45 protein-coding genes and 1 pseudogene are annotated in these 52910 nt (G+C 61.0%); 20 read left to right on the top strand and 26 right to left on the bottom strand.

Annotated features, from left to right (window positions below):
- Positions 1–135 precede the first annotated feature (135 nt).
- Entirely contained in the window at positions 136–510 is a 375-nt protein-coding gene (locus BBF94_RS07060; protein WP_065258331.1) for a DUF6124 family protein, read from the bottom strand.
- Positions 511–828: 318 nt separating this feature from the next.
- Positions 829–1797 carry a LysR family transcriptional regulator gene (locus BBF94_RS07065; protein ID WP_064382473.1) on the bottom strand — a complete coding sequence of 323 codons (969 nt, stop codon included), beginning with the start codon at positions 1795–1797 and terminating at the stop codon, positions 829–831.
- A gap of 182 nt (positions 1798–1979) precedes the next feature.
- On the opposite strand from BBF94_RS07065, the gene BBF94_RS07070 reads away from it, so the two are divergent.
- From BBF94_RS07070 to BBF94_RS07085, 4 genes are all read left to right on the top strand, one after another.
- A complete protein-coding gene (locus tag BBF94_RS07070) occupies positions 1980–3479 on the top strand; it encodes an efflux transporter outer membrane subunit (RefSeq protein WP_065258332.1) in 1500 nt (499 codons plus the stop codon).
- Between the two features lie 141 nt (positions 3480–3620).
- Positions 3621–5813, top strand: coding sequence for an FUSC family protein (locus BBF94_RS07075; RefSeq protein WP_065258333.1), 2193 nt, complete (start codon positions 3621–3623; stop codon positions 5811–5813).
- Positions 5803–6003: a DUF1656 domain-containing protein gene (locus BBF94_RS07080; protein ID WP_003221811.1), complete on the top strand. Its 201-nt coding sequence runs from the start codon at positions 5803–5805 to the stop codon at positions 6001–6003. The genes BBF94_RS07075 and BBF94_RS07080 overlap by 11 nt, the downstream gene beginning before the upstream one ends.
- A 10-nt stretch (positions 6004–6013) precedes the next feature.
- Positions 6014–6880: an efflux RND transporter periplasmic adaptor subunit gene (locus BBF94_RS07085; RefSeq protein ID WP_065258334.1), complete on the top strand. Its 867-nt coding sequence runs from the start codon at positions 6014–6016 to the stop codon at positions 6878–6880.
- Between the two features lie 83 nt (positions 6881–6963).
- On the opposite strand, the gene BBF94_RS07090 is transcribed toward BBF94_RS07085, so the two are convergent.
- The 15 genes and pseudogenes from BBF94_RS07090 to yaaA form a co-directional block, all read right to left on the bottom strand.
- Positions 6964–7788: an SDR family oxidoreductase gene (locus tag BBF94_RS07090; protein WP_065258335.1), complete on the bottom strand. Its 825-nt coding sequence runs from the start codon at positions 7786–7788 to the stop codon at positions 6964–6966.
- Positions 7789–7822: 34 nt separating this feature from the next.
- Positions 7823–8287, bottom strand: a complete 465-nt coding sequence (locus tag BBF94_RS07095) for a multidrug transporter (RefSeq protein WP_065258336.1) — start codon at positions 8285–8287, stop codon at positions 7823–7825.
- A 136-nt stretch (positions 8288–8423) separates the two neighbouring features.
- Positions 8424–9875, bottom strand: a complete 1452-nt coding sequence (locus BBF94_RS07100) for a mannose-1-phosphate guanylyltransferase/mannose-6-phosphate isomerase (RefSeq protein WP_065258337.1) — start codon at positions 9873–9875, stop codon at positions 8424–8426.
- 154 nt (positions 9876–10029) lie between these two features.
- The gene (locus BBF94_RS07105) at positions 10030–10686 is read right to left on the bottom strand and encodes an alginate O-acetyltransferase AlgF (RefSeq protein WP_065258338.1); all 657 of its coding nucleotides are present in this window, start codon (positions 10684–10686) and stop codon (positions 10030–10032) included.
- A gap of 14 nt (positions 10687–10700) precedes the next feature.
- A pseudogene (locus BBF94_RS07110) lies at positions 10701–11872 on the bottom strand (alginate O-acetyltransferase).
- Between the two features lie 10 nt (positions 11873–11882).
- Positions 11883–13448 carry an MBOAT family O-acyltransferase gene (locus BBF94_RS07115; RefSeq protein ID WP_065258339.1) on the bottom strand — a complete coding sequence of 522 codons (1566 nt, stop codon included), beginning with the start codon at positions 13446–13448 and terminating at the stop codon, positions 11883–11885.
- 248 nt (positions 13449–13696) lie between these two features.
- Positions 13697–14821, bottom strand: coding sequence for a mannuronate-specific alginate lyase (locus BBF94_RS07120; protein ID WP_065258340.1), 1125 nt, complete (start codon positions 14819–14821; stop codon positions 13697–13699).
- Between the two features lie 8 nt (positions 14822–14829).
- Positions 14830–16281 carry an alginate O-acetyltransferase gene (locus BBF94_RS07125; RefSeq protein ID WP_065258341.1) on the bottom strand — a complete coding sequence of 484 codons (1452 nt, stop codon included), beginning with the start codon at positions 16279–16281 and terminating at the stop codon, positions 14830–14832.
- Between the two features lie 10 nt (positions 16282–16291).
- A complete protein-coding gene (gene algG / locus BBF94_RS07130) occupies positions 16292–17878 on the bottom strand; it encodes a mannuronan 5-epimerase AlgG (RefSeq protein WP_065258342.1) in 1587 nt (528 codons plus the stop codon).
- Positions 17879–17904: 26 nt separating this feature from the next.
- Positions 17905–19386 (bottom strand): alginate export family protein, encoded by a 1482-nt coding sequence (locus tag BBF94_RS07135; RefSeq protein ID WP_065258343.1) that lies wholly within the window; start codon positions 19384–19386, stop codon positions 17905–17907.
- On the bottom strand, positions 19383–20891 hold the full coding sequence (gene algK, locus BBF94_RS07140) for an alginate biosynthesis TPR repeat lipoprotein AlgK (RefSeq protein ID WP_404820921.1): 1509 nt from the start codon (positions 20889–20891) through the stop codon (positions 19383–19385). Before algK ends, BBF94_RS07135 begins: the two co-directional genes overlap by 4 nt.
- A 9-nt stretch (positions 20892–20900) precedes the next feature.
- On the bottom strand, positions 20901–22070 hold the full coding sequence (locus tag BBF94_RS07145) for an alginate biosynthesis protein Alg44 (protein ID WP_065258345.1): 1170 nt from the start codon (positions 22068–22070) through the stop codon (positions 20901–20903).
- A gap of 35 nt (positions 22071–22105) precedes the next feature.
- Positions 22106–23587, bottom strand: a complete 1482-nt coding sequence (alg8, locus tag BBF94_RS07150) for a mannuronan synthase (RefSeq protein ID WP_176704428.1) — start codon at positions 23585–23587, stop codon at positions 22106–22108.
- 83 nt (positions 23588–23670) lie between these two features.
- Positions 23671–24987: a nucleotide sugar dehydrogenase gene (locus BBF94_RS07155; RefSeq protein ID WP_065258347.1), complete on the bottom strand. Its 1317-nt coding sequence runs from the start codon at positions 24985–24987 to the stop codon at positions 23671–23673.
- An 812-nt stretch (positions 24988–25799) separates the two neighbouring features.
- Entirely contained in the window at positions 25800–26579 is a 780-nt protein-coding gene (gene yaaA, locus BBF94_RS07160; protein ID WP_065258348.1) for a peroxide stress protein YaaA, read from the bottom strand.
- Between the two features lie 202 nt (positions 26580–26781).
- Between yaaA and BBF94_RS07165 the strand changes: the two genes are divergently transcribed.
- From BBF94_RS07165 to BBF94_RS07195, 6 genes are all read left to right on the top strand, one after another.
- Positions 26782–27906 (top strand): polysaccharide deacetylase family protein, encoded by a 1125-nt coding sequence (locus BBF94_RS07165; RefSeq protein ID WP_065258349.1) that lies wholly within the window; start codon positions 26782–26784, stop codon positions 27904–27906.
- Between the two features lie 353 nt (positions 27907–28259).
- On the top strand, positions 28260–29654 hold the full coding sequence (locus BBF94_RS07170; RefSeq protein WP_065258350.1) for a PhoH family protein: 1395 nt from the start codon (positions 28260–28262) through the stop codon (positions 29652–29654).
- A 102-nt stretch (positions 29655–29756) separates the two neighbouring features.
- Entirely contained in the window at positions 29757–30230 is a 474-nt protein-coding gene (gene moaC, locus BBF94_RS07175) for a cyclic pyranopterin monophosphate synthase MoaC (protein WP_007957321.1), read from the top strand.
- Entirely contained in the window at positions 30227–30469 is a 243-nt protein-coding gene (locus BBF94_RS07180; protein ID WP_065258351.1) for a MoaD/ThiS family protein, read from the top strand. Before moaC ends, BBF94_RS07180 begins: the two co-directional genes overlap by 4 nt.
- A 3-nt stretch (positions 30470–30472) precedes the next feature.
- A complete protein-coding gene (gene moaE, locus BBF94_RS07185) occupies positions 30473–30925 on the top strand; it encodes a molybdopterin synthase catalytic subunit MoaE (RefSeq protein WP_065258352.1) in 453 nt (150 codons plus the stop codon).
- 279 nt (positions 30926–31204) lie between these two features.
- Positions 31205–31981 carry an ABC transporter substrate-binding protein gene (locus tag BBF94_RS07195; protein WP_065258354.1) on the top strand — a complete coding sequence of 259 codons (777 nt, stop codon included), beginning with the start codon at positions 31205–31207 and terminating at the stop codon, positions 31979–31981.
- A gap of 108 nt (positions 31982–32089) precedes the next feature.
- Here the strand turns inward: BBF94_RS07195 and BBF94_RS07200 are convergent, their stop codons facing one another.
- The 5 genes from BBF94_RS07200 to BBF94_RS07220 all read right to left on the bottom strand — a co-directional run bounded on the left by BBF94_RS07200 (position 32090) and on the right by BBF94_RS07220 (position 37281).
- A complete protein-coding gene (locus BBF94_RS07200; RefSeq protein WP_065258355.1) occupies positions 32090–32731 on the bottom strand; it encodes a helix-turn-helix transcriptional regulator in 642 nt (213 codons plus the stop codon).
- A 93-nt stretch (positions 32732–32824) separates the two neighbouring features.
- Positions 32825–33952 (bottom strand): NAD(P)/FAD-dependent oxidoreductase, encoded by a 1128-nt coding sequence (locus BBF94_RS07205; RefSeq protein WP_065258356.1) that lies wholly within the window; start codon positions 33950–33952, stop codon positions 32825–32827.
- Positions 33953–33966: 14 nt separating this feature from the next.
- Positions 33967–34911, bottom strand: coding sequence for an ornithine cyclodeaminase family protein (locus tag BBF94_RS07210; RefSeq protein WP_065258357.1), 945 nt, complete (start codon positions 34909–34911; stop codon positions 33967–33969).
- A gap of 124 nt (positions 34912–35035) precedes the next feature.
- Positions 35036–36514: an ATP-dependent RNA helicase RhlB gene (rhlB, locus tag BBF94_RS07215; RefSeq protein ID WP_065258358.1), complete on the bottom strand. Its 1479-nt coding sequence runs from the start codon at positions 36512–36514 to the stop codon at positions 35036–35038.
- 110 nt (positions 36515–36624) lie between these two features.
- Positions 36625–37281, bottom strand: a complete 657-nt coding sequence (locus BBF94_RS07220) for an alpha/beta hydrolase (protein ID WP_065258359.1) — start codon at positions 37279–37281, stop codon at positions 36625–36627.
- 467 nt (positions 37282–37748) lie between these two features.
- Here BBF94_RS07220 and BBF94_RS07225 point away from each other — a divergent pair, with 467 nt between their 5' ends.
- The 9 genes from BBF94_RS07225 to BBF94_RS07265 all read left to right on the top strand — a co-directional run bounded on the left by BBF94_RS07225 (position 37749) and on the right by BBF94_RS07265 (position 46567).
- Positions 37749–38780 carry an amino acid ABC transporter substrate-binding protein gene (locus BBF94_RS07225; RefSeq protein WP_065258360.1) on the top strand — a complete coding sequence of 344 codons (1032 nt, stop codon included), beginning with the start codon at positions 37749–37751 and terminating at the stop codon, positions 38778–38780.
- A 65-nt stretch (positions 38781–38845) separates the two neighbouring features.
- Complete coding sequence (locus tag BBF94_RS07230; RefSeq protein ID WP_065258361.1) at positions 38846–40027, top strand: amino acid ABC transporter permease; 1182 nt, start codon at positions 38846–38848, stop codon at positions 40025–40027.
- Positions 40028–40037: 10 nt separating this feature from the next.
- Complete coding sequence (locus tag BBF94_RS07235; protein ID WP_065258362.1) at positions 40038–41135, top strand: amino acid ABC transporter permease; 1098 nt, start codon at positions 40038–40040, stop codon at positions 41133–41135.
- A 12-nt stretch (positions 41136–41147) separates the two neighbouring features.
- Positions 41148–41912 (top strand): amino acid ABC transporter ATP-binding protein, encoded by a 765-nt coding sequence (locus tag BBF94_RS07240; protein ID WP_065258363.1) that lies wholly within the window; start codon positions 41148–41150, stop codon positions 41910–41912.
- Between the two features lie 137 nt (positions 41913–42049).
- Positions 42050–42709, top strand: coding sequence for a FadR/GntR family transcriptional regulator (locus BBF94_RS07245; RefSeq protein ID WP_065258364.1), 660 nt, complete (start codon positions 42050–42052; stop codon positions 42707–42709).
- Positions 42699–44003, top strand: a complete 1305-nt coding sequence (locus tag BBF94_RS07250; RefSeq protein WP_065258365.1) for a CynX/NimT family MFS transporter — start codon at positions 42699–42701, stop codon at positions 44001–44003. Before BBF94_RS07245 ends, BBF94_RS07250 begins: the two co-directional genes overlap by 11 nt.
- A 100-nt stretch (positions 44004–44103) precedes the next feature.
- Positions 44104–44577, top strand: a complete 474-nt coding sequence (locus tag BBF94_RS07255) for a nuclear transport factor 2 family protein (RefSeq protein WP_065258366.1) — start codon at positions 44104–44106, stop codon at positions 44575–44577.
- 39 nt (positions 44578–44616) lie between these two features.
- Positions 44617–44919, top strand: coding sequence for a GIY-YIG nuclease family protein (locus BBF94_RS07260; RefSeq protein WP_065258367.1), 303 nt, complete (start codon positions 44617–44619; stop codon positions 44917–44919).
- A gap of 712 nt (positions 44920–45631) precedes the next feature.
- Entirely contained in the window at positions 45632–46567 is a 936-nt protein-coding gene (locus BBF94_RS07265) for a glutathione S-transferase family protein (protein WP_065258368.1), read from the top strand.
- Between the two features lie 31 nt (positions 46568–46598).
- On the opposite strand, the gene BBF94_RS07270 is transcribed toward BBF94_RS07265, so the two are convergent.
- Positions 46599–46949 (bottom strand): glutaredoxin family protein, encoded by a 351-nt coding sequence (locus BBF94_RS07270; RefSeq protein ID WP_065258369.1) that lies wholly within the window; start codon positions 46947–46949, stop codon positions 46599–46601.
- Entirely contained in the window at positions 46949–47953 is a 1005-nt protein-coding gene (gene yejK / locus BBF94_RS07275) for a nucleoid-associated protein YejK (protein WP_065258370.1), read from the bottom strand. The genes BBF94_RS07270 and yejK overlap by 1 nt, the downstream gene beginning before the upstream one ends.
- Positions 47954–48349: 396 nt before the next feature.
- On the opposite strand from yejK, the gene BBF94_RS07280 reads away from it, so the two are divergent.
- Positions 48350–48631 (top strand): HU family DNA-binding protein, encoded by a 282-nt coding sequence (locus BBF94_RS07280; RefSeq protein WP_007957357.1) that lies wholly within the window; start codon positions 48350–48352, stop codon positions 48629–48631.
- Positions 48632–48703: 72 nt separating this feature from the next.
- Here BBF94_RS07280 and rlmF read toward each other — a convergent pair whose 3' ends face one another.
- Both rlmF and BBF94_RS07290 read right to left on the bottom strand, forming a co-directional pair.
- Positions 48704–49735, bottom strand: a complete 1032-nt coding sequence (gene rlmF / locus BBF94_RS07285) for a 23S rRNA (adenine(1618)-N(6))-methyltransferase RlmF (protein ID WP_065258371.1) — start codon at positions 49733–49735, stop codon at positions 48704–48706.
- A 133-nt stretch (positions 49736–49868) separates the two neighbouring features.
- Positions 49869–52715 (bottom strand): valine--tRNA ligase, encoded by a 2847-nt coding sequence (locus BBF94_RS07290; protein WP_065258372.1) that lies wholly within the window; start codon positions 52713–52715, stop codon positions 49869–49871.
- Positions 52716–52910: the final 195 nt, after the last annotated feature.

A 52910-nucleotide genomic window follows, 5' to 3' on the forward strand; every position in this document is an offset into this window, starting at 1 on the left:
AAAAGCGAATGCGGGCTGCTTTCGCATTGATCGTTCCCACGCTCTGCGTGGGAATGCAGCCCGGGACGCTCTGCGTCCCAATCGATCTGCCAGCGAATGCAGCCGGCGCTGGCAGGTCGGTTTTGTCGGAACGGCTTAGCTGGGTGTCGGGTAACGCTGTACTTCGACGTTATCCAGCACGCGGTTCACTGCCAGTTCGGCAAGCATGATGACTTGTTGTATGCCCAGAATCCGGTGTCGCTGTGGTGAGTCGACATAGGCTGCCACGTCACTGGCCATGACGCTGGCCGAGGCCAGGGATTCACAGGCGTGGGCCAGCAGGCTTTCGTCGTCCATGTCCGGTGAAATCTGGAACATTTCGCTCGGTTTGCGGCCGGGGCATTTTTTCGGGAGGGGGTTCAGGTAGTGATCGAGGGCGCGCTCGGCGGCGTCGTGGAGTTTCTTTGAATCGGCGGATTCGTAGGGCGAGGTGTCATTGGTTTCAGGGGGATTCGGAGTAAGTTTTTTCATGGCATAGATCCTTAAGTCTTGGAGGAGCTGCCATTCTTCGTTTTCCAGGCGAAAGAGGTGGCAGCTGTACGCGGACTGGAAAAACCGGAAAGGATCAAACCCGGCAGACCCGGAGGTCTCCCACGTACAGCTACCATAACGTCGCGAAAAAACGCCGCATTATGTCATGGGCTGTGATCCTGAACTTCGGGTTTTCCAGACCCGGCCGCCGATGCGTCAGCGACCCCCAAAAGCCTATCCACCTCGTTTCCGAGGGACAACCGACGCGACTTGTCGGAAACATCCCCCAAAAATCACCCCGTCTGTAGGACGGTAAACTCAGTTCGCCAGCCTGGCTCCGCCCAGGCTCCCGCTCATCTCATAAGCCGCCAGTTCCGCCTGATGCCCCGCCAGAATCTCCGGTAGCGATCCGCGTAAATACTCGACCCACGTCTTGATCTTCGCATCCAGGTACTGCCGCGACGGGTAGATCGCATACAGGTTCAGTTCCTGCGAGCGGTAGTTCGGCATCACCCGTACCAGCGATCCGTTGCGCAAGCCTTCGATGGCGGCATACACCGGCAGCACGCCGACGCCCATGCCGCTGGTGATCGCGGTTTTCATCGCGTCGGCGGAGTTGACCAGGAACGGCGAGCTGTTGATGGTGACCATTTCCTGGCCTTCGGGGCCGTCGAAGGCCCATTTTTCCAGGGGGATCACCGGGCTTACCAGGCGCAGGCAGGCGTGGTTCAGCAGGTCGCTGGGTTTTTGTGCGCAGCCGTTGGCTTTCACGTAGGCCGGGGAGGCGCAGACGATGCTGTAGGTGATGCCCAGGCGTTGCGAGACGAAGCCCGAGTCCGGCAGTTCGCGAGCGAGGACGATGGACACGTCGTAGCCTTCGTCGAGCAGGTCCGGCACGCGGTTGGCCATGGTCAGGTCGAAGGTCACGTCCGGGTGGGTCTTGCGATAGCGGGCGATGGCATCGATCACGAAGTGCTGGCCGATGCCGGTCATGGTGTGCACTTTCAATTGTCCGGCCGGGCGCGCGTGGGCTTCGCTGGCTTCGGCTTCGGCCTCTTCGACGTAGGCGAGGATCTGCTCGCAGCGCAGCAGGTAGCGCTTGCCGGCCTCTGTAAGCGCGATGCGCCGGGTCGTGCGGTTCAGCAGGCGGGTTTGCAGGTGGGCCTCAAGGTTGGAGACCGCGCGCGAGACGTTGGCCGTGGTTGTGTCGAGTTGCACGGCGGCGGCGGTGAAGCTGCCCGCTTCGGCCACGCAACTGAAGGCGCGCATGTTTTGCAATGTGTCCATGGGGTGCTCTCAAGGGAGATGGCAAATTGTGACACGAAGTTTCAGGGGCTGAGACCCCCGACCAAGGGATTATCTCGTTAACCGTAACAAAGATTCGCAGAAAACCCAGCTTATCGCCGTTCAGGGCGGCCCCTAGAATTGCGCCCACCTCGAAACATCCCCCACCTCAGGAATTCGCAGCAGTGCCGCGTCGCATCAACAGAGCGCTTTTGCCGCTCAGTGTTCTGGCTATTTCGTTAGGTCTTGGCGGCTGCATCGGAACCGGAGGGATTGCCCCGCAGGGCAAGGCTCTGGAGGCCAATGAACTGGCCACCGACGAGGCCATCGCCCACGCCGCCCGTGACGCAAACTGGCCCACCGCCCAATGGTGGCAAGCCTATGGCGACCCGCAACTCAATCGCTGGATCGACCTGGCCGTGCAAGGCAGTCCGACCCTGGCCATGGCCGCTGCGCGAGTGCGTCAGGCCAAATCCATGGCCGGTGTCGCCGAAGCCGCCGAGTCGTTGCAGATCAATGGCGAGTCGACTCTCAAACGCCACAACTGGCCGACCGACCAGTTCTATGGCCCCGGTGAGCTGGCCAATACCACCACCTGGGACAACAACGCCGCGCTGGGTTTCAGTTACGCCCTCGACCTCTGGGGCCGTGAAAGCAACAGCACCGAACGTGCGGTTGACCTGGCGCACATGAGCGCTGCCGAAGCGCGGCAGGCGCAGCTCGAGTTGCAGAACAACATCGTGCGCGCCTATATCGAACTGTCGTTGCACTATGCTCAGCGCGACATCGTGGCGGCGACGCTCAAGCAGCAACAGCAGATTCTCGAACTGGCGCAGAAACGCCTGAACGGCGGGATCGGTACGCACTTCGAAGTCAGTCAGGCTGAAACCCCGCTGCCGGAAACCCATCGGCAACTGGATGCGCTGGACGAGGAAATCGCCCTGAGCCGCAACCAGATTGCGGCACTTGCCGGCAAAGGGCCGGGCGCCGGTGCGCAATTGCAGCGTCCGACCCTGTCCCTCGGCGCGGCCCTGAAACTGCCATCGGCATTGCCCGCCGAACTGCTCGGCCAGCGTCCGGACGTGGTCGCCAGTCGCTGGCAGGTGGCAGCGCAGGCGCGGGGGATCGATGTCGCGCATGCCGGGTTCTACCCCAATGTCGACCTGGTCGGCAGCCTCGGCTACATGGCCACCGGCGGCGGGGCGCTGGAGTTTTTGACCGGCAAGAAGCTCAACTACAACGTCGGGCCGGCAATCTCGCTGCCGATCTTCGACGGCGGGCGCCTGCGGGCCGAGCTTGGTGTAGCGTCGGCGGGTTACGACATCGCCGTCGCGCATTACAACCAGACGCTGGTCGATGCACTGAAGAACATCTCTGACCAGTTGATTCGCCGCGAGTCGATGGACAAGCAGCAGACGTTCGCCGCCGAGTCCGTGGCCACGGCGCAGAAGACTTACGACATCGCGATGATCGCCTACCAGCGCGGCCTGACCGATTACCTCAATGTGCTCAACGCCCAGACCCTGCTGTTCAAACAGCAGCAGGTTCAGCAACAGGTGCAGGCGGCGCGGTTGAGTGCCCATGCGCAGCTGGTGACGGCGTTGGGTGGTGGTCTTGGGGCTGGCAATGACGTACCGACCGCGCAACAAACCCAGGCACCGAAAACCCCGGTTCTCCTGCGTTGAACACACAACCCCTGTGGGAGCGAGCTTGCTCGCGAAGAAGGAGTGTCAGCCAGCACATATGTCGGCTGATACACCGCATTCGCGAGCAAGCTCGCTCCCACAGGGGCCGGGTCCGACCTGAAATTCATTGAGCACAATTGAATGACTTCCTTGCCCGCACCCTTGCGCTGGCTCTACTCCCTGGAATGGCGCCGGGGCTTTTTCGAATGGGCGCGCAGCGATGGCGTGACCTGGGTCTACATCTTCAAGGTGTTGATCGCCGCATTCCTGACCCTGTGGCTGGCGATGCGCCTGGAACTGCCGCAGCCGCGCACGGCGATGATCACGGTGTTCATCGTCATGCAGCCGCAGAGCGGCCAGGTGTTCGCCAAGAGCTTCTATCGCTTCCTCGGCACTCTGGCCGGCTCGGCGATGATGGTCACGCTGATTTCGCTGTTTGCCCAGAACACCGAACTGTTCCTCGGTTCGCTGGCGATCTGGGTCGGCATCTGCTCGGCCGGCGCCGCCCGATGCCGCAACTTCCGCGCCTACGGTTTTGTGCTGGCGGGCTATACCGCTGCAATGGTCGGGCTGCCGGCGCTGGCGCATCCCGACGGAGCGTTCATGGCGGCGGTGTGGCGGGTGCTGGAGATCTCGCTGGGGATTCTCTGCTCGACCCTGGTCAGCGCCGCGATCCTGCCGCAGACCGCCAGCGCGGCGATGCGCAACGCCTTGTATCAGCGCTTCGGTGTGTTCGCCCTGTTCGTCACCGATGGCTTGCGCGGACGCAGCAAACCGGAATCGTTCGAGGCCAGCAACGTGCGCTTCATCGCCGAAGCGGTGGGCCTGGAAGGGCTGCGCAGCGTGACCGTGTTCGAAGACCCGCACATGCGTCGGCGCAACGGTCGTCTCAGTCGCCTGAACAGCGAGTTCATGGGCATCACCACCCGCTTCAACGCCTTGCATCAGTTGCTCGAGCGTCTGCGCGTCAATGACGAAGCGCATGTCGTGGCGGCGATCAAACCGGGCCTGCAGGATCTGGCCGAAGTGCTCGACGGCTTCAGTGGTCGTGCCCTGACCAGCCCGGATGCGGCGCGTCTGGTGCTGGCGCTCGCCACATACAAGGAAGGGTTGCCGGCGCGGGTGCGCAGTCTGCGGGCGGCCTTCCAGGAGAGCGGGCCGGGCGAGGCCGAGTTGCTGGATTTCCACACGGCCTATGAACTGCTCTATCGCTTCGTCGACGACCTGCACAGTTATGCACAGACCCACGCCTCGCTGGCCGATCACCGCCACGAACGAGAGCGCTGGGACGAGCCGTTCACCCCGCAGACCAGTTGGTGGGCGGCAGCGGCTTCGGGGATTCGTGCCGCGTTCATTCTCGTCGTACTCGGCAGTTACTGGGTCGCCACCGCGTGGCCGAGCGGCGCGACCATGACCCTGATCGCGGCCGCCACCGTGGGCCTGTCGGCGGCGACACCGAACCCGAAACGCATGGCGTTTCAAATGGCGTGCGGCACGTTCCTCGGGGCGCTGATCGGCTTCGTCGAAATGTTTTTCATCTTCCCGTGGATCGACGATTTCCCGCTGCTGTGCGTGATGCTCGCGCCGGTGATCGTGCTCGGTTCGTTCCTCGCCTCACGACCGCAATACGCGGGGGTCGGCCTGGGTCTGCTGATTTTCTTCAGTACCGGTTCGGTGCCGGACAACCTGACGATCTACAACCCCTACACCTTCATTAACGACTACATCGCCATGGTCATGGGCATGCTGGTCTGTGCGGCGGCGGGGGCGATCATCCTTCCGCCGAACAGCCGCTGGCTGTGGCAACGACTGGAACAGGATCTGCGCGGGCAGGTGGTGTACGCAATCAGCGGCAAGCTCAAGGGGCTGGCGTCGAGTTTCGAAAGCCGTACCCGCGATCTGATGCATCAGGCCTACGGTCTGGCAGCCGGTCAGCCGCTGGTGCAGAAAAACCTGCTGCGCTGGATGTTCGTGGTGCTGGAAGTCGGCCACGCAATCATCGAGTTGCGCAAGGAACAGGCAATTCTGCCGGTGCATCCGGCGTATGCCGAATCGCAGCCGTGGCGCCAGGCGATCCGGGTCATGGGGCGTTCGCTGGTGCGGCTGTTCCTGCAACCGAATGCGAGCAATCTGGAGCGCGCACTGGTGGCGGTGGATCACGCCATCAGCCGTGTCGCCGCCACCGATGAGCCGTTCGCCCCGCACTTCGACACCTCGGCGCTGCGCCGGGTGAAAAGCTACCTGCACTTCATCCGCACCTCGTTGCTCGACCCGCAATCGCCACTTGCCGCCCATGCCATCGCCAAGCCCGAAGGACTTGCCCATGCCTCGTGAAATCGCCTTCCACGGCGTGTACATGCCGACCATGACTCTGATGTTTTTCGTCGCCGCGGCGCTGGCCTGGGCGCTGGACCGGTTCCTCTCGGGATTCGATCTGTACCGCTTCTTCTGGCACCCGGCGCTGCTGCGTCTGAGCCTGTTTACCTGTCTGTTCGGCGCGATGGCGCTGACTGTCTACCGTTGAGAATGTCCCGATGAAAAAGTTTTTCAGCCTGCTCGCGACCCTGCTGGTGCTGGCCCTGGCGCTGTGGATCGGCCGTACGTTGTGGGAGCACTACATGAACACGCCGTGGACCCGCGACGGTCGGGTCCGCGCCGATATCATCAACGTTGCGGCTGACGTGACCGGTGAAGTGGTGGACGTGCCGGTGCGCGACAACCAGTTGGTGAAGAAAGGTGATCTGCTGATGCAGATCGACCCCGAACACTATCGCCTGGCGGTGAAGCAGGCGCAGTCACTGGTGGCCTCGCGCAAGGCCACGTGGGAGATGCGCAAGGTCAACGCCCATCGCCGCGCTGACCTGGACAACCTGGTGATCTCCAAGGAAAACCGCGACGACGCCAGCAACATCGCCGACGCGGCACTGGCCGATTACCAACAGGCCCAGGCACAACTGGAAGCCGCCGAACTCAACCTCAAGCGCACCGAAGTGCGGGCGGCGGTGGACGGTTACGTGACCAACCTCAACGTGCATCGCGGCGACTACGCGCGCATCGGCGAGGCGAAAATGGCCGTGGTCGACATGAACTCGTTCTGGGTCTACGGCTTCTTCGAAGAAACCAAACTGCCTCACGTGCGCGTCGGCGACAAAGCCGACATGCAACTGATGAGCGGCGAAGTCCTGAAGGGCCACGTGGAGAGCATTTCCCGCGGCATCTACGACCGCGACAACCCGGAAAGCCGCGAGCTGATCGCCGATGTGAACCCGACCTTCAACTGGGTGCGTCTGGCGCAACGGGTGCCGGTGCGAATTCACATCGATGAAGTGCCGCAGGGTGTGCTGCTGGCGGCGGGGATTACCTGCACGGTGGTGGTGAAGCAGGGCGCTGTGGATAACTGACAGGCCGAGCCCCTGTCTCATTGATCGTTCCCACGCTCTGCGTGGGAATGCATCCTGTGACGCTCTGCGTCACGTCCTGTATTTCAAAGCTGCCCGCGCAACCCGAAACGCTTCATCAACGTCGACTCCAGCAACCCTTTCGGCAGCAGGGTCGCCAGCAACGGCAACGCCCGGCTGCCGTTGCCGATGCGGATCAGCCGTGGCGGCTTGCCCTGCTGCACAGCCTTGAGCAGTTCGGCGGCGAACTCACTGGCCGGTGTCGGCTTGTCCTGAGAAGCCTTGGCTCGCGCCCGGATGCCATCGCGCAGGGGAAACCATGGCGATTGTTCGTTGATCAACTGCTCGGCCTCGTGCCCGGCGTTTTTGGCGAAACTGGATTGAATCGCCCCCGGCTGCACTTCCATCACGCGAATCCCGAACGGTGCGAGCTCCATGCGCAACGCATCGCTCAATGCGTGCACGGCCGCTTTCGAGGCGCAATAGGCTCCGGCGAACGGGGTGACCAGAACGCCGGAAACACTGCCCACATTCACCACCAGACCTTTGGCCCGACGCAGCACCGGGAACAGCGCACGAGTCACGCCGACAATCGAAAACACATTGGTTTCGAACTGGCGCTGCATGGCCGGAACGCCGCCGTCGAGCAGCGGGCCCATGGCGCCATAGCCGGCGTTGTTGATCAGCACGTCGAGGCCGCCGTGTTGCTGGTTGATTCGCTCGGCGAGTTGTTCCAGCGCGCAGTTGTCATTGACGTCCAGTTGCACCGCCGTGAACCCGGCGGCGCCGAGTGCCGCGACATCTTCGGTCTTGCGCGCACTGGCCCAGACCTCGTAGCCGGCGCTTTTGAAGGCATCGGCGAGGGCGCGGCCGATGCCGCTGGAACAACCGGTAATCAACGCAACGGGCATGGCGCATTCCTTGTGCAAAAGAGTGGGAAGAGGATCAGTCGGAGAAACTACCCTGCAATCGCTCGGCGCGAAACTCCAGGGTCTGCGGGCGATAGCCGGGACGCAACGGGGGCAGCGGCAAACAGTCTTCCCAGTTGCCGCCGGCCTGCAGTTCGCCGGGGCCACGATAGCGAGGGGCCGCGTATTGGTTGTCGGCCAGATTCACCGTGTCGCCCGGCGCATACGCTGCAATGCGCCAGCGCAGCTCGGTCAGCGGTACATCGTTGCCGTTGTTCATCTTCAGTTGCAAAGGGCGATCCGCCGGGCACTGCTCAGGTGCATAGGTGATACGCAACTCCAGTCGCGCCAGTTGCTTGATCTCGCGGTTGTCCAGCCACACCACCCACATCGCCACCAGCCCGAGGCCGACAGCGGCGGCCATGGACACCGGCAAGGCCTTGGCCGGGTAGCGCAACAGCAGGACCAGCCAGGTAATGACCAGCAAGACGCCGATGAACATGTCGCGAAACCTCGTGGGCAGGGAAGGTTCATCCTACCTAAGCCTGGACGAGGTTGGCGAAAAAAAAAAGCCCCCGCCCAATCCGCTGCGGATAGGGGACGCAGCGGTCTGGACGGGGGCTTTTATTGTGGAGCGATCACTGCGCGATGGTTTTCACCGACACGCCGCGTTCGACCGGGGTGGAGCGACCGTAGATGTCTTCGAAACGCTCGATATCGTCTTCACCCAGGTACGAACCCGACTGTACTTCGATGATTTCCAGCGGGATCTTGCCCGGGTTGCGCAGGCGATGGACCGAGGCGATCGGGATGTAGGTCGACTGGTTTTCGGTCAGCAGGAACACGTTTTCGTCGCAGGTCACTTCAGCGGTGCCGCTCACCACGATCCAGTGTTCGGCGCGGTGGTGGTGCATCTGCAGCGAAAGGCACGCGCCCGGCTTGACCGAGATGTGCTTGACCTGGAAGCGGCCGCCCATGTCCACCGAGTCGTAGGAACCCCACGGACGGTAGACCTCACAGTGGTTCTGGGTTTCGCTGCGGCCCTGCTCGTTGAGGGTGTTGACCATCTGTTTGACGCCCTGAACCTTGTCCTTGTGGGCGATCATCATGGCGTCCTTGGTTTCGACCACCACGATGTTTTCCAGACCGATCACCGACACCAGTTTGCCGTTGCCGTGAATCATGCAGTTCTTACTGTCCTGGATCACCACGTCGCCCTTGCTGACGTTGCCGTTGGCGTCCTTCTCGTTGACTTCCCACAGCGACGACCAGCAGCCCACATCGCTCCAGCCCGCAGTCAGCGGCATCACGCAGGCGCGCTGGGTCTTTTCCATCACGGAATAGTCGATGGAGTTGTCCGGGCAGCAGGCGAAGGTGGCTTCATCGAAAGTGATGGTGTCCGGGTCCTGAGTGCTGCGCTCCAGGGTCAGCAGGCAGGTGTCGTAGATGTCCGGATCGTGCTTTTTCAGTTCTTCGAGGAAGCGGCTGGCACGGAACAGGAACATGCCGCTGTTCCAGTAGTAACCACCGGACTCGACGTACTCGGTGGCCCGTTTGACGTCGGGTTTTTCCACGAAGTGTGAAACACGGCTCACGCCTTCCGGCAGCAGAGAATCGCCGGTGGACTTGATGTAGCCGTAACCGGTTTCCGGTTTGGTGGCCGGTACGCCGAACAGCACCATTTCGCCGTTTTCCGCCGCCACGGTGGCCAGGGCCAGTGCACGTTGCAGGGCTTTCTGGTCTTCAAGGACGTGGTCGGCCGGCAGCACCAGCATCAGTTCGTCACGACCTTCGTTGACCAGCATCATCGCGGTCAGCGCCACCGCCGGCGCGGTGTTGCGGCCGAACGGTTCCATCAGGATGCGCTGGCATTCCAGATTGCGGTTGGCCAACTGCTCGTTGACGATGAAGCGGTGATCCTTGTTGCAGACCACGATCGGCGTGTCCATCCCTTCGAACACCAGACGCTCAAGGGTTTGCTGGAACAGCGTGTGTTCGCCGGTCAGGGCGAGGAACTGCTTGGGAAACTGCTTGCGCGAAAGCGGCCAGAGACGGGAACCGCTACCACCTGACAAGATCACCGGAATCATAGTGTTTACTCCATAAAATCGATTGGGTTAGAGGCCCTGTGGGAGCGAGCTTGCTCGCGAAGGCGATGAACCAGTCGACATTGATGTTGAATGTCAGACCGTATTCGCGAGCAAGCTCGCTCCCACAGAGTTACTGCGTCAGTTCACAAAAAAGTTAGCGAGTCGATACCGGGCGCTTCACCCAGACCGGCGACAGGTTGCTGCCGTTGCCGGTGACGTACAGCACGGCGGCCTCACCGCGCTCCAGGGCGACCGGTTTCACGTCGCCGACTTTCTTGTCGCCCTCGTACAGCGCCAGGCTGACTTTCACCGGGTTGATTTCACGCTCGCCACGGCCCTTGGCGGCCACGTTCGGCACCACGTCGGTCTTGCCGTCGGCGGTCTTCAGGGTCAGCGGCTTGTCGCTGAGGTTCTGCACGCGCACCAGGGATTTCTGCTTGTTCTTGAACGGCGGTTCTTCGATCAGTTGCGGCGCGCCGGACGCGTTGTTGACCAGGGTGTAGTAGTGGTCACCGGCGAGTTTTACCGGCAGGGTCTGGCTGCCGACCTTGGCGCTGTAGTCGCCGCCGGGCATGAAGCTGAAGTCGCTGCTGGCCAGCGGCGCGACGTCGTTCAGGCTGGTGCTGCCGACGGTGGCGCTGACTTCAGCGTTGCTGGCGTTGTAGACCCGCACGAAGGTCGAGCCTTTCGGTGCGGTCGGGCCGTACAGTGCAGCGTCGCCACCGGCAAACGCCTGGACCGACAGCACGCTCAGACCCGCAACCAGAGCGATGCGTTTGGCGAGACGACGAGGAGTTGTAGTGAAAGTCATGGTGTACCTCTCTTTCAGTTTTGCGCCCGATCGGGCGTCTCGGATTTAGTGTTGATTGCTACGTTCTGTTGGCGCGCGCGGCTTGTTTGAGCTCTGCGACCCACTGCGGGTCGGCGTCGCCGATTTCGTTGTTCACAGGCAGATATCGTTCAGGAAACTCCCAGATCAGCACTTGCGGCGGGCTGTTCTTGAAGTCATCGCTTTTCAGGTAGCTGAGCATCGGCAGGATCGGACCGTGGCCGTCCTCGGCGTAATTGACGACGTCGCTGTGCAGCGCTTGCTTGAGCGCACCGACGAAGTTCCAGTTGGGGTTGGCGCTGTAGCTGGTACCGATCAGTGCCACCGGCACTTCGCTGTTGGCGAACAAGGCGTCGTCACCGGCAGGCTGTTCGACGGCCACGGTGTTGCGCTTTTGCAGCGGCTCCTTGGCCGGCATCAGGTTTTCAAACAGTGGATCCAGCGGCAGGAACAGACGCAGGTCGCCCTTGTGCGTGACCTTTTCCGCTGGCGTGGTAACGAAACGCTGCGGCTCGCCGCTGAGCGGGAACTTGTCGGCGATGGTTTTGGCCAGGGTGTTGGCAGCGATTTCCGCGCCTTCCGGCGTCCAGTGGGTGTCGGTGCGCAGGAACACTTGCTGGCCGTTCTGCTTGGCCTTTTGCAGCGGGCCGAGCAGGTCGGGGGCGAGGATCCTGTCCGCCGCGACACGGGCGTGGAAATCCTGATAGAGGTTGGCGTGGATGCTCGCCGGTTTCACGTCACCCAGGTGTTCCGGGTACAGGCGAACCTTGGCCGGCACGATTGCCATCACCAGTTTCACGCCTTTCTCTTTCAGGGTCTGGCGCACGCCTTCGACCAGCGCGTAGTTGCCTTGCAGGTTCAGCTCTTCATTGACGATCGGGTTGAATTCCTCATCGCTGTACAACCACTGATCGCGACCGAGCACCACGCCCGGACGACCTTCGTTGAACAGCTTGAAATCCAGCGCGGCCCAGAGGTTGGTGCCCAGGCGCTTGATCGGGAATTCATCGTCGTAGTGGGTTTCCACGGCCTTGGTCCAGCGGCCGTTGAGCACCGTCGCATCGGCATTGGTGCTGAAACCGAAGAAGCTGCGCACCGACCACAGACCGAGCACCAGCAGGGTCAGCAGAAACAGCGCGATGTAGACGATGCGTAATGAGCGGGTCATGGCAGATCCCTCAGAACTGGAAGTAAAGGAACGGCGAGAAGCTTTGCGCCGAGAGTTTGAGAATCGAGGCGATGAACAGCAGCAGTACCAGCCCGCGCATCACGTAGCGCGACCAGTCCGCCGTCCAGTACGCCGGTTGCACCTGGGCGTCGACGCCGACGGTGTAGCCCGGTTCGTGGATGCTCGCCGGGTTCTCCCCCGGCGCCGCCTTGATCAGGCCCGGTTGAGCACCGGCAGGGCCGTCGTTTTCGACGTTGACCGCAGGTCTGGTCTTGACCGGCGGCTTGCTGGTGTACAAATCACGCAGGCCGAAGAACGCCAGGGTCACGTAAGCCACCACCAGGGTTGCCACTTGCAGGCCGGTAAGGCTGGCGCGGTTGAGCTCCGACAGCGACCAGTCGCCGAAGCTGAACATCGCGCCGTACATGCGCCCGGCAACGTGCAGGTTCTCGGCGCGGAAGATCACCCAGCCCATGACCACCAGCAGGAACGTCAGCGCCCAGCGGATCGGGTTGAGGCTGCGCGGCGAGGTGTTGATGCCGAGCATTTTCTCGATCGCCAGCCACATGCCGTGCCACGCCCCCCAGACGATGTAGGTGATGTTCGCGCCGTGCCACAGACCACCGAGCAGCATGGTCAGGAACAGGTTGCGATAGGTCATCAGCGTGCCTTTGCGGTTGCCGCCGAGGGTGATGTAGAGGTAGTCGCGCAGCCAGGTCGACAGGCTGATGTGCCAGCGGCGCCAGAACTCGGTGATCGACTGGCTGATGTAGGGCTGCTTGAAGTTTTCCATGAAGCGGAAACCCATCATCAGGCCCAGGCCGATGGCCATGTCGCTGTAGCCGGAGAAGTCGAAATACAGCTGCGCGGTGTAGGCCAGCGCGCCGAGCCAGGCGTCGCCCGTGGTCGGGTTTTGCAGGGCGAAGCAGTGGTCGGCGACCACGGCGAGGGTGTCGGCGATGAACACCTTTTTGATGAAACCCTGCATGAACCGCGTGCAGCCCTCGGAGAACTTGTCGAGGGTGTGGGTGCGGTTGTTGAACTGGTCGGCCAGATCACGGAAACGCAATACGGGACCGGCGATCAGGTGCGGGAAGATCGCCACGAACGCCGCGAAGTCGATCAGGTTGCGGGTGGCCGGGGTGTCGCCACGATAGACGTCGATGATGTAGCTGATGGACTCGAAGATGTAGAACGAGATGCCGATCGGCAACAGCACGTGGGTCAGGATGAACGGTTCGAGACCGAACGAAGTCATGATCGCGTTGAGGCTGTCGACGCCGAAGTTGGCGTACTTGAAGTAGCCGAGGATGCACAGATCCACTGCCACGCCGAGCAGCAGCCAGCGCTGGGCCGGTTTGCTGCGCACGCCGGCGGCGCCGACCTTCAGGCCGATCCAGTAGTTCCACAGGGTGACGCCGGCGAACAGCGCCAGGAAGTCCACCCGCCACCAGGCATAGAACACGTAGCTGGCGATCAGCAGCAGCAGGTTGCGATAGCGTTGCCCGCTCAGGTAGTACAAGCCGAGAAAGATCGGCAAGAACAGAAACAGGAACACGTTGGATGAAAATACCATCCCGATCTCTCCATGTTTGAACCAACAGTCAAGGGCCAAGGCCCCCCCAAACCCCCCCACTGAAAACGGGATGGTTGTATTGCATGCTGCGCATTTACCTGTGGCGAGGGAGCTTGCTCCCGCAGGGGCGCGAAGCGCTCCTTGAAACCTGATCACGCGGTGCGTCAGTCAATCCGCGTTCACCGGGTTACGACTGCTTCGCAGCCGGGCGGAGCAAGCTCCCTCGCCACAGGGCAATACCGTCAGCCTTAAGAACCCTTGTTGCCTTTCTCGTGGGACGGGTCGTAGACCTTGGTCAAATCCCCGCCGAGGCGAAACGTCTTGAACGGCTGCATGCCGTGCTTCTTCTCCAGAACCTCCGGCGAACAGGTGTAGAGGCTGCAGAACGGTTCGAGCCAGGCGAATTTCATGTCCTCCTTCAGGTCGGTCATGTCCTGCTCCTTGCCGTTTTTCCTTTCGAACTGATCCGGGTCTTTCACCCCGGCCAGCACGCGGTCGCCCAGACGTTTGAGCGCGCCGTTGTTTTCCTGACGCAGATCCACACCGTTGACCTGGGCGAAACTGGCGATCATCGCCAGGGGCGGCAGGGCATAGTTGTGATACGCGAGGGCGCGTTGCTGGCGCTTGAGTTCGTTGGGCAGGTAACCGTCGGCATCGATCTGATTGACGCCGACCTTGTATTCCTTGACCGCCCAATCGAACAGGTCGCGGCGGTTGGTGGCGATGGACGTCGCCATCACTGACCAGGCGGCCCAGTACGAGTGGTTGTTGGTTTTTTCCAGCGGCAGGTTGTCCCAGTCGCTGACCACCTGATCGGCCATTTTGCTGAACCAGGCCTCGATCACCTGAGCTTCCTGCTGATGCTGGGCCAGGGGATGGGAGTCGGAGAACTTCAGGCGAATGTACGAAGAGGCCATGCTGCCCAACGCCCATTTGCGCATCGACTTGCCGGTGTGGTTGAAGTCCTTGGACATCAATGCATCCGCCCGGGCCCAGGTAACCAGCCAGTTCAGCGTGCAATCGAGCTGCTCCGGGCGACCGTCGCGCATGAACTGCATCACCCGTTTGGCGGTACCGCGCTCCAGCGTGGTGATGTCTTTGGTGGTGTCGCGAAAGGCTTTTTCCGACTGCACGTTCAGCGTGGCGCGTGCCTTGTCCGAGCCTTCGTATTTGCTGCGAAATTGCAGCGGACCGGTGTACGGCGCCGGCGTCGCATCGCAGCCTTCGCTCTTGTCGGTGGTCTTGAATTTATCCACGGCGGCGAAGTAGCCCTGAGGCGGACGCAGTGGTGCGGCGGCCTGAGCGGCCCCGGCGAACATCGCCAGGCTCAGCAGGGCGGGTGCCCATAAAGATTTCAATGTCGGATTTCGCATGGCAGACCTCATTGCCCGATCTGGGCGGTTTGTTGCCCGGCGCCGGGGAATACGTTGCGTTTGCAGATTTTCGCTTCGACTTTCTGTGGCGCGGTGCCCGCATCCGGGCCCTGGACTTCGACCGCCAGCAGGTTCTGCGAGGCCCAGTCTTCGTCGGTGCGCAACTCAAAGGCGAAACGACCGTCGGTGTCGGAGGTTTCCGGTTTCTCGATCTTGATGTCCTCGTGGCGACCGTTCATGTACCAGAGGGTGGCTTGCAGCTTTTTCACCGAGGTGTCGGCGAAGCGGATGTCGACCTGATGGCCGCTGTTCTGCAGGTTCAGGTTCTTGCTGTTGACCAGCAGTTCCTGTTTGCCGCCGGGCTTGAGCGTGGTGCTGGCGGACATCTGGGTTTCCTTGCCTTCGCAACCGTTGTCCAGCAGCGCCATCATCTGGCGGTAGATGGTTTCCTGGTCGAGGCGGTACAGCGGCGAGAATTCCCAGATGAGAATTTTCGGCGGGGTTTTCTGGAATTCGTCGCTGCCCAGGTACTGCAACATCGAACCTTCCAGACCGCCGCCGGGGAAGGCGACGTTGAGGATGTCGGCGCCGATGGCTTCTTCGAGGAAACCGGCGAAGTTGTAGTTCTTGCCACTGTGGGAGGTGCCCACGAGGGTGATCTGCGGGTTGCCGGAATCACCGAACAGGTCGCCGTCGCCCGCTTCGCCTTTCGGCTCGGTGGTGAACTGGTCCATGTACTGGATGGCGTAACTGGTGCCGCACAGCTGTCCGGCCATGTTGTGCAGGGTGCCGGTCTTGCCCATGCGCCCGGAGCGTCTGGTCTCGAATTCACGCTTGGGAATGTCGGCGAAGGCCGGGATCTGCTTGACCTTCTCGGCCACGATTTTTGCCGTGCGCTGCGCGCCGTACGGTGTCCAGTGCTGGTCGCCACGGAAGTAAAAATCGTGGGCGGGCAGGGTTTCGGGCAGCGATTCGTTGGTCAGCGGCGACAGGTCCGGCACCACGTAACCCATCTTCGCGAAACGGCCGAGCATGGTCTTGTAATTGGCCAGCGCCTTCTCGTAATCGAACGAGGCTTTTTCCGCCGGGTTGAGCTTGTTGCGATTCACCAGGCCACGGGTTGGCTGGTAAACGATCACCAGCTCGACACCTTTGGCCTTGAACGCATCGTGCAATTGTTGCAGACGCTTGTAGCCGGCGGGTGTGGTGTTGAACTCGGTGCGCAGATCTTCCTGGGTCCGGAACAGCCAGTCGCCTTGCGCCTGCACCAGCGTGGTGAAGTTCTGCTGATAACGGGTGGTGTAGTTCTTCGCGTCATGAGCGGCAGGGCACAGGCTGCAGCAAGGTTCGGCGGTGAACTTCGGCGGCTGGACTTCATCCGCGCGGGCGCCGTTGACGGCCGCCAGAATGCCCACGGTCAGGGCCGACAGGCTGAGTAATTTGATCAGGTGTGGGTGCATAAAATTATCCTCAGTCCTGCAGTTCGGTCTGGCGTTCGACGGGGTCGATCAGCACGGCTTTCTGCTGGCGCACCAGCAGGTCGAGAATTTCATCTTGACGGTCACCCAAAACGCCGTTGAAGCTGATGCCGCTGGATTTGGTCGGCGCCAGCATCGACACGCGGTACAGCTCGACGCTCAGCGGCGAGTCGATGGCCATCGGGCCGCTGCCGTTGGCCGCCAGTTCACCGCCGACCACAATCAGCGAAACCTGGGCGTCGAACGGGTCGAGCTTGATGTCGCGGTCGGTGTCGGTCAGGTCCTTGATGTGGCCGTAGACGCCGGTCAGGCCGTTGGCCATGGCAACGTTTTCGTAGAGGCGGATGTTCACGCTGTTACGAATGCGGATGCCGTGGCGCTTGTTGCTGATGACCTTGTTGCCCCACAGCAGGTTGTCGGCGGACTCGTAGAGCGTGATGCCGTCGGTGTGGTTCTTGTAGATCTCGTTCCAGGCGACGATGTTGTTGATGCTGTTACGGTCGATCACCAGGCCGGAGAGGTGGTTGTCGAAGCTCTTGTTGTTGAAGATGAAGCTGTCGTTCACCTCACGGGAAATGATGATCCCGTGCTTCTTCTTCGTGCCGTACACCGTGTTCTCGGCAATGATCAGACCGTGAGAACGGTCGTGGGGGTCGATGCCGTAAACGATGTTGTCCTTGTAGGTGTTGCCCTTGACCACGAAGTCGCGGGTCTCGTAGCAGTAGAAGCCGTACCACATGTCCGAGAACTCGGAACCGACGATCCAGCCGGTCGGCTCCGGACGCTTGAGCACCTTGGCCATGTTCGGCGTGTACTGGGAAATACTCACGCCGTAGGACTTACTGTTGGCGTAGCCGAAGCTGGCCATCTTGCTGTTGACGATGTAGGTCTCGGTGCCGCCCCAGGCCAGCAGGAACGGACGGAATTCCTTTGGCGAACGGAAGGTAGCCGGGCCGTTGTCCTTCTCGCGCCAGCCGGTGACTTTGGTGTCACGCACGAACAACTGGCCGTCGTTGACCAGGAACGAACCGGCCTCCTGGGACAGGCGCAGTTCCTGGGTCTGGCCGTCGATTTCGAGGATGCCTTTGCGACCGACCACGATCGGCAGCTTCGCCAGGTACACGCCCGGCGAAGTTTCGCTGAAGTATTGTTTGGGCAGTTTCTGCGCCAGTTCCTTGAGGTTCATGTAGCCGTCGTCGACGAAGATCGCCTGCGGGATGCCGTGCTGACGCACCACCCATTCGGCCATTTTGTTGTCGCCGCCGATGAAGTCCTTCAGGGCGTCTTCCTGCATCATCCGGCGCACGCTGATCTTGCCCGGTTTGCTGCGCACGATTTTCGCGGCGGCAGCCTCGGCGGTGAAGCCTGTGAGGTCGGGCAGTTTCGGCTTGTCCAGCTCCAGCGCGTCGGTCGGGGCGCTGCTGACGGTGTAGGTCTTGGCCTGTTGCAGCTCCTTGGCAGTGGTCACCGGTTTGGCCGGTTGCGGTGCGACCGGTTCGACACTGGCAAAGGTGCTTGCCGAGGCCAGCAGCATCGCCCCGGCCAGCAGGCTGAGCGAGCCTTTCCTTGGGTTGTTCATGTCGGGCACTCCCTTCGCGGTTTGCATCAGAAGCGCCAGATCACGTCGATGAACGCGCGGTGCATGTACGAATCGACCTGGCTGCCATAGGCGTCACCCGGCTTGAACACGCCGCCACGCAAACGCACCAGCGCCGAAGGCTCGTCGATCGACTGGCTCAATGCCGCCGGCAGCAGGCCTTGTTTGAAGTACTTGGTGACCACCAGATCCATTTCCTGGCCCAGGTCCTTGTTGCCGTCCTGCAGTGGCAGCGAGGTGCTGGAGAGGATTGCGCCGGTCACGTCGTCGGTGTTGTTTTCCACCGCGTTGATGCCGTTGCTGCCCACCGGTTTGTTGCCGTCCACGCGCCAGAACTTGTGGTAGATCAGGCTGGCGTCGTACTGATCGTTGAGCATCCAGGAACCGAACAAAGTGGCGGTCTGCATGTTGTTCATTTCGCCACGGAACGCTTCACCGAAACGGTGAACCCGCGAGCGAGTACCGGTGTAGTTGGAGCGGTTGCTCTCCAGACCGTTCTGTTGGTAATCGGCGCTGGCGCGGGCATAGGCCGCACCGACCTGCCACTGTGGATCGAGGCGCAGGCGCACGCCGATGTCGGTGGCCCAGCCGTTGATGTCTTCACTGCGCTTGGCCTGCGCCGGGCGACTGCCGTCGGCGTTCAGCGGGTTGACCGTATCGCGGTCGCCGCTCATGCCGGTGATGCTGCCCCAGTAGTTGACGGTGTTGGTGTTGCGCCAGTTGTAGGCGTCGCTGTCGGCGGTCAGGCCGAGCCAGCTGATGTCGCCGTTCTGGGTTTTGTCGAGGGTGTCGCGGGGCACGCCCGGTTCGGCGTAATCGAGCTTGCCGTTGTCGTGGGTGTGATGGCCGCGAATGCCGACCCACTGGCCCGGCGTCCACTGATATGCCGCATCGGCGTAAGCGTGCAGGCGATCCTTGTCTTTCGGTGCCAGCTCTTTCAGGTCGGTGCGGTATTCGCTGAAGCGTTCGGCGACACCGGCGTTGGCGCGCAGCAGGGTCGTGTCGAAAGTCCAGTTCAGCGCTTCGATGTTGGTGTCGCGCCATTGGCCGTCGTCGTTGCGCAGGCGCTGGCGACCGAACTTGAGGATTTCGCCGGGGTAGGGTGTCAGGCCGCTGTAGCCGACCCAGAACTCACGCATCGCCAGGTAGTTCTTTTTGGTCTTGCGGTCGCCGCTGTCGGTGGTTTCGGCGCCGTCGGACTGTTGCAGGGTGTCGGTTTCGATGACGTCGGTGGAGGTCACGGCCTGACCCATGGCGTAGGCACTCCACGCGCCGCTCTCGCCGTAGACCCACGGACGCAGGTCGAGGCCCACACCGTTGACGTCGCCACCGGGCGCAGTGCCGAGGTCGCGGTCGTCTTCAGACTGACCGGTGATCTTCACTTCGAGGCCGAAGTTCTTGGTTTCAGTGATCGCGGCCAGTGTCGGGCAAGACCAGATCAGCGCGAACGAAAGGCCAATGCCGGCCTTCACGAATGGATTCAACTTCATAATTTTTCCTCGCCGTCTTCTTGCAGGGCGTGCAGTTGCAGCGTGTTCTGATTCAGGGCACCACGGCTGGCCTGTTCCTGCTGCAACAGGCGCCGGGCTTCGGCCAGACGCTCGGGCGGCAGTTGCGCCGCGAGGGTGGTCGCCAGCTCATCGGCCTGCGGCGTGTTCTGCGCCTTGGCCAACTGGCTGAACACGTAGGCGTTGAGCGGATCGGGTTTGGTGCCCTTGCCTTGGGAAAACAGCTGGGCAATGGCGAAGTCGGCGCTGTTCTGGCCGTTGCGCGCTGCTGTCAGCAGATGGTCGAGGGCCTTCTGTGGATAGACCTTGCCCAGGTAGCCGCGGCGATAGATCTGGCCGAGGTAGTAATCGGCAGCGACTTCACGGCCAACGGCTTTCTGGAAATGTTCCTCGGCGACTTTTGCGTCGGCCGGCACCAGTTTGCCTTCGTAGTAGAGCTTGCCCAGCAACAGTTCGGCGCGGGGCTGGTCGGCGGCGCGACCGTTGTCCAGGTACTTCATCATCTGATCGACGTCGCCCAGTTCCGGGAAGTCGTAGAGCAGTTGCGCCAGCGTCACCCACGAGGCCGGGTAGCCCGGCGCGATCGGTTCGAGCAACGACTGCGCGGTTTTCTCATCGGTCTTGCCCAGGGTCGAATCAGCGAGCACACGGGCGACGGAGTCCACTCGCTGGGCACTGACGCTGCCACGGCTGTGGGCGGCCTGCAGCTGTTTGATCAGTTCGGCCTGTCGGTCTGGCTGGGCGCGTTTCTGATAGACCGTGGCCAGCTCGACGTAGCAGATGTCGGTGGTGTGCAGCGCGGCCTTGCAGATCTTTTCCACGTCATCCAGATGCTGGTCGTAGGTGCCCTGGGTGCGATACAGCAGCACCTGCGCCAGACCCGCTTCCGGGTAGCCCGACTTGCGCCACTGATCGATCTGCTGTTGGGCGTTGATGTTCGGGAAACTGTGCGGGTATTGCAGGTAGAGCATCGCCAACGGAATCAGCGTATTGCCTTCGCCATTGGCGGCGGCTTTCTTCAGCAGGGTTTCGGCTTCGTGATGTTCGGCCTCGGTGGAGCCGGGCTTGGCCACCAGCAAGCGACCGAGCCGGGCCTGGGCACGCGGCGACACATCGGCGGCTGCGCGATAGGTCGCCTCGGCCTGTTTGATCTGCTCGGGGTCGCGACTGTCGACCTGGATGTCGGCGAGACCGACCTGAGCTTCGCTGTAACCCAGATCGGCCAGCGCACGGTAGTTCTGCGCGGCGGTCGCGGTGTCGCCACGCTTGAGCGCTTCGTTGGCCAGACGCTGGTCGGGCAGGCCGGCGCAACCGGCCAGGCTGACTGCCAGTGCCAATGCGCACACTGAACCCATGTGGGAGCGAGCTTGCTCGCGAAAGCGGTGTGTCAGTCGGCACTGAGGCTGAATGTCAGAATGCATTCGCGAGCAAGCTCGCTCCCACAGGGTTTGTGGTGTGCTCGAGATGGGTGGAGTAGTCACAGGCATGTCCTCGACTTAAAGACCGGCAGCCATGGCTTTGTCGATCAGCCAGTTCAGGTTCGGACCACGGTCGCTGTTCACTTCCACCGGACGACCGGCGAAGGTGCTGTCCAGCGGTTCGTCAGGCTGGATCTGCACGCGGATGTCGGAGGACAGGTCGGCGCTTTTCAGGCTGGTACTGCTGATGATCTTGCCGGTGCGGGTCTTGTCTTCACCGGCGATCTGGAAGCTCACGGGAGTACCCGGGCGCACGTCGCCGAACTGGCGATAGGAGAAGCGTGCATCGACGGTGGCCTGGGTGTTGCGCGGTACCAGGGTGAAGATCACGTCGCCCTTGCTCGCGTATTGACCGTCGGCCACCAGTTGCTGGGCCACGGTGCAATCGCAAGGGGAGGTCAGGGTGCCGGTCATCTGCTTGCCGAACAGTTCTTCGACCTTGGCCGGTTGCAACTGGTCTTCATCCAGATGGCCCTTGAGCACATCGAGCATGCTGGTGCTGAACGTCGCCAGCGGTGCGCCCTTGGCGGCGACGCCGTCGGACTTGACCAGACTCTGCACGGTGCCATCGCGAGGCATGGTGATGTTCATGCCCGGCACGCTGACCAGCCCGGCCTGGGCATGGCTGACGAAGTACATGTTGTACACCGACTTGAAAACGAAACCCGCCGCCACGAGGCCGATCGCAAAGATACCGGCGCTGAAGGTCACCGCTTTCAGGCGCCCGAACGGGGTCATGCCGTGGCCGCTGTCCTTGGCCTTGCGCGCCTTGGTGAAGTTGTCGCGCTGCAGGGTCGCCAGCACTTCGCCGATGCTGACGATGTCACCGGCCAGGTGCGAAGTGATCAGGTGGCGCAGGGTGGAAATGTCCTGCGGTTCGAGGTTCTGGAATTGGCAACCGGCACGGCCGGTCTGGCGGTCGAAGGAGCGCACCTGCAATTCAACGTCCATGGCGATGCCGAGGTTGTCGATGACGAATTGCAGGCGTGCCTTGTACACCTCGCCGACGGTCAGCGGCAGTTGTCCGGCATTGAATGCCAGGCCACCGGCGGACAGGTCGATGACCCGCGCTTCGACCGGTGTGCGGTCAGGCCCGAAGAACCGCAGTTTGGCCGGGATTTTCACCCGGGCGTGCTGACGCTGGGCTTCGGATTCATGCACTACGTTGACGTTGACGGCGGTATTCATGGGGGCGATTTCCTTGTTAATTCAAGAGGGGCAGGTCAGACCATCATCAGCAGCACGGCGACGAAAATGCTGCCGGCGGAGAAGGTCATGGTCCGAGACGACCAGGTGTTGAACCAACGTTGAAAGCTGGCGAGATCACGGGTCAGGGAAGTGGGCTGGCGGGTCCAGGATTGCTGATCGAGGCGGAAGAACACGTAGATCTTCACCAGCGCGCCAACGATCTGGTTGTAATACAGAATGAGCGGGTAGGCCGGGCCGATCCGGTGACCGGAGCAGGACAGCAGCAGGGTCAGAATCAGGCGGGTGATGCCGATCCACAGCAGGTAGGCGAGGATGAATGCGCCGCCATATTTGAAGCTGGCGATGATCGCCACGGTCAGGCCGAGCAGGGACGTCCACATCGATACGCGTTGATCGAACAGCACCACCGAGGTGAAGGCGCCGAGGCGTTTCACGCCCAGACCCAGCGCCCGCGAGTTCTGCCGCAGGTTGTTGCCGTACCAGCGGAACATCAGCTTGCGGCTGGCCTTGATGAAGCTCTTTTCCGGCGGGTGTTCAACGGTGTTGATCGCCGCGTCCGGTACGTAGAAGGTGTCGTAGCCCAGGCGCATCAGGCTGAACCAGCTCGACTTGTCGTCACCGGTCAGGAACTTGAAACGACCCAGGCGCCAGTGTTGCAGCGAGTCGCTTTCGACGTCGGCGATGAAGTCCGGGTTGGTGACTACGGAGGCGCGGAACACCGACATGCGACCGGTCATGGTCAGCACGCGCTTGGACAGGGCCATCGAACACATGTTGATGTGGCGCTGGGCGAAACGCAGCTTGTGCCATTCGCTCATGATGTAGCCGCCGCGCACTTCGCAGAATTCGTTGGTGGTCAGGCCGCCGACGTTGCCGAACATCTGGAACCACGGCACGGTCTTGCGCACCACACCTTCGGCGAGCACGGTGTCGCCGTCGATCACGGCGACCACGGCGCGGTCGTCCGGCAGGTGACGGGAGATCGCACGGAAGCCGTAGGCCAGGCCATCGCGTTTGCCGGTGCCGGGAATGCGTACGAAGTCGAGCTTGACCCGATCCGGTGGATTCATCCGTGCCCACAGTGCCTTGACCAGCAGCTCATCGGACATTTCGACGATGGAGCAGACCACGGTGGTCGGCAGTTCGCAGTCGATGGCCTCGCGGATCACCGAGCTGTAAACCTGCGCGGTGGTCAACGCGTCGATACGGAAACTGGTCACCATCAGGAACACATGGGACGGATCCGCCGCCTTGCCCAGCTTGCGAACCTTGCGGCGCAGGTGCGGGTAGACGATGTAGAGAAAAATCATGCCGCGCACAAAGTGCGTTGCACCCATCGAGTAGCGCCAGATACCCACGGCGCCAATCAGGAAAATAAAGTCCTTCGACTCGGAGTCGAACGTGGACGCGGGCAGCATCAGGGCCAGGCCCATCAGCAGGCTCAGAAACAGCAGCCAGCCGGCGGATTGCAGAAAAAAATGTTTGAGCTTGGACATGACCGTCATCCGAAGGTGATGGGGGCTTCAGGCCGCCCGCCGATTCACGGCGTGCGGCCTGAAGCTCGAGGCTTGCTGCTGTGTTACCAGCAGATCCCTTCGGTGCGAGTGCCGGCATCGGTGCCTTTGGCCATGAAGCCGACCAGGTCGATGACCTGTTTGCCGTGCGGCGCTTCCTGGGCCAGGGCGCGGAACTTCTCGTCGCGGTTGCCCAGGATGATCACGTCGGAGTTGTCGATCACCGAGTCGAAGTCCGCGTTGAGCAGGGACGACACGTGAGGGATCTTCGACTCGATGTAATCCTTGTTCGCGCCGTGGACACGGGCGTACTGGACGTTGCTGTCGTAGATGCTCAGGTCATAGCCCTTGCCGATCAGCATCTCGGCCAGTTCCACCAGCGGGCTTTCGCGCAGGTCGTCGGTGCCGGCCTTGAAGCTCAGGCCGAGCAGTGCGACTTTGCGTTTGTCATGGCTTTCCACGATGTCGAAAGCGTTCTGCACTTGCGATTCGTTGCTGCGCATCAGCGAGTTGAGCAGCGGCGCTTCGACGTCCAGGGAACCGGCGCGGTAGGTCAGGGCACGCACGTCTTTCGGCAGGCACGAGCCGCCGAAGGCGAAGCCCGGGCGCATGTAGTATTGGGACAGGTTGAGGGTCTTATCCTGGCAGACCACATCCATCACCTCGCGGCCATCGACGCCGACTGCTTTGGCGATGTTGCCGATCTCGTTGGCGAAGGTCACTTTGGTGGCGTGCCAGACGTTGCAGGTGTACTTGATCATCTCGGCGACGGCGATGTCCTTGCGGATGATCGGTGCATCGAGTTCTTCGTACAGCGACTGCAGAACGTCGCCGGAGGCCTTGTCGAACTCGCCGATGACGGTCATCGGTGGCTGGTCGTAGTCGGCGATTGCGGTGGATTCGCGCAGGAATTCCGGGTTGACCGCCACGCCGAAATCGACGCCGGCCTTCTTGCCCGAGCAGTCTTCGAGGATCGGGATCACCACGTTGGCAACGGTGCCCGGCAGCACGGTGCTGCGCACCACGATGGTGTGGCGGGTGGATTTTTCACGCAGGACAAAGCCGATCTCGCGGCACACCGCCTCGATGTAGTTCAGTTCCAGGTCGCCGTTCTTCTTGCTCGGCGTGCCGACGCAGATCATCGACAGGTCGGTGTCACGAATCGCCTCGGCAAAGTTGGTCGTACCGCGCAGACGACCGGTCTCGATCCCTTGTGCCAGCAACTCGCCCAGGCCCGGTTCGACAATGGGAGATTTGCCCGCGTTGATCATGTCGATCTTGTCTTTGGCAACATCGACGCCAACTACGTCATGGCCTCGTGCAGACAGGCAACCGGCACATACTGCACCGACGTAACCCAAACCAAATATGCTGATGCGCATCGCAATTACCTCTGTATATATCAGGCCGTTAGAGGGCCGGAGTTAATGGTGTTCAGCGGTTTTAGTGCACTCGAAAGTGTGACTTGCAGGCGTCACAATGCCGTGTGCAGGCATACTAAGTTTCGAGTGTCTAAATAAGTGCACTCAAGATGTGCGCAACCAGGCCTTGTTGTTGTGACGTGCCCCGTTATGCAGCCGATCCCTTGAACAAGGGATGTTTGTGCAATCTTGTGTTGCGCGCCCGATGTCAGGCGGAAGGCCTGTAGATCGGGCGTTCAGGTGTTCTGGCGAACACGTTTACAAGGGCGCGGCCTTGGCCTTGCAGGGGATATTGATGGTGCGTATCTCCTGTCCTTCGATAGTTGTCCAGAGTTGTAATCCCAGTCGGGCAAGTTGCTGTGACAACTTGGTTACATGGTCTTGGTCTCTGAGTAAGTTATCTCGTACAAGCTCGGCGATAATCGTTACCGGTGGTATGAGCTATGGGTTTTGACATAGTTCCGGTCCGCCCATCGCGAATTTTGAAATTTCTTGAAATATTGAGAAAGATGGCACTGCTTTCATATTGATAGCACTTTCCATTTCGCCCTTTATTGACAGGCAGATAATCGCCCTCGATGGTTTTGTGCCACTACTCGAAAAAAAATCTGGTGCCACTACTGAAAAAAATGACATCTGTCGAGTGAAAGAAAAGATAGAAATGAGGGTGATGTTTTTATGGCGCCAATAAATCGGCGAAAAGGAGGGGAGTTTTTTTGACGTCGTGCGAGGTGCACGACTCTTTATAAAAAGAGTCGTGCAATGGGCATGCTTTATTCAGGTGCGTGATCGCGCAGAAACACCAGATTGTCCGGTTTCGACTGTTCGGCGCTGTAGCGATAACCCTGCACGTCGAACTGTTTGAGGGCGGCCGGATCGTTGATACGTTCCTGGATCACGAAGCGACTCATCAGGCCGCGAGCTTTCTTGGCGTAGAAACTGATGATCTTGTACTGGCCGTTCTTCAGGTCCTTGAATTCGGTGTTGATGATCCGCGCGTTCAGGGCCGTGCGCTTGACCGCCGAGAAGTACTCGTTGGACGCCAGATTGAGCAGCACGTCATCGCCTTGCTCGGCCAGCGCTTCGTTCAGCCATTGGCTGATGCGCGTGCCCCAGAAGGCGTACAGGTCCTTGCCCCGGGCATTGGCCAGTTTCGTGCCCATTTCCAGGCGATACGGCTGCATCAGGTCGAGCGGGCGCAGCAGGCCGTAGAGACCGGAAAGCATGCGCAGGTGCTGTTGTGCGTAATCGAAATCGGCTTCGCTGAAACTCTGGGCGTCGAGCCCGGTGTAAACGTCACCCTTGAACGCGAGCAGCGCCTGTTTGGCGTTGGCCGGGGTAAATGCAGGTGTCCAGCTGCCGAAGCGTGCAGCATTGAGGCCGCCGATCTTGTCGGAGACATGCATCAGTTCGCTGATCTGCGCCGGGCTCAGTTCGCGCAACTGCTGGATCAGCTCCTGGGAATGGTCGAGGTATTGCGGCTGGGTGAAGCGCGGGGTCGCCGGCGGTGTTTCGTAATCGAGGGTCTTGGCGGGGGAAATCACCATCAGCATGTAGTCGTCTCCTTTGATCGTGGGGGCGATTCTAGGGGGTTGGCCGGGTTGACTCCAGCTATCAGGTCCATAGGTGATCGGCGGTTTACCACCCACCCTGATCGTTCCCACGCTCTGCGTGGGAACGATCATCTGCGTGCCTGCGGGAATTACTGTGGGATCGGCTATAGTGCCGCGCGGGTTTTGTTATGGAGACACCCCTTTGCGCATTGTTCTTTTTTTCACCGCGTGGCTATTGAGTGTCGGTGCCGTCGCGGCGCCGGGCGATATTGCCACGCTCGATCGCGGCACCTGGCCGGAGAAACTCGACAATCCGACCCTGTTCGACGTCGCCTCCCGGGCGGAAGTCCTGATGTTCGCCCGGGGCCTGTTGGGCAGCGAAGCGCTGGATGAGGCCGCGATGGCTCAGCGTCTGGGGTTGCGCACGGTCAATCTGGACGCGATCAACAGCCTGCGCGAGCGCCTGTGGCAGCGTTTGCTGACCAGCTACAACTATGCCCAGCAGAGCTGCGATCAGGACGCCTCGTTCTGTTTCCTCGTCGAAGACCTGCCGACCCTGCGCGAGCAGGCGGCCAAGTTCGTGGTCAGCGATGAAAGCTATTACACGAAGTGGGCCGAGCCGAGCCGGATCTTCCATCAACAGTACCTGGATGAATTGCTGCGCAAGGCGGCGCTGTCGCCACAGACCACCAGCGAAGTCGATCACTTCGGTGACTACGAGCGCAACGGCGACGACATGCACGACCGCTTGTTCCTGCTGAGCTTCGACAGTGCCGCGAACCTGCTTCCGGACAACACCGAATGGCTCGCCGATTACCTGCGCAAGTCGAACCTGAGCGGCACGTTCTTCATGTTGGGCAAGGATATTCAGGCACGTTTGACCGAACATTCGGTGAGCAACCTGCAAGCGGCGTTTTCCCGGCAGTGCGTCGGCGTACAGGGTTGGGAGTTCCGCTCCCACAGCCACTGGCAGGACTGGCAGGACTCGGTGCGGCGCAGTGCCGATCTGGTCAAGAGCAAGCTGCCGGAGAACTACGTGCCGTTGTTCCGTCCACCGGACGGCCAGCGCCGCAGCGATGCCGCCGGCTTCTTCCACAATCAGGGCCTGCAAGTGGCGCTGTGGGACATTGATGCCCAGGACGGCGCCGGCAAGCTCAAGGGCAATCCGAGCGCGCAGCGGGTGCTGACTCTGATGCTGTTGTGGCGGCACGGGGTGATCAATTTCAACATGAAGCAGGATGCGGTGAAGACGGCGTTGCCGTGGCTGATCACGCAGACCGCGCAAAGCGGCATCGGTTGGGAAGACTGTCAGGACGCGTTTCGCTGAAAAAAAACGGCAAGAGCCCGTAAACATTGGGCCTGGAGGGAATTTTTTGCGGAATTGGAGGCGGGCGGACTTCCGACTCTAACGGGGGCAGGGCAGTCCGCCAAGGGCTTTTCGTCACTTTGCAAAATAAACTTCAAAAAAGCGTCAAAGTGCTTTTTTCTGTCACGGGTTTTGGAGTATTACGAAGTCAGACCGCCGAAACCTGCAACACAGGTGGCGTCTTCCAAGACCCATTTTGTGTGCAATTCGCCTGCTATTCCGAACAAAAGCTTCGCAGGCGGATTCGGCAGTCACTTCGAGGCGCAGCACCGCCCAGGTATTGCGTCGAATGGCTCCCACAAAGGTGACCGAGTATGGATGATCACGGACGTAGCCCTTCCTCCAACCAGCCAATCCTTTATGTACTCGATACCAACGTACTGATTCACGATCCGAATGCCCTGCTGAATTTCGAAGAACACCACGTCGCGATCCCGATGACCGTGCTCGAAGAGCTGGACAAGCTCAAGAGCGGCCATCACAGCGTCGCCGCCGAATGCCGTCAGGCGATCCGGCTGATCGACAAGACCCTGGGCGATGCCACGCCCGAGGACGTCGAGCAAGGGGTGCCGATCCAGCGCGGCAAGAGCGGACCGAAGGGCTTGCTGTCGATTCTGATGAGCAAGCAGGCCGAATCGAACCTGATTCTGCCCGAGCATCTGAACGACAACAAAATCATCAACCAGTTGATCGACCTGCATAGCCGCGAACCGAAGAAACCGGTGGTGCTGGTCACCAAAGACATCAACATGCGCCTCAAGGCGCGAGCCTGTGGAATCGACGCCGAGGACTACAGCACCGACCAGCTGGTCGACGACGTGTCCCTGCTGCCCAACGGCTATCACAACATGACCGGCTCGTTCTGGGACCGTGTGAGCAAGGTCGAAACCCGTCAGGACCATGGCCGCACCTGGCATCAGGTGCAATTGACCGATAACTTGCCGGCCGTGCACATCAACGAATTCATCATCGATGAGCAGGGCTTCGTCGGCTGGATCAAGGAGATTGACGAGGACCGTCTGCTGATCCTCGACCTGCACCAGGAACCGCTGCTGCATCAGGAGGCCTGGGGTCTCAAACCGCGCGACATCTATCAGAGCCTGGCGCTGTATGCCTTGCTCGATCCGGACATCCATCTGGTCAACCTGTCCGGCGCCGCCGGTTCCGGCAAGACCATCCTGGCGCTCGCCGCTGCAATCGAGCAGACCATGGTCAGCAAACGTTATCGGCGCATCATTGCCACCCGCAGCGTGCAGGGTCTGGATCAGGAAATCGGCTTCCTGCCCGGCACCGAAGCGGAAAAAATGGAGCCCTGGCTGGGCGCCATCACCGACAACCTCGAAGCCTTGCACATGGATGACGAAAACACCCATGGCAGCGTCGACTACATCCTCAGCAAAGTGCCGTTGCAGTTCAAATCGCTCAACTACATTCGCGGTCGCAGCTTCCAGCAGAGCCTGATCCTGATCGACGAATGCCAGAACCTCACGCCGCACCAGATGAAAACCATCATCACCCGGGCCGGCGCCGGTTCCAAAGTGGTGTGCCTGGGCAACCTGGCACAGATCGATACCCCTTACCTGTCCGCGACCAGTTCCGGGCTGACCTACCTGACCGAACGTTTCAAGGATTTCCCCAACGGCGTGCACATCACGCTGCAAGGGGTGCCTCGCTCGATTCTGGCCGAATACGCCGAATCCCATCTGTAACCCGCCAAATGGAACCGGGCGACTGCAAAGTCGCCCGGTTTTTTGTGTGCGCAATTCTGACCCTCGGGTTTACAATCGGTGCTCCTGATCAGGAGTAATCCCGTGCTGACTCATCTCGATTCCCAAGGTCGCGCCAACATGGTCGACGTCACCGAAAAAGCCGTGACGTTCCGCGAGGCGACGGCCCAAGCGCTGGTGCGCATGCTGCCCGACACCCTGCAGATGATCGTCAGCGGCGGTCATCCCAAGGGCGACGTGTTTGCCGTGGCGCGCATCGCCGGCATTCAGGCGGCGAAGAAAACCAGTGATCTGATTCCCCTGTGCCATCCGCTGATGCTCACCGGCGTCAAGGTCGAACTCAGCGCCGAAGGCGACGACGCCGTGCGCATCGTGGCCCGTTGCAAGCTGTCGGGGCAGACCGGTGTGGAGATGGAAGCGCTGACCGCCGCCAGCGTCGCCGCGCTGACGATATACGACATGTGCAAGGCCGTGGATCGCGGCATGACCATCGAAAGCGTGCGCCTGCTGGAGAAAGTCGGCGGCAAGAGCGGGCATTTCCAGGCGGAGCAGCCATGAACCTGACCGTGAAGTTTTTTGCCCGTTACCGCGAAGCGCTGGGCGTGGATTCGGTGAAGGTCGAGGGCGATTTTTCGACGGTGGAAGACGTTCGCGCATTGCTCGCCAGCCGTGACGGCGCCGAGGTCCTGACCGAACAGAACCTGATGTGCGCGCGCAACGAAGACCTGTGCCAGCTCGACGAGCCGGTGACCGACGGCGATGAAGTGGCGTTCTTCCCCACTGTGACCGGAGGCTGAAACATGGCGATTCGTGTGCAGTCCACGGCGTTCGATCCCGGCGCTGAAGTCAACGCGATGCACGCGGCCAATGTCGGCGTCGGCGCGGTGGTGAGTTTTGTCGGTTACGTGCGCGACTTCAACGATGGCCTCGATGTCGCCGGCATGTTCCTCGAACACTATCCGGGCATGACCGAAAAGGCCCTCGGCAAGATTGCCCTCGAGGCCGAACAGCGCTGGCCGCTGTTGAAGCTGGAGGTGCTGCACCGCATCGGCGCGCTGGAGCCGGGCGAACCGATCGTGTTCGTCGGTGCCGCCAGCGCCCACCGTCAGGCGGCATTCGACGCCTGCGCCTTCGTCATGGATTACCTGAAGACCCGAGCACCGTTCTGGAAGAAAGAAATCACCAGCGACGGCCCGCGCTGGGTCGAAGGTCGTGACAGCGATCATGCGGCGGCGGATCGCTGGAAGCAGTAACGCCTCTGTCGGCCTGGCGTCACTCTTCGCGAGCAAGCTCGCTCTCACAGGTTTGCGATGATCCTTGTGGGAGCGAGCTTGCTCGCGAAGAGGCCATCCGAATCACCCATTCCCTGAGATTTGCCTCCCCGACCATCGGCCAGAAATGTTCTGTCTCGCCCAATTGACGGTTTGTACGTAAAAGTCCAGTATGGATTTACAAGTACAAATAAAGCTTTCCCCCGTTCCAGCTCTTTCTTCTGTCTTGCCAAACCAACAACAACCCGCGAGAGAACGAACATGAAGAAACTCCCCCTGATCACCGGTCTGGCGCTGAGCCTGTTGGCGTGCAGCAGCGTGTTCGCCGCCGAGAAAACCCTGCGCATCGGCATCGAAGCGGCGTATCCGCCTTTCGCCTCGAAAACCGACAAGGGTGAGATCGTCGGTTTTGACTACGACATCGGCAATGCCCTGTGCGCACAGATGCAGGTCAAATGCGTGTGGGTCGAGGGCGAGTTCGACGGTCTGATTCCTTCCCTGAAGGTGAAGAAAATCGACATGGCGCTGTCGTCCATGACCATCAATGAAGATCGCAAGAAGTCGGTGGACTTCACCCACAAGTACTATTTCACCTCGTCGCGACTGGTGATGAAGGAAGGTGCGACGGTCGATGACCAGTACGCCAGCCTCAAGGGCAAGACCGTCGGCGTGCAGCGTGCGACGACTACCGATCGCTACGCTACCGAGGTGTTCGAGCCCAAGGGCATCAACGTCAAGCGCTACGGCAACAACGAAGAAATCTACATGGACCTGGCGGCCGGGCGTCTCGATGCGATTTTCGCCGACACCATTCCGCTGACCGATTTCCTGTCGATGCCTCGTGGCAAGGGTTATGCGTTTGTCGGGCCGGAGCTGAAGGATCCGAAGTACGTGGGTGAGGGCGCCGGGATCGCGGTGCGCAAAGGTAATACCGAACTGGTCAGCCAGTTGAACAGCGCCATCGACGGCATCCGCGCCAGCGGGGAGTATCAGAAGATTTCCGAGAAGTACTTCAAGTCGGACATCTACGGCGACTGATCTGCCGCCTTCGCAGCAGGCTCGCTCCCACAGGGATGTGTAGACGCCACAGATCCAGTGTGGGAGCGAGCCCGCTCGCGAAGGGATCGGAACGGCCAATGAAGATTTTCAGCCCTTCAATTCCTTCAAATGCTTGTACACCGTCGCCCGCCCCATGTTCAGCACATTGGCCACGTAGTTCGAGGCGCTCTTGCCCTTGAACGCGCCCTCGGCGTGCAGCGCCAGCACCAGTTCGCGTTTGTGATCGCGGGTCAGCAGGTTCAGGCTCAGTTGCCGCTCGCGCAGCCAGGCGTGCAGGAAGGTGTTGATCCGCTCCTGCCAGTCATCGCGAAACAGGGAATCCGGTTGCGGAATCAGTTTGCTCGGCGAGAGGAACAGATCCAGCGCAGCCTTGGCGTTCTCGAACAGTGAAATATTGAGGTTGATGCACAGCACCGCCAGCGGACGTCCTTCGCTGTCGCGCAGCACGGTGCTCAGGCTGCGAATCTTCTGGCCGTCCCAGTTGAGCTTTTCGTACGGGCCGATGTTCCGTTCGCTGACGTCGTCGCTGAGCATGTCCTCCAGTGACGATTCATCGCCGACCACCCGTTTCGACAGGTTGTTGGCGATGTAGTCGACCTTCTGCGTGCGCAGGTCATGCAGCACCACTTCAGCGTGGGGAAAGAACAGGGTGGCGATGGCATCGGCGATGGCGCGGAAGTTATCCAGCGCGGCGTCATTCGGCTCGGGCGTGTGTTCGGGGGCGGTCATAACAGTGGAGCTCCAGGCAACGTCAACGCCCCCGTGGTCCGGGGGCGTTGCGAGTGTGCCGCAATCCGTCGGGCGAGTCATCCGGACGCAGGCTCAGGTCAGACGGGCAGGCGAGAGCATGGTCGCCGTCAGGCCGAACTGTTCCAGGTGCTCGGGCAAGGGCTGATTACGTACCAGAGCGGCGCTGGCCATGCCCATCGCCGGCGACGTCTGAATGCCGTAGCCACCCTGGGCCGCGACCCAGAACAGCCCGGGCACCTGCGGATCGAACCCGGCCAGCAAGTCGCCGTCGGCCACGAAACTGCGCAGGCCGGCCCAGGTGCGGGTCGGGCGGCGGATGGTCAGGGTGGTCGCTTCTTCGATCTGGTAGATGCCCATGGCGATGTCCAGTTCTTCCGGCTGCACGTCGTGGGGTTCGACCGGATCGGCGTTGGCCGGAGAGCCGAGGAACATGCCGGCGTCGGGCTTCATGTAGAACGATTCGTCGAGGCTGACCAGCATCGGCCAGTGGTGAATGTCCACGCCTTCCGGGCCGGCGAAGATGAAGGCGGCGCGGCGTTTCGGTTGCAGGCCCAGCGGTCGAGCGCCCGCCAGGTTGCCGATTCTGTCGGCCCAGGCACCGGCTGCGTTGATCACGATGGGAGCGCTGAAGGTCTGGCTGTTGGTCTGCACTTGCCAGATGCCGTCAGCATCACGGTTCAGCCCGAGCACTTCGCAATCGGTCAGGACTTGCCCGTTGTTGCGGCGCATGCCGCGCAGATAGCCCTGATGAAGCGCGTCGGTGTCGATGTCGCTGGCGGTCGGGTCGTAGATCGCACCGTGGACCTTTTCCCGACGCAGAATCGGCAACCGCACGCAGGCTTCTTCCGCGCTGAGCAACTGCATCTCCGGCACCGTGGCTTTGGCGCTGAGGTATTGATTGTTCAGTTCGGCGGCGTCACCGGTGAAATCCACGGTCATTTCGCCACGCGGGGTCAGCAACGGATGTTCACAGAAGCCACTGGGCGGATGATCGAAAAACGCCCGACTGGCCTGGGTCAGTGCACGAACCTGCGGCGTTCCGTAAGCGGCGGTGAACAGCGCAGCCGAACGCCCGGTGGAGTGATAGGCCGGGTGCGATTCGCGCTCCAGCACCACGACCTTGCCGTGTTGCGACAGCCAGAAACCGGTGGAGGCGCCGGCAATCCCGCCGCCGATGATGATGAAATCTGCATGAGCCATGAAAATCTCCGGTGTCAGCGCTGCAATTGATAGACGGCGTTGGCCAGGGCGATGTCTTCCAGGCCCAGACCGATGGAACGGAAAAACACGTGACGGTGATAATCCGGACGCTGCACTTTTTCGCTGAGCAGGTCCGCAAGGTCACCGACGATCGCATTTCTGTCCCAGCCATGCCGTTCGCCGGCGATCAACATCTCGCCAGCCGAACCCGGTGTGGTCAGACGGTAGTCGCAGAATACCTGCATGTCGTTGAGGCTCTGCGGCGGCACTTCGTGGGCGCGGGGTGCGTTGGTGCTGATCGAGGTAATCAGCGCCGGCTTGCTCAACGTTGCCGGGTCGATCACAGGTCCTGCGGAGGAGGTGCAGAGCAAGATGACGTCAGCCTCGGTGATGGCGGTTTCGCGGCTGTCGGCGATGCTCACCCGGGGATCGAGAGTTTGCAGCAGGCTGGCGGTTGCCGGATCTTCGCTCAAGGACGGCGAGTACACGCTGATGCCCTGCCAGTCACGTAATGTCTTGATGTAGTTCAGATGTGCCTGGGCGACCTTGCCGCTGCCGATGATTGCCAGACGCGAGGCCTCCAACGGCGCAAGGGCATCGACAGCTACGGCGGTGGTCGCTGCGGTACGGGCGGTGGTCAGTTCGCCGGCATCGCAGAGCAGCAGCGGCTGACCGGTCTGCATCGACATCAACAGCGTCCATGCCGTCACCAGCGGGCCTTGTTCGCGAACGATGTACGGCGACGTCTTGACCCCGTACACGCCATCTTTGGCCAGCACGCCCAGATAGTTGATGAAGTCCCCGGCGCCCTGGGGGAATTCCACCAGTTGCTGCGCCGGTTGCACGGCGTGTCCGGCTGACAGGTCGCGAAACAGTTTGCGCAGAATCTGCGGCACATCGATCCGGGCCAGAAGCTCCCGTGCCCGGGTTTGATCAATCACGTACGGCGTGCTGGACATGTCGGACTCCAAAGACTGTTTATAAACTAATTTGTCCATTATGGACTTTTAGTTTTGTTGAACAATATCCGGGCGAAAAAAAAGCGCAGTCCGTTGCCGGCTGCGCTTCTTTTTATGGCATCGCTTACTGTGGACGCTTGCGCTCAACCGCCCGCAGCAGATGGGTCGGTGGCGTTTCACAGCTGATCTTGCGACCGAGCTTTTCTTCGATGGACGGCAACTGATAGGAGTCGTCTTCACCGGCGAAGCTGATCGAAACGCCATCGGCGCCGGCCCGACCGGTTCGGCCGATGCGGTGCACGTAGTCGTCCGGGACTTCCGGCAGGGTGAAGTTGATCACATGGCTGATGCCGTCGATGTGAATACCGCGACCGGCCACGTCGGTGGCGACCAGCACGCGGATCCTGCCTTCGCGGAAGCCTTCGAGCGTCTTGATCCGCTTGTGCTGCGGCACGTCGCCGGACAGTTGCGCGGCGTTGATGCCGTCACGTACCAGGCGTTCCTCGATGCGTCGCACTTCGTCCTTGCGGTTGGCAAACACGATCACCCGCTCCCAGCCGTTGTCGTTGACCAGGTTGAAGAGCAGTTTGTATTTGTCGGCACCGGCCACCGCGTAGATGTGCTGTTCGACGTTTTCGTTGGCCACGTTGGTGACCTCGATTTCGACGATGGCCGGGTCGGTGGTCCACTGCTTGGCGAGGTTCATCACGTCATCGGTGAAGGTCGCGGAGAACAGCAGGGTCTGACGTTCGCTTTTCGGCGGTGTCTGGCGAATGATCTGCCGGACCTGCGGAATGAAACCCATGTCGAGCATGCGGTCGGCTTCGTCCAGCACCATCACTTCGACCATGTCCAGATGTACGTCGCCGCGCTGGTTGAAATCGAGCAGACGGCCCGGGGTCGCGACGAGGATGTCGCAGTGACGGGCTTCGAGCTGCTTGAGCTGCTTGTCGAAGTCCATACCGCCGACGAACGTCATCACATTGAGGCCGGTGTACTTGGTGAGGTCGGCGGCATCCTTGGCGATCTGCACCACCAGCTCTCGGGTCGGCGCGATGATCAGCGCCCGTGGCTCACCCATGTAGCGCTCTTTCGGCGGCGGGGTCTGCAACAGCTGGGTGATGATCGAGATCAGGAACGCGGCGGTCTTGCCGGTGCCGGTCTGGGCGCGGCCGATGGCGTCTTTGCCGGCGAGGGTGTAACCCAATACCTGGGCCTGGATCGGCGTGCAATACGGGAAACCCAGGTCGTGGATGGCGTGCATCAGTTCCGGGGCGAGTTTGAAATCGTGGAAACGGGTCTTGCCTTCCTGTGGCTCGACGACGAAGTCTTCGAGTTTCCAGGGAATGACCGGCGCCTTGGGCTTCGGTTCGCGGCGTGGTCTGGCCGGTTTTGGTGCTTCGCTGCGGGCCGGTTCAATGACAGGTGCGGCGGCAGGGGCGGTTTTCGGTTCGCGTTTCGGTGTGGCTGCGGGAGCCTGGCGGTCGGCCGGTCTGGCATCGCTGCGATGGCCGGGGGCCTGCGATGGCGCACCGGAAGCGGGTGCGAGCTGCTCGGCCTCGCTTTTACCGAACATCTTCTTGAGTGCTTTGAGCACGGTTATCTCATCAATTGGTTAAGGAATGTACGCCGGCCAGTGTAATGCAAGAAACGGGCGCGGCGTAGTGGGATGATCAAAGGGGACCGACCATCGGAAAATCGATTCCGGAACGATCAGCGCAGGCGCTCGCTCAACCACACGCCGATGTCGCGAATTTCTTCGGGTAACACTTCGTGCTCCATTGGGTATTCCTGCCATGTCACGGTGACACCATGGGCCTTCAGATACTCATACGCCGTGCGGCCCATGGAGTTCTGCACCACGTTGTCGAACTGGCCGTGCAGCGCCAGTGCCGGAATCCGTTGCTGGCTGGCGGACAACTCTAGTTCGTCGCTGAAGGTCGGCGCGTAGGTCGACAACGCGAGCACGCCGCCCAACGGTCCCTGCCATTTCAGAAAAGCGGTGTGATAGACCACGGCGCCGCCCTGGGAAAAACCGGCGAGGAAAATCCGCGAAGGGGCTATTCCGCTGGCGCGCTGTTGTTCGATCAGTTCGATGACGTGATCGGCGGAGGCTTCCAGCTCGTCGCGGTCGATGGCCCGGGCCGGGCTCATGGCCTTGATGTCGTACCAGCTCGGCATGGCATATCCGCCATTGATGGTCACCGGGCGGGTCGGTGCCTGAGGCAGGACAAAGCGTGTGCTGAGCAGGCTTTCCTGCAGCGCTTCGGCTACCGGCAGAAAGTCATAGCGGTCGGCGCCGAGGCCGTGCAGCCAGATCACGCAGGCGTCTGCGGGCTTAACAGGCTGAAGAATCAAGGGCTCGGTCATGGCTGCTCCAAAAATGTGCGGGCGCTCTCATTAAGTGCGTGATGGAGGTGCGCGCCCGGTTGATCCGTTAAGAAGATGTCGCAAGGCTGCAAGTTTTGCTATTGACCTGTCGCTCAATCGCTTCAGCGAGCGGTGTGGTACGGGCTTTGCTATGAGTCAGTCGTGCAATCGATCTCGCGCCTGGCGGTAACACTATCAGTGAACGCCCGGCGACGGGATAGCAAAGAATCCGGTGATGGATGTTCGCCAATGGCCGCAACGGGCTTCGCGAACGTGAAAGGGCTACCGCCCGTTCGGCCGACTGGTGAGAAGTGAGTTGTCCATGATGTGGATTTTCTCCTACTAGACTCATAGCGAAGGTCCTGCGTCGGTTGACCCCATAAAAAGCCAACACGGGTCAACAACGCCTCAAAAGGGTGCGACTGGACTCAAGCTCCGACACAACAAGAGCAAAACTGGAGGTTTGAATGAAGATGTTGAAATCCACGCTGGCGATCGTGACTGCAGCTGCAGTTCTGGGTGTCAGCGGGTTCGCTCAGGCGGGTGCAACCCTGGATGCGGTACAGAAGAAAGGTTTCGTGCAGTGTGGCGTGAGCGACGGTCTGCCGGGCTTCTCCGTACCGGATTCGACCGGCAAGATCCTCGGCATCGACGCCGACGTCTGCCGTGCCGTGGCCGCTGCCGTGTTCGGTGATGCGACCAAGGTCAAGTTCAGTCAGTTGAACGCCAAGGAGCGCTTCACCGCGCTGCAATCCGGCGAGATCGACATCCTGTCGCGCAACACCACCATGACCAGCTCCCGTGACGCGGGCATGGGCCTGAAATTCCCTGGCTTCATCACTTATTACGACGGCGTGGGCTTCCTGGCCAACAACAAGCTGGGCGTGAAGAGTGCCAAGGAACTCGACGGTGCGACCATCTGCATTCAGGCCGGTACCACTACCGAGCTGAACGTCTCCGACTACTTCCGCGCCAACGGCCTGAAGTACACCCCGATCACTTTCGACACCTCCGACGAAAGCGCCAAATCGCTGGAATCCGGTCGTTGCGACGTGCTGACCTCCGACAAGTCCCAGCTGTTCGCCCAGCGCAGCAAGCTGGCTTCGCCGAAGGACTACGTGGTCCTGCCGGAAACCATTTCCAAGGAGCCACTGGGCCCGGTCGTGCGTAACGGCGACGACGAGTGGCTGGCTATCGTGCGCTGGGTCGGCTACGCGCTGCTCAACGCTGAAGAAGCCGGCATCACCTCGAAAAACGTTGAAGCCGAAGCCAAGTCCACCAAGAACCCGGACGTTGCCCGTCTGCTGGGTGGCGACGGCGAGTACGGCAAGGACCTGAAGCTGCCGAAGGACTGGGTCGTACAGATCGTCAAGCAAGTCGGCAACTACGGTGAAATCTTCGAGAAAAACCTCGGCAAGAGCACTCCGCTGGAAATCGACCGTGGCCTGAACGCGCTGTGGAACAACGGCGGCATTCAGTACGCACCACCAGTGCGCTAATGGTTCTATCACCCGGCGGGCCAGCCGCCGGGTGATGTTCTGTTCCATTTTTTCCGGGGCACTTCATGCAAAATTCAATCGGCGCACCAAAGCAGAGGTTCAGCCTCAGCGATCCGCGTGTGCGTGCGTGGCTATTCCAGATCATCACCGTCGTGGCGGTGGTCGCCATGGGCTGGTATCTGTTCGATAACACCCAGACCAACCTGCAGCACCGGGGCATCACGTCCGGGTTCAGCTTTCTGGAGCGCAGTGCCGGGTTCGGCATCGCTCAACACCTGATTTCCTACACCGAGGCGGACAGCTACGCCCGCGTGTTCGTGATCGGCCTGCTCAACACGTTGCTGGTGACCTTCATCGGCGTGATCCTGGCGACCCTGCTGGGCTTCATCATCGGTGTGGCTCGGCTGTCGCCGAACTGGATCATCAGCAAACTGGCGACCGTGTATGTGGAAGTCTTCCGCAACATTCCGCCGCTGCTGCAAATCCTGTTCTGGTACTTCGCGGTGTTCCTGACCATGCCGGGGCCGCGCAACAGCCACAACTTCGGCGACACCTTCTTCGTCAGCAGCCGTGGTCTGAACATGCCGGCCGCACAGATGGCCGACGGCTTCTGGGCGTTCGTGGTCAGCATCGTGGTGGCCATCGTTGCCATCGTGCTGATGAGCCGCTGGGCCACCAGGCGCTTTGAAGAAACCGGCGAACCGTTCCACAAGTTCTGGGCCGGTGTGGCAATTTTCCTGTTGATCCCGACGCTGTGCGCGCTGGTTTTCGGCGCTCCTCTGCACTGGGAAATGCCGAAACTGCAAGGCTTCAACTTCGTCGGCGGCTGGGTGTTGATTCCGGAGCTGCTGGCTCTGACTCTCGCCTTGACCGTGTACACCGCGGCGTTCATCGCCGAGATCGTGCGTTCGGGGATCAAGTCGGTCAGCCACGGCCAGACCGAAGCGGCGCGTTCCCTGGGCCTGCGCAACGGCCCGACGCTGCGCAAGGTGATCATTCCGCAAGCGCTGCGGGTGATCATTCCGCCGCTGACCAGCCAATACCTGAACCTGGCGAAGAACTCCTCGCTGGCGGCCGGTATCGGTTATCCGGAAATGGTTTCGCTGTTCGCCGGCACCGTGCTGAACCAGACCGGTCAGGCGATCGAAGTCATTGCCATCACCATGAGCGTGTACCTGGCGATCAGTATCAGCATTTCCCTGCTGATGAACTGGTACAACAAGCGCATTGCGCTGATCGAGCGGTAAGGAATAGCGCATGAGTACTCATACTTTCAAACCCGACATGCCGCCGCCGGCCAAGGTCTTCGGCCCGATGGCGTGGATCCGCGCGAACATGTTCTCCAGCTGGCTCAACACCCTGCTGACGTTGTTTGCGTTCTATCTCATTTACCTGGTGGTTCCTCCGCTGCTCAGCTGGGCGATTTTCGATGCCAACTGGGTCGGCACCACCCGTGCCGACTGCACCAAGGCGGGCGCCTGCTGGGTGTTCATCGAGCAGCGTTTCGGCCAGTTCATGTATGGCTACTACCCGGCAGACCTGCGCTGGCGCGTGGACCTGACTGTGTGGCTGGCGGTCATCGGCGTGGCGCCGCTGTTCATCAAGCGTGTGCCGCGTAAAGCGGTGTACGGGCTGAGCTTCCTGGTGGTGTATCCGATCGTTGCCTGGTGTCTGCTGCATGGCGGCGTGCTCGGTTTGAGCGCGGTTGCCACCAGCCAGTGGGGCGGCCTGATGCTGACCTTGGTGATCGCCACCGTCGGTATCGCCGGTGCGCTGCCTCTGGGGATCATGCTGGCGCTGGGACGCCGCTCGAACATGCCGGCCATTCGCGTGGTCTGCGTGACATTCATCGAGTTCTGGCGCGGCGTGCCGCTGATCACCGTGCTGTTCATGTCTTCGGTGATGCTGCCGCTGTTCCTGCCCGAAGGCATGAACTTCGACAAGCTGCTGCGGGCGCTGATCGGCGTGATCCTGTTCCAGTCGGCCTACGTCGCCGAAGTAGTGCGCGGCGGTCTGCAAGCGATCCCAAAAGGTCAGTACGAAGCCGCGGCCGCGATGGGCCTCGGTTACTGGCGCGCCATGGGCCTGGTGATTCTGCCGCAAGCCCTGAAACTGGTGATTCCCGGCATCGTCAACACCTTCATCGCGCTGTTCAAGGACACCAGCCTGGTGATCATCATCGGCCTCTTTGACCTGCTCAACAGCGTCAAGCAAGCCGCTGCCGATCCGAAATGGCTGGGCATGGCCACCGAAGGCTACGTGTTCGCCGCCCTGGTGTTCTGGATTTTCTGTTTTGGCATGTCGCGCTATTCCATGCATCTGGAACGCAAGCTCGACACTGGCCACAAGCGTTAGGAGTTTTTTTCGATGAGCGAAGCAATCAAAAAGCCAGTCGGCCCTGAAGGCATCATTCAGATGCAGGGCGTGAACAAGTGGTACGGCCAGTTCCACGTGCTCAAAGACATCAACCTGAATGTCCGTCAGGGCGAACGCATCGTGCTGTGCGGTCCGTCGGGTTCCGGCAAGTCCACCACCATCCGCTGCCTGAACCGTCTGGAAGAGCACCAGCAGGGCCGCATCGTGGTCGACGGCGTGGAACTGACCAACGATCTCAAGCAGATCGAAGCGATCCGCCGCGAAGTCGGCATGGTGTTCCAGCACTTCAACCTGTTCCCGCACCTGACCATTCTGCAGAACTGCACCCTGGCTCCGATGTGGGTGCGCAAGATGCCCAGGCGCAAGGCCGAGGAAATCGCCATGCATTATCTGGAGCGCGTACGTATTCCGGAGCAGGCGCACAAGTTTCCGGGGCAGTTGTCCGGCGGTCAGCAGCAGCGTGTGGCGATCGCCCGTGCGCTGTGCATGAAACCGAAAATCATGCTGTTCGACGAACCGACCTCGGCACTCGACCCGGAGATGGTGAAGGAGGTGCTCGACACCATGATCGGTCTGGCCGAAGACGGCATGACCATGCTTTGCGTGACCCACGAAATGGGTTTCGCCCGCACCGTGGCCAATCGCGTGATCTTCATGGACAAAGGCGAAATCGTCGAGCAGGCGGCACCGAACGACTTCTTCGACAATCCGCAGAATGACCGGACCAAACTGTTCCTGAGCCAGATCCTGCATTGATCGGATTCAGGCGCTGAAATAAACCCGGACTCAGTTCCGGGTTTATTTTTGCCCGGATCTTGCCGGTTGCCCTGATTGAAAAATCTGACTACCCTGTCAGCAAATTCATCCCATGATTGGATGACAGGGCGAATTCCATGTCTGAAAACTCTTTATTGATCAAACGATCCCTGGTCGATCAGGCGCTCGATCAGTTGCGTCAGCGCATCACCGACGGCAGCTGGCAGGTCGGTCAGCGGCTCCCCACCGAGCCCGAGCTGTGCGCCGAACTCGGCATCAGCCGCAATACCGTGCGCGAAGCGATGCGGGTGCTGGCGTTCTCCGGGTTGATCGAGATCCGGCAGGGCGACGGCAGTTACCTGCGGGCAGTGGTCGATCCGATGGACACGCTCAAGGCGCTCTCCAGATGCTCGCTGGATCAGGCCCGGGAAACCCGGCACATCCTTGAAGTCGAGGCCATCGGTCTGGCGGCGTTGCGCCGCACTGACGAAGATCTGGCAGGCCTGCGCGAGGCGCTGGGTGTTGCCGGCAGCCACTATCACGGCGATCTCGACAGCTACATCGCCTGTGACCTGGTGTTTCACCGGAGGCTGGTGGACGCCGCGCACAATCCGACCCTCAGCGAGTTGTACCGCTATTTCTCGAGCATCGTCGGCGCGCAATTGCGTCAGACCCTGAACATCGTCCCTCGTCGACAGGAAGTCTTCGATTTGCACATCGCTCTGTTCGAAGCCGTCGAACAGCGTGACCCGGAACGGGCCAAGGCCTTGTCGAGGCAACTGATCAATGAACCTTGAAACCGAGAAAACCATGTCCCGCCCTGAAGCAATCAATATCCCCAAGCGCACCGCCGAACTGGAGGAGCTGCTGATCGATGCCGAGGCCGATGACGAGCAGGTGCAGCAAAGCCATCCGCTGGTGCGTCGTCCATGGCTGTTGTTGCTGGGGTTGGTGTTGGTGGCGTTGAACCTGCGTCCGGCGCTGTCGAGCATGGCGCCGCTGCTCAGTGAAGTGTCGAATAGTCTTGGCTTGTCCGCTGCCCAGGCGGGATTGCTGACGACATTGCCGGTGCTGTGCCTTGGTTTGTTCGCGCCGCTGGCACCGGTGCTGGCCAGGCGTTTCGGCGCCGAACGGGTTGTGTTGGGAATTCTGCTGACACTCGCCGCAGGCATCATCCTGCGCAGCAACTTCGGCGAAATCGGTCTGTTTGCCGGCAGTGTTCTGGGTGGAGCGAGTATCGGCATCATCGGCGTGTTGCTGCCGGGTATCGTCAAACGCGATTTTGCAAAGCATGCCGGCACCATGACCGGCGTCTACACCATGGCCCTGTGCCTGGGCGCGGCAACGGCGGCAGGTTCGACCGTGCCGTTGAGCGAGCATTTCGATCACAGCTGGGCCATGGGCCTGGGCTTCTGGGTGATACCGGCACTGGTCGCGGCGCTGTTCTGGCTGCCGCAAATCGGCCAGAAGCACGGTGCGCACAATGTCGCGTATCGCGTGCGTGGTTTGCTGCGTGACCCACTGGCGTGGCAGGTGACCTTGTACATGGGGCTGCAATCATCGCTGGCCTACATCGTATTCGGCTGGTTGCCGTCGATTCTCATCGGTCGCGGGCTGACGCCGACCCAGGCAGGTCTCGTGCTGTCCGGTTCGGTGATCATTCAGCTCGCCAGTTCCCTGGCGGCACCGTGGCTCGCCACGCGCGGCAAGGACCAGCGTCTGGCGATCGTGGTGGTGATGGCGCTGACCCTCGGCGGCCTGTTCGGTTGCCTCTATGCACCAATCGAAGGTCTGTGGGGCTGGGCGATCCTGCTGGGACTGGGGCAGGGCGGCACGTTCAGTCTGGCGCTGACCCTGATCGTGTTGCGCTCGAAGGACTCTCATGTCGCGGCCAACCTGTCGAGCATGTCCCAGGGCTTTGGCTACACCCTCGCATCCATGGGGCCGTTCGCGGTCGGCGTGGTGCACGACTGGACCGGCGGCTGGAACGCCGTGGGCTGGATCTTCGGCATCGTCGGTGCGGGTGCGATCCTCGCCGGCCTCGGTGCCGGGCGTGCGTTGTATGTGCAGGTGGAAAGCGAAAAGGTCTGAATTGCACACACAGTCGGTATTCGGCAGGCGAATGCCGATAGTGTTTCGGGCGTTTGCGGATTATCGTGCTGGCAGTCTGTACATTTCCCGGAGATTGCCCATGAGCGAAGAAGCCCACAGCGCCCTGATCACCCTTTTCTACCAGGCTTTCCAGCGCCTCGACGCCGAGGCCATGGCGGCCTGTTACACCGACGACGTGGTGTTCAGCGATCCGGCCTTCGGCGAGCTGCGCGGCCGCGATGCCGGTGACATGTGGCGCATGCTCACCACCCGGGCCAAGGACTTCTCCCTGACCTTCGACAACGTCCGCGCCGACGAACGCAGCGGCGGCGCCCACTGGGTGGCGACCTACCTGTTCAGCCAGACCGGCAACGTCGTGATCAACGACATCCAGGCGCGCTTCGTCTTTCGCGACGGCAAGATCTGTGAACATCACGACCACTTCGACCTGTGGCGCTGGTCACGCCAGGCGCTGGGTTTCAAAGGCCTGCTGCTGGGCTGGACGCCGCTGGTGCGCAACGCTGTCCGCGCCCAGGCGCTGAAAGGGCTGAAGGCATTTCAGGCGAGTCGCTGATAAGATCGCGACCTGTTCCTCAAACGCCTTTAGTGTCCAGTGACCAGTCTTAGCGAAAACCCTCCCGAAGCCGACGCTCCAGTGAGCAAGTCCTGGTTCGTCTACCTCGTTCGCGCCGCCAACGGTTCGCTGTACTGCGGGATCAGCGATGATCCCGTGCGCCGTTTCGCCAAGCACCAGAGCGGCAAGGGCGCACGATTCTTTCTCTCGAGCCCGGCGATGGCGCTGGTCTATACCGAGCGATGCCGTGACAAGAGTGATGCGCTGCGCCAGGAGCGGTTGATCAAGAAGCTCAGGAAGAGTGCGAAGGAATGTCTGGTGGCGTCCTATCGGTCTGTTTGACCGATGCCGGAACAGCAATCTCTGACAAATGACAGGCGAAAAAAAACCGCCTTTGCGGGGCGGTTTTTCTGTAAACCTCGGTTTGCGGCCGGGTTTACTGATCTCACAGGAGACATTGACGTAGGCGGAGAATATTCCTCTTTGCGTCACTGAGCAAGCCTGAAGGCACGCCTACCAAATAAACTCAATTTTGAGTTTATTTGTTTAAGCGAAGGTTCTGAAACCCGGTTACGATCCGTCCGCTCACATGGCAGTGCAACCATTGAGGTCTGGCCGATTGGCGTAACGGTTTCATGCCCTCTGACACGGAGTTGCTCCCGTGCCGGAATGATTTTTCAGGGGGTATCACAACCGGCCGCCTCACAGGAGATATTGACGTGTCTTCCGAAGGCGTACGTGGTCCGGTAAGCACGCTGGAGGTTTGGCCCCCAACCGGAGGCCAAAATGTATGAAGCTTTTGCTGCGTACTCTGAGCCTCGTATGGAGGTCGTTCAAAGCGTTTCGCTTTTACGAGTTCCTGCGAGATCACTTCGATGACCTGATGTAGGGCCATTGATGTGGGAACCGTCTCGGCCTCGGCTGAGGCGGTTTTTTCGAGCACTCTGGGATGCCTTATCAACCTGACTGATCGGTTCCCATCAGCCGGATCCGTAGGCTGCGAACCCATTGCGCGCTAAGCTGCCGGTTCACTTCCTGTGCGGCGGAGCCGAGCATGTCCGAGTTGATCCTTCATCATTACCCGACCTCTCCTTTTGCTGAAAAGGCCCGGCTGCTGCTGGGGTTCAAGGGCCTGTCCTGGCGTTCGGTGCATATCTCGCCAGTCATGCCCAAGCCTGACCTGACCGCCCTGACCGGCGGCTATCGCAAGACTCCGGTGCTGCAGATCGGCGCCGATATCTATTGCGACACCGCGCTGATCGCCCGGCGTCTCGAGCAGGAAAAGGCCCAACCTTCGTTCTTCCCGGAAGGTCAGGAAATGATCGCCGCCAGTTTCGCCGCCTGGGCTGATTCTGTGGTGTTCCAGCACACGGTAAGCCTGGTGTTTCAGCCGGAATCGGTGGCGGTGCGTTTCGGCAAGTTGCCACCGGAAGCGATCAAGGCCTTCCTCGCCGATCGTGCCGGGCTGTTCAGCGGTGGTAGCGCGACCAGGCTGTCAGCCGAGCAGGCCAAACATCAATGGCCGACGATCATGGCGCGCCTGGAGCAGCAGCTGCAGCGTGAAGACGGGGATTTCCTGTTTGGTGAACCGTCGATTGCCGACTTCGCCATGGCGCATCCGCTGTGGTTCCTCAAGGCGACCCACGTCACCGCACCGTTGGTGGACGACTATCCGGCAGTGTCCGCATGGCTCGGGCGGGTGCTGGGCTTCGGTCACGGAGCGGCCAGTGCGATGAGTTCCGAGGAGGCGCTGGAGGTCGCACGCCGTTCGAAGCCGGCGGCATTGCCCGATGAGCAGTTTGTCGATCCGAACGGATTTGCAGCGGGCCAGCAAGTCGTGATCGCGGCCACTGACTACGGCGTAGATCCGGTAGCCGGCGAGCTGGTGTTTGCTGGTCGTGAAGAGCTGATTCTGCGCCGTGAAGACGAGCGTGCCGGGCAGGTGCATGTGCACTTCCCGCGATTCGGTTTCCGGATCGAGAAACGCTGAAACGAGCGAGGGAGCCGATTGGCTCCCTCGTTCATTTCAGTGCGGCGAGAATGTCGTCCGGATCAAACCCGCGAATCAACGTGCCATTGACGTCGATCAGCGGAATCCCGCGCCCGCCCAGTGCTTCGTAGGCCTTGCGCGCCTCGGCATCCTTCTCGATATCGAATTCCTTGAACGGAATGCCTTTCTGATCAAGAAAACGCTTGGTCTGCTTGCAGTAGCCGCACCAGTCCGTGGCATACAGCACGACCTTGGCATTGGCGCGGACCTGCTCGGAGGCCATCTGCGACGGGTTGAACACCCGCTCGATCTTGCCCCAGTTCTGGTAGACCACAACCACCAGCAGAACCAGCGCAACCTTCTTCAGCACATTGCCGAGCATCAGTTGCGGCGCTTCAGCTGATCGGTGAGCGAGGTTGGCAAGCCTTTGATGACCAGCGTGCCGGCTTCTTCGTCGTATTCGATCTTCGAGCCCAGCAGGTGCGCTTCGAAGCTGATCGACAGGCCTTCGGCACGACCGGTGAAGCGGCGAAACTGGTTGAGCGTGCGCTTGTCCGCCGGGATCTCCGGCGACAGGCCGTAGTCCTTGTTGCGGATGTGATCGTAGAAGGCCTTCGGGCGTTCTTCGTCGATCAGCTCCGAGAGCTCTTCAAGGCCCATTGGCTCGCCGAGCTTGGCCTGGCTGCTGGCGTATTCGACCAGGGTCTTGGTCTTCTCGCGGGCGGAGTCTTCCGGCAGGTCTTCGCTCTCGACGAAATCGCTGAAGGCCTTGAGCAGCGTGCGGGTCTCGCCCGGGCCGTCGACGCCTTCCTGGCAGCCGATGAAGTCGCGGAAGTATTCCGAGACCTTCTTGCCGTTCTTGCCCTTGATGAACGAGATGTACTGCTTGGACTGCTTGTTGTTCTGCCACTCGGAGACGTTGATCCGTGCTGCCAGGTGCAGTTGACCGAGGTCGAGATGGCGTGATGGCGTCACATCCAGCTCATCGGTCACCGCCACGCCTTCGCTGTGGTGCAGCAGGGCGATGGCCAGGTAATCGGTCATGCCTTGCTGGTAATGGGCGAACAGTACGTGGCCGCCCACCGACAGGTTCGACTCTTCCATCAGCTTTTGCAGATGCTCGACCGCGACTTTGCTGAACGCGGTGAAATCCTTGCCGCCATCCATGTATTCCTTCAGCCAGCCGCTGAACGGGAACGCGCCGGATTCCGGATGGAACAAGCCCCAGGCTTTGCCCTGTTTGGCGTTATAGCTCTCGTTGAGGTCGGCGAGCATGTTCTCGATGGCGGCTGACTCGGCCAGTTCAGAATCGCGAGCGTGCAGAACGGCAGGCGTGCCATCGGGTTTTTTGTCGATCAGGTGGACGATGCAATGACGGATCGGCATGGGCTTCTCGGCAAGTGGAAGGGAGGAGGGCGGGCTCCCCCGAAAAAGCGTCCAGTGTACCGCAACCTCTGGTTTTGGCGCGGGATGAAGGGCAATTCGGGGTCACGGGGCGGCGCTTATGCATTTATTTACCGATTTAGCGCAATAAACCTGACCATTTGGCTAGTCAGAGGCGGATATTTCCTTGTCTCTGTGCTAGTTTTGCCCGGTCTTGTGCGAAGTCACCGCGACAAGCATGCATTCAGCTTTTGTCAGGTCGAACCAAACCTTGATTTCGGCATCTATAACCCCGACTCGTCGTGGTTATCGCCGAGGGTGCCAGATCCAGAAGATCGGGCTCGATGGCTGACACTGCACTCTGCAATCCATATGAATTTGATAGGGAAGGAACACCACATGGCTCTTACTAAAGACCAACTGATCGCCGACATCGCCGAAGCTATCGACGCGCCGAAAACCACCGCGCGTGCCGCTCTGGACCAACTGGGTCAAATCGTTGCCGATCAGCTGGAAAACGGTGCCGAAATCACTTTGCCAGGTATCGGCAAGCTGAAAGTGACCGAGCGTCCTGCCCGCACTGGCCGTAACCCGTCGACTGGCGCTGCCATCGAAATCCCTGCCAAGAAAGTGATCAAGCTGGTTGTGGCCAAAGGCCTGACCGACGCTGTGAACAAGTAAGACGCAGCGATGTAAAAAAACCGTGCGCCGGAGCGATCCGGGCACGGTTTTTTTGTACCTGCAGAAAACGGCCTACGCCATCGGGGACTCGCCCCAGCGGGCCTTGCGCCAGGCTTGCTGCTGCGTCGGAGTCTGGAACGTCCAGGCAACGAAACGGCTCTGCTTCTGGCCCTGGCCCATTTCCACGACCTGGCTTTGCAGCGCGCCGGCCTTGTTCAGTGCCGAGTGAATGACCGGCAGGTTCGACGCTTTCGATACCAGCGTGCTGAACCACAGTACCTGTTGCGCGACCTGTGCGCTCTCACTGATCAGTTGCGTCACGAACCGCACTTCACCCCCCTCGCACCACAATTCCGCCGCCTGCCCGCCAAAGTTGAGCACCGGCAACTTGCGCTTCGGGTCGGCTTTGCCCAAGGCGCGCCACTTGCGGGTGCTGCCACGGGTGGCCTCTTCGAGAGAGGCGTGGAACGGCGGGTTGCACATGGTCAGTTCAAACCGCTCACCCGCTTCCAGCAACCCCGCCAAAATCTGCTTGCGATTGGCCTGCTGGCGAATCTGGATCGCCTTGCTCAACCCGTTGGCCTGGACAATGGTCCGGGCTGACGCAGTGGCTGTGGCATCAATATCGGAGCCGAGGAAGTGCCAGCGATAGTCGCTGTGGCCGATCAACGGGTAAATGCAGTTGGCGCCTGTGCCGATGTCCAGCACCTTTACCGAAGCGCCGCGCGGGATCACGCCGTCGTTGTTGGCGGCCAGCAGGTCGGCGAGGAAATGCACGTAATCCGCACGTCCCGGCACCGGCGGGCACAGGTAATCGGCGGGAATGTCCCAGTAAGCGATGCCGTAAAACGCTTTGAGCAGCGCCCGATTGAACACGCGCACCGCATCGGGGTTGGCGAAGTCGATGCTTTCCTTGCCGTACGGGTTGATGATCACGAACTTCGCCAGTTCCGGCATGCTCTTGATCAACGCCGGGAAGTCGTAACGACCCTGATGGCGGTTGCGCGGGTGCAGGGTGGCCTTTTCACGCGGCTCGACGGCTTTGGCCGGGGACGTGGGCTGAGGCTTCTTGCGCGCAGGTTTCGGTGTGCGGGGGGCATTCATGGGCGTGGTCGACATCGGGTGTGGCTGAAAGTGGCGGGTATTGTTCCACAGGGAACCGCATTGTTGTCCGGAAAAGTGCCGGGCACAAAAAAGGGAGGCCTTGCGGGCCTCCCTGATTCATTGCGAATGGCCGTTACAGGCTGGCAATCCGCGCGTGTTGCTCGGCCAGCTTGCCCAGCGCCTGTTCAGCTTCGGCCAGCTTGGCGCGTTCCTTCTCGATGACCTCGGCAGGAGCCTTGTCAACGAAACCGGCGTTGGACAGCTTGCCGCCGACGCGCTGGACTTCACCTTGCAGACGCAGGATTTCCTTGTCCAGGCGCGCCAGCTCGGCGTTCTTGTCGATCAGGCCGGCCATCGGTACCAGCACTTCCATCTCGCCGACCAGTGCGGTGGCGGAGAGCGGCGCTTCTTCGCCGGCCGCCAGTACGGTGATCGATTCCAGACGCGCCAGCTTCTTCAGCAGCGCTTCGTTTTCGGTCAGGCGGCGCTGGTCTTCGGCGGTGACGTTTTTCAGGTAGATCGGCAGCGGTTTGCCCGGGCCGATGTTCATTTCGCCACGGATGTTGCGGGTGCCGAGCATCAGGCCCTTGAGCCATTCGATGTCGTCTTCGGCCGCCGGATCGATGCGCTCTTCATTGGCCACCGGCCACGCCTGCAACATGATGGTCTTGCCCTGAATGCCGGCCAGCGGCGCGATGCGCTGCCAGATTTCTTCAGTGATGAACGGCATGAACGGATGGGCCAGACGCAGCGCCACTTCCAGTACCCGGACCAGCGTACGGCGAGTGCCGCGCTGACGCTCGACCGGTGCGTTTTCGTCCCACAGCACAGGCTTGGACAATTCCAGGTACCAGTCGCAGTACTGGTTCCAGATGAATTCGTACAGCGCTTGCGCCGCCAGGTCGAAACGGAACTGATCCAGTTGACGGGTCACTTCGGCTTCGGTGCGTTGCAGTTGCGAGATGATCCAGCGATCCGCCAGCGAGAGCTCGTAGGCTTCGCCGTTCTGGCCGCAGTCTTCGCCCTTGTCCAGAACATAGCGCGCAGCGTTCCAGATCTTGTTGCAGAAGTTGCGATAGCCTTCGACGCGGCCCATGTCGAACTTGATGTCGCGACCGGTGGACGCCAGTGAGCAGAAGGTGAAGCGCAGGGCATCGGTGCCGTAGCTGGCGATACCTTCGGCGAACTCTTCGCGGGTCTGCTTCTCGATCTTCTTCGCCAGTTTCGGCTGCATCAGACCGGAGGTGCGTTTCTGCACCAGGGTTTCGAGCTCGATGCCGTCGATGATGTCCAGCGGGTCCAGGACGTTGCCCTTGGACTTGGACATTTTCTGGCCCTGGCCATCACGCACCAGACCGTGCACGTAAACGGTCTTGAACGGAACCTGCGGCGTACCGTCCTCGTTCTTGATCAGGTGCATGGTCAGCATGATCATCCGGGCGACCCAGAAGAAAATGATGTCGAAACCGGTGACCAGCACGTCGGTGGAGTGGAATTTCTTCAGGAACTCGGTCTTTTCCGGCCAGCCCAGGGTGGAGAAGGTCCACAGGCCCGAACTGAACCAGGTGTCGAGAACGTCGTTGTCCTGTTGCAGCGCAACGTCCGGGCCGAGGTTGTGTTTGGCGCGCACTTCGGCTTCGTCGCGACCGACGTAGACCTTGCCCGACTCGTCGTACCAGGCCGGAATCCGGTGACCCCACCACAGCTGACGGCTGATGCACCAGTCCTGAATGTCACGCATCCACGAGAAGTACATGTTCTCGTACTGCTTCGGCACGAACTGGATACGGCCGTCTTCCACGGCGGCAATCGCAGGCTCGGCCAGCGGCTTGGTGGACACGTACCACTGGTCGGTCAGCCACGGCTCGATGACGGTACCGGAGCGGTCGCCTTTCGGTACTTTCAGGGCGTGATCGTCGACGCTGACCAGCAGGCCGGCAGCGTCGAACGCGGCCACGATCTGCTTGCGCGCTTCGAAACGCTCGAGACCGGCGTACTCGGCCGGAATCTTGCCGTCGATGCTGTCGTTCAGCGTGCCGTCGAGGTTGAACACCTGGGCCGCAGGCAGCACGTTGGCGTTCTTGTCGAAGATGTTCAGCAGCGGCAGGTTATGGCGTTTGCCGACTTCGTAGTCGTTGAAATCGTGGGCCGGGGTGATTTTCACGCAGCCGGTGCCGAATTCAGGATCGCAATAATCGTCGGCGATGATCGGGATGCGGCGGCCTGTGAACGGCAAATCAACAAACTGCCCGATCAGGGCCTTGTAGCGTTCGTCGTTCGGGTTCACCGCGACGGCGGAGTCGCCGAGCATGGTTTCCGGACGGGTGGTCGCGACGATCAGGAAATCCTTGCCTTCGGCGGTTTTTGCGCCGTCGGCCAGCGGGTATTTCAGGTTCCAGAGGAAGCCTTTCTCGTCGTGGTTTTCCACTTCGAGGTCGGAAATCGCCGTGTGCAGCTTGGTGTCCCAGTTGACCAGACGCTTGCCGCGATAGATCAGGCCGTCTTCGTGCAGGCGCACGAACGCTTCTTTAACGGCTTCCGAAAGGCCGTCGTCCATGGTGAAGCGCTCGCGGCTCCAGTCCACGGACGAACCGAGGCGGCGGATCTGACGGCTGATGTTGCCGCCGGACTGATCCTTCCACTCCCAGACTTTCTCGAGGAATTTTTCCCGGCCCAGATCGTGGCGGTTCTGGCCCTGGGCTTCGAGTTGACGTTCCACCAGCATCTGTGTGGCGATGCCGGCGTGGTCGGTGCCCGGCTGCCACAGCGTGTTGCGACCTTGCATGCGGCGGAAACGGATCAGTGCGTCCATGATCGCGTTGTTGAAACCGTGACCCATGTGCAGGCTGCCGGTGACGTTCGGCGGCGGGATCATGATGGTGTAGGAGTCGCCCGCGCCTTGCGGGGCGAAGTAGTTCTCGGACTCCCAGGTGTTGTACCAGGAAGTTTCAATGGCGTGCGGCTGGTAGGTCTTATCCATGCGCGGCGGGACCCTATTGGCATTTATTCAGGAAAAGCCGGGAAGTATAGCGGGGCATGGGGCGCAGGGCGAGCGGGGCGGGCCGGGTGGGGAACTAAATGTGGGAGTGGCTTGCCAGCGATGCCGGCGCCGCGGTTTTTCAGGAACGCCGCAGTGATGCTATCGCTGGCAAGCCAGCTCCCACAGGAGATCGGG

Origin of the sequence: Pseudomonas bananamidigenes, assembly GCF_001679645.1 — a bacterium.
GTDB lineage: Bacteria > Pseudomonadota > Gammaproteobacteria > Pseudomonadales > Pseudomonadaceae > Aquipseudomonas > Aquipseudomonas bananamidigenes.

Bases quoted from the DNA above. Each gene is read 5' to 3' on its own strand.
- BBF94_RS07060 (WP_065258331.1), bottom strand. From the start codon at position 510: ATGAAAAAACTTACTCCGAATCCCCCTGAAACCAATGACACCTCGCCC.
- BBF94_RS07065 (WP_064382473.1), bottom strand. From the start codon at position 1,797: ATGGACACATTGCAAAACATGCGCGCCTTCAGTTGCGTGGCCGAAGCG.
- BBF94_RS07075 (WP_065258333.1), top strand. From the start codon at position 3,621: ATGACTTCCTTGCCCGCACCCTTGCGCTGGCTCTACTCCCTGGAATGG.
- BBF94_RS07080 (WP_003221811.1), top strand. From the start codon at position 5,803: ATGCCTCGTGAAATCGCCTTCCACGGCGTGTACATGCCGACCATGACT.
- BBF94_RS07085 (WP_065258334.1), top strand. From the start codon at position 6,014: ATGAAAAAGTTTTTCAGCCTGCTCGCGACCCTGCTGGTGCTGGCCCTG.
- BBF94_RS07090 (WP_065258335.1), bottom strand. From the start codon at position 7,788: ATGCCCGTTGCGTTGATTACCGGTTGTTCCAGCGGCATCGGCCGCGCC.
- BBF94_RS07095 (WP_065258336.1), bottom strand. From the start codon at position 8,287: ATGTTCATCGGCGTCTTGCTGGTCATTACCTGGCTGGTCCTGCTGTTG.
- BBF94_RS07100 (WP_065258337.1), bottom strand. From the start codon at position 9,875: ATGATTCCGGTGATCTTGTCAGGTGGTAGCGGTTCCCGTCTCTGGCCG.
- BBF94_RS07105 (WP_065258338.1), bottom strand. From the start codon at position 10,686: ATGACTTTCACTACAACTCCTCGTCGTCTCGCCAAACGCATCGCTCTG.
- BBF94_RS07115 (WP_065258339.1), bottom strand. From the start codon at position 13,448: ATGGTATTTTCATCCAACGTGTTCCTGTTTCTGTTCTTGCCGATCTTT.
- BBF94_RS07120 (WP_065258340.1), bottom strand. From the start codon at position 14,821: ATGCGAAATCCGACATTGAAATCTTTATGGGCACCCGCCCTGCTGAGC.
- BBF94_RS07125 (WP_065258341.1), bottom strand. From the start codon at position 16,281: ATGCACCCACACCTGATCAAATTACTCAGCCTGTCGGCCCTGACCGTG.
- algG (WP_065258342.1), bottom strand. From the start codon at position 17,878: ATGAACAACCCAAGGAAAGGCTCGCTCAGCCTGCTGGCCGGGGCGATG.
- BBF94_RS07135 (WP_065258343.1), bottom strand. From the start codon at position 19,386: ATGAAGTTGAATCCATTCGTGAAGGCCGGCATTGGCCTTTCGTTCGCG.
- algK (WP_404820921.1), bottom strand. From the start codon at position 20,891: ATGCCTGTGACTACTCCACCCATCTCGAGCACACCACAAACCCTGTGG.
- BBF94_RS07145 (WP_065258345.1), bottom strand. From the start codon at position 22,070: ATGAATACCGCCGTCAACGTCAACGTAGTGCATGAATCCGAAGCCCAG.
- alg8 (WP_176704428.1), bottom strand. From the start codon at position 23,587: ATGTCCAAGCTCAAACATTTTTTTCTGCAATCCGCCGGCTGGCTGCTG.
- BBF94_RS07155 (WP_065258347.1), bottom strand. From the start codon at position 24,987: ATGCGCATCAGCATATTTGGTTTGGGTTACGTCGGTGCAGTATGTGCC.
- yaaA (WP_065258348.1), bottom strand. From the start codon at position 26,579: ATGCTGATGGTGATTTCCCCCGCCAAGACCCTCGATTACGAAACACCG.
- BBF94_RS07170 (WP_065258350.1), top strand. From the start codon at position 28,260: ATGGATGATCACGGACGTAGCCCTTCCTCCAACCAGCCAATCCTTTAT.
- BBF94_RS07180 (WP_065258351.1), top strand. From the start codon at position 30,227: ATGAACCTGACCGTGAAGTTTTTTGCCCGTTACCGCGAAGCGCTGGGC.
- moaE (WP_065258352.1), top strand. From the start codon at position 30,473: ATGGCGATTCGTGTGCAGTCCACGGCGTTCGATCCCGGCGCTGAAGTC.
- BBF94_RS07195 (WP_065258354.1), top strand. From the start codon at position 31,205: ATGAAGAAACTCCCCCTGATCACCGGTCTGGCGCTGAGCCTGTTGGCG.
- BBF94_RS07200 (WP_065258355.1), bottom strand. From the start codon at position 32,731: ATGACCGCCCCCGAACACACGCCCGAGCCGAATGACGCCGCGCTGGAT.
- BBF94_RS07205 (WP_065258356.1), bottom strand. From the start codon at position 33,952: ATGGCTCATGCAGATTTCATCATCATCGGCGGCGGGATTGCCGGCGCC.
- BBF94_RS07210 (WP_065258357.1), bottom strand. From the start codon at position 34,911: ATGTCCAGCACGCCGTACGTGATTGATCAAACCCGGGCACGGGAGCTT.
- BBF94_RS07220 (WP_065258359.1), bottom strand. From the start codon at position 37,281: ATGACCGAGCCCTTGATTCTTCAGCCTGTTAAGCCCGCAGACGCCTGC.
- BBF94_RS07225 (WP_065258360.1), top strand. From the start codon at position 37,749: ATGAAGATGTTGAAATCCACGCTGGCGATCGTGACTGCAGCTGCAGTT.
- BBF94_RS07230 (WP_065258361.1), top strand. From the start codon at position 38,846: ATGCAAAATTCAATCGGCGCACCAAAGCAGAGGTTCAGCCTCAGCGAT.
- BBF94_RS07235 (WP_065258362.1), top strand. From the start codon at position 40,038: ATGAGTACTCATACTTTCAAACCCGACATGCCGCCGCCGGCCAAGGTC.
- BBF94_RS07240 (WP_065258363.1), top strand. From the start codon at position 41,148: ATGAGCGAAGCAATCAAAAAGCCAGTCGGCCCTGAAGGCATCATTCAG.
- BBF94_RS07245 (WP_065258364.1), top strand. From the start codon at position 42,050: ATGTCTGAAAACTCTTTATTGATCAAACGATCCCTGGTCGATCAGGCG.
- BBF94_RS07250 (WP_065258365.1), top strand. From the start codon at position 42,699: ATGAACCTTGAAACCGAGAAAACCATGTCCCGCCCTGAAGCAATCAAT.
- BBF94_RS07255 (WP_065258366.1), top strand. From the start codon at position 44,104: ATGAGCGAAGAAGCCCACAGCGCCCTGATCACCCTTTTCTACCAGGCT.
- BBF94_RS07265 (WP_065258368.1), top strand. From the start codon at position 45,632: ATGTCCGAGTTGATCCTTCATCATTACCCGACCTCTCCTTTTGCTGAA.
- BBF94_RS07270 (WP_065258369.1), bottom strand. From the start codon at position 46,949: ATGCTCGGCAATGTGCTGAAGAAGGTTGCGCTGGTTCTGCTGGTGGTT.
- yejK (WP_065258370.1), bottom strand. From the start codon at position 47,953: ATGCCGATCCGTCATTGCATCGTCCACCTGATCGACAAAAAACCCGAT.
- BBF94_RS07280 (WP_007957357.1), top strand. From the start codon at position 48,350: ATGGCTCTTACTAAAGACCAACTGATCGCCGACATCGCCGAAGCTATC.
- rlmF (WP_065258371.1), bottom strand. From the start codon at position 49,735: ATGAATGCCCCCCGCACACCGAAACCTGCGCGCAAGAAGCCTCAGCCC.
- BBF94_RS07290 (WP_065258372.1), bottom strand. From the start codon at position 52,715: ATGGATAAGACCTACCAGCCGCACGCCATTGAAACTTCCTGGTACAAC.